53 protein-coding genes (2 of these 53 cut by a window edge) are annotated in these 57,671 nt (G+C 65.1%); 36 read left to right on the top strand and 17 right to left on the bottom strand.

What is annotated here, in order from left to right; translation table 11 throughout:
* From OU999_17375 to OU999_17400, 6 genes are all read left to right on the top strand, one after another.
* Positions 1–206 carry the 3' end of a hypothetical protein gene (locus OU999_17375; protein ID WAC23476.1) on the top strand. Its footprint begins 574 nt before the window's first position, so 206 of the gene's 780 nt are visible here — the last part of the coding sequence; its start codon lies off the left edge, out of view; it ends in the stop codon at positions 204–206.
* Positions 203–1,402, top strand: coding sequence for a M48 family metalloprotease (locus OU999_17380; GenBank protein WAC23477.1), 1,200 nt, complete (start codon positions 203–205; stop codon positions 1,400–1,402). Before OU999_17375 ends, OU999_17380 begins: the two co-directional genes overlap by 4 nt.
* Positions 1,399–2,001, top strand: coding sequence for a hypothetical protein (locus tag OU999_17385; GenBank protein ID WAC23478.1), 603 nt, complete (start codon positions 1,399–1,401; stop codon positions 1,999–2,001). Before OU999_17380 ends, OU999_17385 begins: the two co-directional genes overlap by 4 nt.
* A gap of 87 nt (positions 2,002–2,088) precedes the next feature.
* The gene (locus OU999_17390) at positions 2,089–2,901 is read left to right on the top strand and encodes a response regulator transcription factor (protein WAC23479.1); all 813 of its coding nucleotides are present in this window, start codon (positions 2,089–2,091) and stop codon (positions 2,899–2,901) included.
* A 102-nt stretch (positions 2,902–3,003) separates the two neighbouring features.
* Positions 3,004–3,747, top strand: coding sequence for a hypothetical protein (locus OU999_17395; GenBank protein WAC23480.1), 744 nt, complete (start codon positions 3,004–3,006; stop codon positions 3,745–3,747).
* A 159-nt stretch (positions 3,748–3,906) separates the two neighbouring features.
* Positions 3,907–6,330: a sensor histidine kinase gene (locus tag OU999_17400; GenBank protein WAC23481.1), complete on the top strand. Its 2,424-nt coding sequence runs from the start codon at positions 3,907–3,909 to the stop codon at positions 6,328–6,330.
* A gap of 32 nt (positions 6,331–6,362) precedes the next feature.
* Here the strand turns inward: OU999_17400 and OU999_17405 are convergent, their stop codons facing one another.
* The 3 genes from OU999_17405 to OU999_17415 form a co-directional block, all read right to left on the bottom strand.
* Positions 6,363–6,737, bottom strand: coding sequence for a hypothetical protein (locus OU999_17405; protein WAC23482.1), 375 nt, complete (start codon positions 6,735–6,737; stop codon positions 6,363–6,365).
* 116 nt (positions 6,738–6,853) lie between these two features.
* Positions 6,854–7,606 carry a LuxR family transcriptional regulator gene (locus tag OU999_17410; protein WAC23483.1) on the bottom strand — a complete coding sequence of 251 codons (753 nt, stop codon included), beginning with the start codon at positions 7,604–7,606 and terminating at the stop codon, positions 6,854–6,856.
* 203 nt (positions 7,607–7,809) lie between these two features.
* Entirely contained in the window at positions 7,810–8,826 is a 1,017-nt protein-coding gene (locus tag OU999_17415) for a tetratricopeptide repeat protein (GenBank protein WAC23484.1), read from the bottom strand.
* Between the two features lie 266 nt (positions 8,827–9,092).
* Here OU999_17415 and OU999_17420 point away from each other — a divergent pair, with 266 nt between their 5' ends.
* The 25 genes from OU999_17420 (at position 9,093) to OU999_17540 (ending at position 39,085) form a co-directional block, all read left to right on the top strand.
* Positions 9,093–11,648: a cyclic nucleotide-binding domain-containing protein gene (locus tag OU999_17420; protein WAC23485.1), complete on the top strand. Its 2,556-nt coding sequence runs from the start codon at positions 9,093–9,095 to the stop codon at positions 11,646–11,648.
* 2 nt (positions 11,649–11,650) lie between these two features.
* Positions 11,651–12,562 carry a hypothetical protein gene (locus tag OU999_17425; protein ID WAC23486.1) on the top strand — a complete coding sequence of 304 codons (912 nt, stop codon included), beginning with the start codon at positions 11,651–11,653 and terminating at the stop codon, positions 12,560–12,562.
* Positions 12,563–12,608: 46 nt separating this feature from the next.
* Positions 12,609–14,477, top strand: coding sequence for a cytochrome c3 family protein (locus OU999_17430; protein WAC23487.1), 1,869 nt, complete (start codon positions 12,609–12,611; stop codon positions 14,475–14,477).
* A 44-nt stretch (positions 14,478–14,521) separates the two neighbouring features.
* Positions 14,522–15,370, top strand: a complete 849-nt coding sequence (locus OU999_17435) for a phosphodiesterase (protein WAC23488.1) — start codon at positions 14,522–14,524, stop codon at positions 15,368–15,370.
* 70 nt (positions 15,371–15,440) lie between these two features.
* Positions 15,441–16,430: a cysteine synthase A gene (locus OU999_17440; protein WAC25468.1), complete on the top strand. Its 990-nt coding sequence runs from the start codon at positions 15,441–15,443 to the stop codon at positions 16,428–16,430.
* Positions 16,431–16,487: 57 nt separating this feature from the next.
* Positions 16,488–16,802, top strand: coding sequence for a hypothetical protein (locus OU999_17445; protein ID WAC23489.1), 315 nt, complete (start codon positions 16,488–16,490; stop codon positions 16,800–16,802).
* On the top strand, positions 16,799–17,587 hold the full coding sequence (locus OU999_17450; GenBank protein WAC23490.1) for a hypothetical protein: 789 nt from the start codon (positions 16,799–16,801) through the stop codon (positions 17,585–17,587). Before OU999_17445 ends, OU999_17450 begins: the two co-directional genes overlap by 4 nt.
* Before the next feature lie 359 nt (positions 17,588–17,946).
* Complete coding sequence (locus OU999_17455) at positions 17,947–18,381, top strand: hypothetical protein (protein ID WAC23491.1); 435 nt, start codon at positions 17,947–17,949, stop codon at positions 18,379–18,381.
* Positions 18,381–19,376: a 16S rRNA (cytosine(1402)-N(4))-methyltransferase RsmH gene (gene rsmH, locus OU999_17460; protein ID WAC23492.1), complete on the top strand. Its 996-nt coding sequence runs from the start codon at positions 18,381–18,383 to the stop codon at positions 19,374–19,376. The genes OU999_17455 and rsmH overlap by 1 nt, the downstream gene beginning before the upstream one ends.
* Positions 19,373–19,969, top strand: a complete 597-nt coding sequence (locus OU999_17465) for a hypothetical protein (protein WAC23493.1) — start codon at positions 19,373–19,375, stop codon at positions 19,967–19,969. Before rsmH ends, OU999_17465 begins: the two co-directional genes overlap by 4 nt.
* Entirely contained in the window at positions 19,966–21,675 is a 1,710-nt protein-coding gene (locus tag OU999_17470; protein WAC23494.1) for a penicillin-binding protein 2, read from the top strand. The genes OU999_17465 and OU999_17470 overlap by 4 nt, the downstream gene beginning before the upstream one ends.
* A 97-nt stretch (positions 21,676–21,772) precedes the next feature.
* Positions 21,773–23,212: a UDP-N-acetylmuramoyl-L-alanyl-D-glutamate--2,6-diaminopimelate ligase gene (locus tag OU999_17475; GenBank protein ID WAC23495.1), complete on the top strand. Its 1,440-nt coding sequence runs from the start codon at positions 21,773–21,775 to the stop codon at positions 23,210–23,212.
* The gene (locus tag OU999_17480) at positions 23,209–24,627 is read left to right on the top strand and encodes a UDP-N-acetylmuramoyl-tripeptide--D-alanyl-D-alanine ligase (GenBank protein WAC23496.1); all 1,419 of its coding nucleotides are present in this window, start codon (positions 23,209–23,211) and stop codon (positions 24,625–24,627) included. Before OU999_17475 ends, OU999_17480 begins: the two co-directional genes overlap by 4 nt.
* Positions 24,627–25,697, top strand: a complete 1,071-nt coding sequence (gene mraY / locus OU999_17485) for a phospho-N-acetylmuramoyl-pentapeptide-transferase (protein WAC23497.1) — start codon at positions 24,627–24,629, stop codon at positions 25,695–25,697. The genes OU999_17480 and mraY overlap by 1 nt, the downstream gene beginning before the upstream one ends.
* Positions 25,694–27,022, top strand: a complete 1,329-nt coding sequence (gene murD / locus OU999_17490) for a UDP-N-acetylmuramoyl-L-alanine--D-glutamate ligase (protein WAC23498.1) — start codon at positions 25,694–25,696, stop codon at positions 27,020–27,022. The genes mraY and murD overlap by 4 nt, the downstream gene beginning before the upstream one ends.
* Positions 27,019–28,248, top strand: a complete 1,230-nt coding sequence (locus OU999_17495) for a putative peptidoglycan glycosyltransferase FtsW (protein WAC23499.1) — start codon at positions 27,019–27,021, stop codon at positions 28,246–28,248. The genes murD and OU999_17495 overlap by 4 nt, the downstream gene beginning before the upstream one ends.
* Positions 28,248–29,438 carry an undecaprenyldiphospho-muramoylpentapeptide beta-N-acetylglucosaminyltransferase gene (murG, locus tag OU999_17500; GenBank protein WAC23500.1) on the top strand — a complete coding sequence of 397 codons (1,191 nt, stop codon included), beginning with the start codon at positions 28,248–28,250 and terminating at the stop codon, positions 29,436–29,438. Before OU999_17495 ends, murG begins: the two co-directional genes overlap by 1 nt.
* Positions 29,435–30,847, top strand: a complete 1,413-nt coding sequence (gene murC / locus OU999_17505) for a UDP-N-acetylmuramate--L-alanine ligase (protein WAC23501.1) — start codon at positions 29,435–29,437, stop codon at positions 30,845–30,847. The genes murG and murC overlap by 4 nt, the downstream gene beginning before the upstream one ends.
* The gene (locus tag OU999_17510) at positions 30,844–31,038 is read left to right on the top strand and encodes a hypothetical protein (GenBank protein WAC23502.1); all 195 of its coding nucleotides are present in this window, start codon (positions 30,844–30,846) and stop codon (positions 31,036–31,038) included. Before murC ends, OU999_17510 begins: the two co-directional genes overlap by 4 nt.
* Before the next feature lie 26 nt (positions 31,039–31,064).
* Complete coding sequence (gene murB, locus OU999_17515; protein ID WAC25469.1) at positions 31,065–31,949, top strand: UDP-N-acetylmuramate dehydrogenase; 885 nt, start codon at positions 31,065–31,067, stop codon at positions 31,947–31,949.
* Positions 31,946–32,896 (top strand): D-alanine--D-alanine ligase, encoded by a 951-nt coding sequence (locus tag OU999_17520; protein WAC23503.1) that lies wholly within the window; start codon positions 31,946–31,948, stop codon positions 32,894–32,896. The genes murB and OU999_17520 overlap by 4 nt, the downstream gene beginning before the upstream one ends.
* Positions 32,880–33,773, top strand: a complete 894-nt coding sequence (locus OU999_17525) for an FtsQ-type POTRA domain-containing protein (protein WAC23504.1) — start codon at positions 32,880–32,882, stop codon at positions 33,771–33,773. The genes OU999_17520 and OU999_17525 overlap by 17 nt, the downstream gene beginning before the upstream one ends.
* Positions 33,770–35,083 (top strand): cell division protein FtsA, encoded by a 1,314-nt coding sequence (gene ftsA, locus OU999_17530; GenBank protein WAC23505.1) that lies wholly within the window; start codon positions 33,770–33,772, stop codon positions 35,081–35,083. Before OU999_17525 ends, ftsA begins: the two co-directional genes overlap by 4 nt.
* A gap of 137 nt (positions 35,084–35,220) precedes the next feature.
* Positions 35,221–36,639: a cell division protein FtsZ gene (gene ftsZ / locus OU999_17535; protein ID WAC23506.1), complete on the top strand. Its 1,419-nt coding sequence runs from the start codon at positions 35,221–35,223 to the stop codon at positions 36,637–36,639.
* A gap of 154 nt (positions 36,640–36,793) precedes the next feature.
* Entirely contained in the window at positions 36,794–39,085 is a 2,292-nt protein-coding gene (locus tag OU999_17540) for an SPOR domain-containing protein (protein ID WAC23507.1), read from the top strand.
* 9 nt (positions 39,086–39,094) lie between these two features.
* Here OU999_17540 and OU999_17545 read toward each other — a convergent pair whose 3' ends face one another.
* The 3 genes from OU999_17545 to OU999_17555 all read right to left on the bottom strand — a co-directional run bounded on the left by OU999_17545 (position 39,095) and on the right by OU999_17555 (position 42,482).
* Entirely contained in the window at positions 39,095–40,420 is a 1,326-nt protein-coding gene (locus tag OU999_17545) for an AarF/ABC1/UbiB kinase family protein (protein WAC23508.1), read from the bottom strand.
* 76 nt (positions 40,421–40,496) lie between these two features.
* A complete protein-coding gene (locus OU999_17550; GenBank protein WAC23509.1) occupies positions 40,497–41,465 on the bottom strand; it encodes a radical SAM protein in 969 nt (322 codons plus the stop codon).
* 48 nt (positions 41,466–41,513) lie between these two features.
* Positions 41,514–42,482, bottom strand: a complete 969-nt coding sequence (locus OU999_17555) for a bile acid:sodium symporter (GenBank protein ID WAC23510.1) — start codon at positions 42,480–42,482, stop codon at positions 41,514–41,516.
* A gap of 83 nt (positions 42,483–42,565) precedes the next feature.
* Here OU999_17555 and OU999_17560 point away from each other — a divergent pair, with 83 nt between their 5' ends.
* The gene (locus OU999_17560) at positions 42,566–43,489 is read left to right on the top strand and encodes a glutaminase (GenBank protein ID WAC23511.1); all 924 of its coding nucleotides are present in this window, start codon (positions 42,566–42,568) and stop codon (positions 43,487–43,489) included.
* A gap of 6 nt (positions 43,490–43,495) precedes the next feature.
* Here the strand turns inward: OU999_17560 and mazF are convergent, their stop codons facing one another.
* The 4 genes from mazF to OU999_17580 all read right to left on the bottom strand — a co-directional run bounded on the left by mazF (position 43,496) and on the right by OU999_17580 (position 45,567).
* Complete coding sequence (mazF, locus tag OU999_17565; GenBank protein WAC23512.1) at positions 43,496–43,828, bottom strand: endoribonuclease MazF; 333 nt, start codon at positions 43,826–43,828, stop codon at positions 43,496–43,498.
* Positions 43,828–44,070, bottom strand: a complete 243-nt coding sequence (locus OU999_17570; protein WAC23513.1) for an AbrB/MazE/SpoVT family DNA-binding domain-containing protein — start codon at positions 44,068–44,070, stop codon at positions 43,828–43,830. The genes mazF and OU999_17570 overlap by 1 nt, the downstream gene beginning before the upstream one ends.
* A 72-nt stretch (positions 44,071–44,142) precedes the next feature.
* Positions 44,143–45,192, bottom strand: coding sequence for a CaiB/BaiF CoA-transferase family protein (locus OU999_17575; GenBank protein WAC23514.1), 1,050 nt, complete (start codon positions 45,190–45,192; stop codon positions 44,143–44,145).
* 75 nt (positions 45,193–45,267) lie between these two features.
* Complete coding sequence (locus OU999_17580; GenBank protein ID WAC23515.1) at positions 45,268–45,567, bottom strand: hypothetical protein; 300 nt, start codon at positions 45,565–45,567, stop codon at positions 45,268–45,270.
* A gap of 49 nt (positions 45,568–45,616) precedes the next feature.
* Here OU999_17580 and OU999_17585 point away from each other — a divergent pair, with 49 nt between their 5' ends.
* Entirely contained in the window at positions 45,617–48,100 is a 2,484-nt protein-coding gene (locus tag OU999_17585) for a TonB-dependent receptor (protein ID WAC23516.1), read from the top strand.
* 138 nt (positions 48,101–48,238) lie between these two features.
* Here OU999_17585 and OU999_17590 read toward each other — a convergent pair whose 3' ends face one another.
* The 7 genes from OU999_17590 to OU999_17620 are packed head-to-tail and all read right to left on the bottom strand — an operon-like array spanning position 48,239 to position 55,479.
* Positions 48,239–49,210, bottom strand: coding sequence for a type II secretion system F family protein (locus tag OU999_17590; GenBank protein WAC25470.1), 972 nt, complete (start codon positions 49,208–49,210; stop codon positions 48,239–48,241).
* A 44-nt stretch (positions 49,211–49,254) separates the two neighbouring features.
* Positions 49,255–50,226 carry a type II secretion system F family protein gene (locus tag OU999_17595; GenBank protein ID WAC23517.1) on the bottom strand — a complete coding sequence of 324 codons (972 nt, stop codon included), beginning with the start codon at positions 50,224–50,226 and terminating at the stop codon, positions 49,255–49,257.
* A 57-nt stretch (positions 50,227–50,283) separates the two neighbouring features.
* Positions 50,284–51,579 (bottom strand): P-loop NTPase, encoded by a 1,296-nt coding sequence (locus OU999_17600; protein WAC23518.1) that lies wholly within the window; start codon positions 51,577–51,579, stop codon positions 50,284–50,286.
* A complete protein-coding gene (locus OU999_17605; protein ID WAC23519.1) occupies positions 51,576–52,217 on the bottom strand; it encodes a CpaD family pilus assembly protein in 642 nt (213 codons plus the stop codon). Before OU999_17605 ends, OU999_17600 begins: the two co-directional genes overlap by 4 nt.
* 30 nt (positions 52,218–52,247) lie before the next feature.
* Complete coding sequence (locus OU999_17610; protein ID WAC23520.1) at positions 52,248–53,918, bottom strand: type II and III secretion system protein family protein; 1,671 nt, start codon at positions 53,916–53,918, stop codon at positions 52,248–52,250.
* Between the two features lie 2 nt (positions 53,919–53,920).
* Positions 53,921–54,964, bottom strand: coding sequence for a Flp pilus assembly protein CpaB (gene cpaB, locus OU999_17615; protein ID WAC23521.1), 1,044 nt, complete (start codon positions 54,962–54,964; stop codon positions 53,921–53,923).
* A 41-nt stretch (positions 54,965–55,005) separates the two neighbouring features.
* Positions 55,006–55,479, bottom strand: a complete 474-nt coding sequence (locus OU999_17620) for a prepilin peptidase (GenBank protein ID WAC23522.1) — start codon at positions 55,477–55,479, stop codon at positions 55,006–55,008.
* A gap of 21 nt (positions 55,480–55,500) precedes the next feature.
* On the opposite strand from OU999_17620, the gene OU999_17625 reads away from it, so the two are divergent.
* From OU999_17625 to OU999_17635, 3 genes are all read left to right on the top strand, one after another.
* Positions 55,501–56,484 (top strand): alpha/beta hydrolase, encoded by a 984-nt coding sequence (locus OU999_17625; GenBank protein WAC23523.1) that lies wholly within the window; start codon positions 55,501–55,503, stop codon positions 56,482–56,484.
* Positions 56,484–57,596, top strand: a complete 1,113-nt coding sequence (locus OU999_17630) for an FAD-dependent oxidoreductase (protein ID WAC23524.1) — start codon at positions 56,484–56,486, stop codon at positions 57,594–57,596. The genes OU999_17625 and OU999_17630 overlap by 1 nt, the downstream gene beginning before the upstream one ends.
* A gap of 63 nt (positions 57,597–57,659) precedes the next feature.
* Positions 57,660–57,671 carry the beginning of a YegP family protein gene (locus OU999_17635; GenBank protein WAC23525.1) on the top strand. The gene runs 174 nt beyond the window's last position, so 12 of the gene's 186 nt are visible here — the first part of the coding sequence; its start codon is at positions 57,660–57,662; its stop codon lies beyond the right edge, outside the window.

Genomic DNA, 57,671 nt, shown 5'->3' on the forward strand with positions numbered 1-57,671 from the left:
CGGGCGTGCATGCCGGCTATGCCGGGCTGGTCGATCTGAAGACCGGCGACCTGTTGTGGCTCAATGCCGACGGCCAGATGGGCGGCGATGTGCGCGAGGCCCAAGGCGCGCGCAAGCGGGTTCGCCAGTTGCTCGAGGATTTTCCGGGCAGCGCGATTCCGAAGGAGGATGCAGCGCCCATTGTTCAGCCCGAGGCCACGCCATGATCGGGCGGTTGCGGCTTGCTGCTGGCGCGCTGGCACTCGCCTTCGGGTCTCCCGTTTGCGCCGAACCCGTCCTGCCGCCGCCTTATGCCGGGGCCTACCAACCGCAGGGCGTCGATGAGCAGGGCTTGTGGCGCGAGATGGACGAGGAGGAGCGCCGCTTTGCCGAGTCCGACATGATCATCCGCGATGAAGCGCTGAACACCTATGTCCGCAAGGTGCTGTGCGACACTGTGGGCCAGGATCGGTGCGGCGCGACGCGGGTCTATATCGTGCGTGTGCCCTGGTTCAATGCCAGCATGTCGCCCAACGGGCTGATGCAGGTCTATTCCGGATTGCTGCTGCGGGTGCATAGCGAGGCCGAGCTGGGCGCGGTGCTGGGCCATGAATTCGGCCATTTCGAAGCGCGCCATTCGCTCGAGGAGCTCAAGGCGCGGCGATCAGGCACCGATGTGCTTTCATGGGCCCTTGTCTTGGCCAATCTCGCGCCCAGCTACGACATGGTGCGCGCCTATCGCGACCTGCAGCTGACGATCATCGGCAATTTCTATCGGTTCAATCGCGATCAGGAGCGCGAGGCCGACGGACTCGGCATCCGCTATCTCAATTCGAGCATGCTGCGCCCGCAGGCGGCGGCGCAGGTCTGGGAGCGGTTGATGGCGGAATTCGCTGCCGATGCGCGCGCCAAGGGTCTCAAGAAGCCGCGCTTCGATCGCATCCCCTTCTATTCCACTCACCCTCCGGAGGCAGAGCGCGCAACAACCCTCGCCTTGCTCGCCCGGCCCGATGCCGCGCAGCGGGATGACGGCGCGGCGCGCTACCGCGCAGCCCTTGCCCGCTGGATTCCCCAGCTGCTCGACGACCAGATCAAGCTCAACGATTTCGGGGCGAGCGAGTTTCTCATCCAGTCGCTGGCGGAAGGGGGCTGGACCGCGCCGCTCTGGCATGCGCGGGGCGAGCTTCATCGCATGCGCGGCGCGCCGCGCGATCTTGCCAATGCCGCAACATTCTATGGCGAGGCGGTCGCGCTCGATCCGACCCATGCAGAGGCGCATCGCGGGCTTGGCCTGTCGCTGCTCAAGACCGGCCAGCCCGGTCCCGGCCAGCAGGCCTTGCGCCGCTATCTGACGCTGAAGCCCGATGCGCCCGATGCCAAGCTGATCGGCATGATGATCCCCCAAGAGGTGCCCGCGCCATGAACTTCCGGCCCATTTTCCGCATTGCCCCGCTGGCGCTGGCCATGTTCGCGCTGACGCCCTCCACCGCTTCTGCGCACAAGCTGCGCGAACAGGGCGTCGCCGTGACCATCGCGGATTCGTCGCTCACCGTCACGCCGGCGCGCGACTGGAACCGGCTGGACGGCCATATCGGCAAGCATGTCGAAAGCTGGACGCTCGATGGCGGGCAGCTCAATGATGTCACCTTCTATGCGGGGATCGAGCCGGGCAAGCCGCTGCTGCGCGAACGCAGCAAGAAGCGCGAGCCCTTGCCCAAGTTCAGCGCCGCCACCTTGCTGGTCGAGCTGCCCGAACTGTTCGAGGCGACCTATCGCAGCTACAAGCAGATCGCTGATTTTCGCGTGGTCGACGTTCAGCCCGCGCGGTTTCTGGGGCAGGATGGCGTGCTGTTCACCTATGAATATGTCGATCAGGACGAACTGACCCGCCAGGGTGAGGCGAATGCGGCGATCATCGGTGGCCGTCTTTACATGGTCAGCTTTGATGCACCGCGCCTGCATTATTTCGCGCGCGGTATCGAGGATTTCCGCCGCATTGTCGAAACCGCTCGCCTGCCGTGAAACGCTGACGCGCGCGGGCAGGCGTTCTTGGACAGTTGTACAGGCTTGCGATACGCCCAAAAGTGCGAGACTGAGGCAAGGGGCAGCGTGCCTGCAGCCTGCCATAACGGCGGCGGCGGTGCGCAGCCGGATCAGGCGGGCGTCCGGATGATGGAAGAGGACACAGACAAGGCGGAGCGGGGCGATGGCGTCGCCGCGTCTGCGCTGTCGAGCGCCGTCGCAGATGCCGCCGCCCCCGCGCCCGAATTTGCCGAGCCGGTCCGTATCCTGCTGGTCGATGATCATATGGTGGTGCGCGCAGGCCTGGCCCAGGTGATCGGCAGCGTGCCGGGTCTTGTCGTCGTCGCAGAAGCGGAAAATGGCGAGGAGGCGCTGTTCCAGTGCCAGCGCCATCGCCCCGATGTGGTGCTGATGGATGTGCGCATGCAGGGCATGGGCGGCATCGCTGCAACCGAAGCGATGTGCAAATATCACCCCAAGGTCGCGGTGATCGCGCTGAGCAGCTTTGCCGATCCGGCGACGGTCGCGCGGATGCTCGCTGCCGGAGCGCGGGGATTTCTGCCGAAAAGCGTGGCGGCCGGGGACCTCAGTGCCGCGATCCGCAAGGTGCATGGCGGCGAGACGGTGGTCGATCCGGGGTGTCTGCCGCAGGTGGCAACGGCCTTTGACCCGACTACGCCCGGCGACGAGGACATGGAACTGTCGGCGCAGCAGCGGCGCGTGCTGGCGCTGCTGAGCAAGGGCTATACCAACCCTGAGATCGCCAAGTATCTGGGCATCTCCATGCCCACCGCGCGCTATCATGTCAGCGCCATCCTGGTGAAGCTGGGTGTATCGAACCGGGCCGAGGCCGCAGCGATGGCGATCCGCAACCGGCTGGTCAGCAACAGCGATTTCTGAAGGGACGACCCGCCGCTTGGACGATCGTCCAGCCCGGCTTGCGACCATCACCTTTTACCCCGATCACCCCCAGCCAAGGGCATTGGCTTGAGGGGGTTTGGCATGACACGATGGATGGCTGCGGTCGCGCTGACGGCGCTGGTTTCGGGCGGTTGCAAGGATGCGCCGAGGCAGGAGGCGGAGGCCCCGACCAAGCCGGTCGCGGCGCAATCCTGTGCCGATGATGGCGAGCGTCTGCCGCTGACCGGGCTGTGCGCCGGGCGCGCGGTCAATTACCTCAACATGGACGCCAGCGCCTCGCCGCAAGCGCCGGACGGCTGCGAATGGAAGGTCATGGAAACGCCGATCGTCGATGATGTGCTGCTCTATCGCGGCCTGAAATGCGATGCTGGCGAAACGAAGCTGGAATATGCCGGTGGTGCGCACCGGGCCGAACTGAAGCTGGTCAATTCCGCCTTTCTGGGCAAGATCGACGAGCCTCCGGTCTATGTCTATGTCTACACGATCGAAGGCGACGCCAAGCAGGGCGTGACATCGCGCGCGCGCGAAGCGATGGAGAACGCGGCCGAGGCCGCTGGTTGCACCGCGCGCAATGCGGGGCAGCAGGGCTGGCCTACCGATGCGCTGGTGGTCGATGTATCGCCGCAAGAGGCGGCAAAGGCACCGGCTAACGAGCCCCGCGCCGCCTGTGGTCCGCTGGGCATCAACGAGGATGAAGCCTCGTACTGGCGCGTGGCCCAGGGCTATGGCTGGTTCTTCCAGCTGGGTCAGGATGCCATAGAGATCGATGCCGGGTCCTTCACGCTGATGACCAGGCAGCCCGATGGCAGCTGGGGTGCGATCTGACGCACCCGGTACCGGGCCTGGCCCTTTATCAGCCCGCCAGCTTCTGCCATGGATGCAAACGGGTAAAGGCGCGGTCCGGGGGGATTTTGGCGGAACATCGGCATCAGCACGACGATAGTCGGGTGAAGCGGCGTGCTGTACGTCGCCGGATGCCGCCCCGTGGCTGACGCCGCGCAAACGCTCTACTGGAACCCGGGCGCGGTCAGCTATCTGGTGGAGCTGCTGCTCGCGCTGGTGGTGTCGCTCTATGTCATCCACCGCCTGGTGCGCGAGCATCGCGCCGGGGGGATTACCGCGCCGACATTGCTGTTTGGCATCACCTTCTGGTCGTTCGTGCCCAGCCTCTATGCCTCGCTGCTGCATGCGCTGACCGGGGGTGGCTGGGCCAGCTATGCGATGCCCTGGCTCGCGCCCGATGGACCTGTCGTCCTGTCCATGCCCTGGGTACCCACTTTTGGCGGCATATCGGCCATCGCCTTTGTCCAGTTCGCCTATCGTGTTCCAGGCCGGTTGGCGGGGGCGGACCGCGAGGCCGTGCTGGTCGGAATCGTCATGGCGCTGTGCGTCTGCGCAGAAATTGCCAGTTCGCTCTATACCGACTGGACGCTGCTCAGCCACCGCATCTGGTTTCGCCCCGACTGGGCGGCGGGATGGACCAGCCTCAGCTTGATCTGGGCCATCGTGGTGTTCGTGCGGCAGCTTGGCCAGGCGCAGGGCGGGGGAGGCGAAAAGCGGCTGATCAAGGGCCTGCGTGCGCTGATGGCACGGCCCGTCAATCGCGAGGCCACCGCAGCCAAGGGCTTCATCCTGTTCTCGCTGCTGCCGTTCGCGCACACGCTGGCCCTGGTGTTCCAGCAGGACGGATTCCTGGGGCCCTTGTCGATGGACATGCTGCTGTGCTGGTCGATGCTGGCGCAGCTGACCGGGCTGACGCTGGTCTATTTCGGCTATCTGCCCGAGCGCTCGTCCTTCATCCTGAAGCTGACCATCATCAGCCTGGTGCTGCTGTTCGCGGCGATCAACGGCACGTGCTGGGCGCTCAGTACGCCCTATATCGCGCAATATCGACCCGCCGGCTTGCCCGGAGCAGGCACCGCACTGGAATATATGCCGCAGCCGGCAGGGGGCTATGCCGTGCGTCAGATGGCAGCGCAGCCCTTGTCCAGCGCCGGGCGACCGGTCGGACCTGAAGGCGCGCGGATGGTGCTGCCATTTAAGCTGCGATTCTATGGCCGCACCTATGATGCCGTGCATGTCGCAGGCCATGGCTCGATCGGGTTTGAGGCGGTTCCCGGCCTGATCGATCCGACCATTGCCCTGGGCGTGCAACCCGCCATCCGCCCGCTATTGATGCGCCTTCCGCCCGAGGGCAGCGATGTCACCGCGCGCGCAACCCTGGACCGGCTGGTGGTGACGCGGCGCGACCGCTGTGCACGGCCAGCACCGCAAGCCTGCCATGCGGTGCAGACCATCGTCCATGCCGACGGGCGGATCGTCATGAACTTTCTGGCGGGGCCCGCCATGCCGATCTACCAGATGGCAGACCCGCTGGGTGCGCCCTGGCTGACCGGGATAACGCCGGGGCTGGATCGTTCGCGTGGGGCACCGCTGGTGCGCGATCATTATCGCGGGCTGCTGGTTCATCTCGACCGGCTCTATGCCCCGGTGCTGTCCTTCACCCTCGGCACGATGATGATCGTGCTGCTGGGCATTCCGCTGCTGTTCCAGGGCTTTCTCGTGCGTCCGCTCGACCGCTTGCTGCGCGCGATGCGGCGGTTTCGCGATGGCGATCTGGAGCGGCAGGTCGAGGTCAGCTTCAACGACGAGATCGGCTATCTGACCGAATCGTTCAACGAGATGGCGCGGGCGCAGCATGAACTGGTCAACACGCTGGAGGAACAGGTGGCCAGCCGCAGCGCGCAGGTGGCTGACTTTGCGGTGCGCAACGCCCGGCTGGAAGAGCGCAACCGCCTGTCGGGCGATCTGCACGATACCGTAACGCAAACGCTGTTTTCTGCCGCCATGCTGTCCGACGGGCTGGCCGAATTCTGGCACAAGGACCACCCCGATGATGCCGCAGCCAAGCTGCGCCAGCTGGCCCAGATGAACCGGCACGCGCTGGCCGAAATGCGTGTGATGCTGAACGAACTGCGCACGGACGGGATTGTCGAGCAGCCGCTTTCCCACCTTATCTCCACGCTCGCGCAGGAATTTGCGCAAGGGCAGGGCGATGCCATGCGCATCGAATGCGAGATCAGCGGCGATACGCTGTTGCCGCTCGACGTTCAGGCGATGATGTACCGGATCGCGCAGGAGAGCCTCAACAACATCGCGCGTCATGCGCAGGCCAGCCATGTCGCTATCGCGCTGGAGGCGCTGCCGGGGCAGACGATGCTGTCGATCAGCGACAATGGGCGCGGCTTCGATCCGGCTGCGGTGCCGACCGGTCATCTGGGCCTGCAGATCATGCGCGAACGCGCCCGCCGCATCGATGCGGTGCTGGAGGTGGAATCGCAAGCCGGGCTTGGCACCACCATCACCGCGATCTGGATGCAGCAAGGCGCGCCCGGCGTGCTATCCTGAGGGCCGGCTTCGGCCCGGATGTCGGGATCAGCTCAGCTCTTGAACGCGCAGACCTTGGCGCGCTTGCCGATCCAGCAGCCGCCCTTGCGCCGGAAATCCTCACCCAGCGGAGCCTGTGCGCTCATGGTTTTCGGGGTCTCGTTCCAGCTGACACTGGCCAGCCCCTTTTCCAGCATGGTGACATAGGCGAAATAGCCGGGCTTGTTGGTGCCGGCATTGATCGTGAACGATCCGTCGCCGCCCATGAATTCGATTCGGCAGGTCTTCTTGATATCGACATAGACCTTGCCATCGACGGTCAGCGAACAGTCGCCGGTGATGGTCTTGGCCTCGGCCTCGGGGGCGGTGACGGTCATGGCGGCCATGCCTAGGCCCGCCAGAACAGCGGCTGCGATTGCGTGTTTCACGGAAATCTCCTGGTGGCAAAAGGCGCGGCGAAGCGCCCCGCCTGTGGGCCACTTTTCGCCGGTCGAGCCGGGCGCGATCAAGCTGGACGATCGTACAGGGCGGCGGCGCGCGCCGCCTATTCCGTCACGTCGTCGAGCGTGAAATAGCCGAGTTTCAGGGACTTGAGCACCAATTGCGCGCGGTTGGACACGCCTAGCCTGCGCCGTGCATCGGTGAGATACTCGCTCACTGTCTGGTCCGAAATGCCCAGCACGGCGGCGATTTCCCAGCTCGTCATGCCGCGCGCGACCAGCTTGATGCAATCGACCTGGCGCGGCGACAGGCGTTCGTCGCTGGTGACCTGCACTTCGGGCAGTTGCGATTGCCACAAGGTGCGTGCCTGCTGTCCGGCGGAAATGCCCAGCAGGATCGCCAGCATGAACGGGCGCGATTCGAGCGGCTGGCCATCCTTGACCACGAAATGCACCGATATGGTCGGCCGGTCGGGCATGTGCCCGGCAATGGTGCAGCCCGAACCCAGGCCCAGCTTGCGCATCTCGTCCAGATATTCGCGCTGGATGCGGGTGAGCGGAATGATCGTTTCCAGTTCTGCCCAGCGGATCGCGCCGCCGCGCCGCTGGCATGCTGCCAGTACCGGGCTGGTCAGGCTGTAATCGCGCCGCTGAAACAGGTCATGCCAGGTTGCGGGATAGTTGGTTACCATCTGTGGTTCCATCAGGCCCGATTGTATGTGGACATGACGCGCCAGCGCGCCATAGGCAAAGCCGAAAGGCGCCGCTGCATCGACGGTAATCTGCAGCAGTTCTTCCAGCGTGGAAGCCGCTTCGATCGCTACCGATGCACGCTCGACATGATCCAGTTCCGGCATAGCCCTGGTGTAATTCCCGATTGATGAAGGATACTTCCTGTAGCAGGCGAACGCCCAGGAGTAACATGGTTAATTGCAAACGATAGTCACTTCGCTATTTGCGCAGCGCAGGGCTTGCAACGATTAAACCGTTACATTGGTCCATATCGGATCAATTTTTCTTTGCGCTTGGCGAAACGACGCCCCGAAATTCGGGGTTTCGATCAGGCGCCCGGTACGCCGAGGGCCGATGCCGCTTCTCGCACGCGGCGCTGGTCTGCCGCCTTGTTCTTCAGCGCAGCAGTGGCATCGCGCAGGGCAGCCTGCGCCTTGCCGGTCTCGCCCAGCTGCATGCGGCTGCGCAGCAGCATGATCCAGCCATCGGTATCGCCCGGCTCGCGTTTCAGGCGATCGGCCAGGCCCTCGACCATCTGCTGGATCATCATGTCCTGCTGGCCCTGCGGCAAGGCGGCGGCTGCCGCCATCTGGTCGCGCGACGGTCCCGGAATGCCTGCAGTCGCGGTCTCTGCGCCATCGGTGCGGAAGCCCGCATTGGGCGGCGCGAACTTGGCGGAGGCGAGGCGCTTTTCCACCTCGATGCCGCGTTCCTTGCCGACATTGCGGATCACATCGCGAATGTCCTTGGCATAGGGGGCATCGGCCGGCGTTTCGGCCAGCAGCGCAAACCAGTCCTCGATGGCTTCGGCATGCTTGCCGTCAATGTCCTTGGCGGCGGCGAGGAAATAGCGCGCACGGGCATCCTTGGGATCGATCTCGACGGCGCGCTTGAACGCGGTGCGCGCATCCTGGCTGATCGCCTCGTCCTTGCTGGCCATGACCAGCGCCTCACCCAGCATCGAATGATATTCCGAATTTCCGGGGGCCAGCTGGATCGCGCGGCGCATCGCGGTGGCCGATTCGGCAAAGCGCTGGGTCTCGAAATAGCTCCAGCCCAGCATCCGCCAGCCTTCCGCGTCATCGGGATTGTCGCGCAGCCGCGCCTCGAGCGCGGTGATCACCTGGTCGACCGAGGCTGGCTGGCCTTGTGCATTGAGCGGCGCGGCAGGGGCGGAGGCAGCCGGCTTCTGGTCGGTATAGACCTTGTAACCCACTGCACTCACAGCAATCAGTGCCGCTGCAGCCAGCGCAATCCGCCCGATGCCGAAGCTGCCTCCGCCGGTTGGCACGGGGGCTTCAGGGCCCGCAGAAGGGGTGGCGGTATCGGTCTGGGTGTCGGTCATGATGGCTGTCTCTTTGTCGCGTCCGGGTGAAAGGCTAGCCGATCGGCCAAATTTTCCAATTTCTAAGTGGTAAAGATCACATTCTTTGCTAGAAATATCGCCATAGGGTTCGCAACCGAATTTTGGGCAAGTTCTTGCGGCAGCGGGGCATTCTGGCGATAGCAGCACCGATCGGGGAGAAATCGGGCTGGAAGTCGCCGGACTGACACGTCTTTGCCATGCAAGCGTGGGCGCGTGAGCGTCCGCAATTGGGGGGACGCGAACCAGTGAGCGAGATTTACCGCGTTGCTATCATCGGGTCTGGTCCGGCAGGCAAGAGCGCTGCGGCGCGTGCTGCCAGCCTGGGCATGAGCCATGTCCTGCTCGAAAAGACCGATCACCTTTCCGACACGATCTACAAATACCAGAAGGGCAAGCACGTGATGGCCACGCCATCGCAGCTCGTCCTGCGTTCGGACCAGGAGTTCGAGGCGGGCAAGCGCGAGGCGATCCTGGAAAAGTGGAACGCGCGGACCAAGGAACTGAACGTCAACGTGAAGTTCAATGCCGAGGCCAAGGCGATCCGCGGTACCGGCCCGGCGATCGAGGGCAGCATTCATGTCATCGAGCAGCGCGGCCGCGATGGTTCGATCACCAAGAAGGAAATCCAGCGCTACGCCCCGCCTTATGAAATCGAGCTGACCAGCGGCGAGAAGGTGATGGCGGAAAATGTCGTCTTCGCCATCGGCACCCAGGGCAACCCCAACCGCATGCGCTGCCCCGGCGGCGACCTGCCGCACGTCCAGTATCAGCTGGATGACCCGACCGAATATGTCGACGAGCATATCGTCGTGATCGGCGCGGGCGATGCCGGGATCGAGAACGCGCGCGGCCTTGCCGAGGATTCGGCGCAGGGCAATGTCGTCACCGTCGTCAGCCGCGGCCCCGAAGCGCCGAGCCCGAAGGAATCCTTTCCCACCGCGAAAGAGGCCAATGCGCTGGCGCTGCTGGCCGATCGCAATGCGGGCAAGCTTCAGATCCGCTTCGAAACCGACACCGCCAGTGTCGAGCCTGGCTGGATCACCTTCAGCACCCGCGACGGCGAGGAGCGTGTCCGTTGCGACCGCATCATTGCGCGGATCGGCTCGGCTCCGCCGCGCGCCTTCATCGAGGAATGCGGCATCGCCTTCACCAGCGCCGATCGCCTGGCCTTCCCGCAACTGTCCCCGGTGTTCGAATCGACCGCACCCAATATCTTCGTCATCGGCGCGCTCGCGGGCTATCCGCTGATCAAGCACTGCATGAACCAGGGCTATGACGTCATCGAGTTCATCAACGGCAATACCGATCTGAAGCCGGCGGACGAGCCGATCCTGGAGGGCAAGTTCAAGGACCTGCCGGGCCGCAAGTCGGTGGCCGAATGGCTCGACCTGCTGCGCGAGAACGTCACCATCCTCAACGGCATGAACCCGCTGCAGATGCGCGAGTTCATGCTTGATTCGGATGCGAAATTCTATCGCAAGGGCGATGTCATCTTTGAACGCGCCGCCCCCGGATCGTCGCTGTTCGCGATCGCGCAAGGTTCTGTCGCGGTGCAGATCGACCCCAATGACCCGTCGAAGACGGTGCCGATCGGCCAGGGGTCGATCTTTGGCGAGGTCGGCCTGATCTCGGGCCGCCGTCGCGGTGCCACGATCGTTGCCGCCGAGGATACGATCTGCGTCGAAATCTCGCGCAATGCCGCGTTGAAGCTGCAAAGCCAGGTGCCGACCGCCAAGAAGGCTATCGAGCGTATCTCGACCGAGCGTCTGTTGCTGCAGATGTTCGGATCGGGGCTCAAGCCAGCCGACATTGCCGAGGTCGTCGAAACCAGCCGCATCCGCCAGGTCAAGCCGGGCGAGGCGATCCTGAAGGAAGGTGACGAAGGCAACGAGATCTATGTGATCCGCGTCGGATCGATGATCGTCGAGAAGGAAATCGGCGGCAAGCCGGTGTTCCTCTCCTATTTGCCCGCCGGCTCTTACGTAGGCGAAATGGCGCTGATCGCGGGCGGACGCCGCACCGCGACGGTGAAGGCGGCGATCAAGTCCGAGGTCATCCAGATCGATGGCGATGCCTTCAAGAAGGTGCTGGAGGCCAATCCCGAGCTGCTCAAGCGCGCCAAGCGCGACATGGCCAGCCGCCAGGATATCAACGCCTTTATCGAGGCGAAGAAGGACAGCTTCTCCGGCGTCGTCGACATGTATTCGGGCGTCGCCAACTTCCTTGTCGAAAACGGCATCGGCGAGGCAACCGACGTGCTGCTGATCGACGAGACGCTGTGCGTGGGCTGCGACAATTGCGAAAAGGCGTGCGCCGACAGCCATGACGGCCTGTCGCGGCTCGACCGCGAGGCGGGGCGCACCTATGCGCACCTGCACGTGCCGACCAGCTGCCGCCATTGCGAGCACCCGCACTGCATGGCCGATTGCCCGCCCAACGCGATCAATCGCGGTCCCGATGGCGAGGTCTATATCAATGATACGTGCATCGGCTGCGGCAACTGCCAGCGCAACTGCCCCTATGGCGTGATCCGCATGGACAAGGTGCCGCCGAAAAAGCCGAGCCTGTTGTCGTGGCTGTTCTTCGGCTTTGGCCCGGGCCCGGGCGAGCCGAGCAAGAAATGGGCCTATGCCAATAGCGACCACAGCGTCGAAAAGCCCAAGAAAGCGATCAAGTGCGACATGTGCGCCGGCATCGAGGGCGGGCCGAGCTGCGTGCGTGCCTGCCCGACGGGAGCGGCAATCCGCGTCGCGCCGGACGAGTTCCTCACCGTCGCCCGGCTTGAGCAGGAGGAGGCTTGACCATGGCCAGCCAGGCTCAAGGCGCAGCGCCGCCAGCACGCAAGAAGACCACCGGCCGTCAGCGCAATTCGATGCATGACGGCTTTCTGAAGCACAAGAATTTCCGCTGGATGAAGATCGCCACGGTGCTCAGCATCGTGTGCCTGGTCAGCTATTTCCTCATCGATGTGCAGCCACGCCACAATGGCGGCTCGTGGTATGGCTATACGCTGGGTACCATCGGGGCGGCGCTGATTCTGTGGCTGACGTGCCTGGGCCTGCGCAAGCGCGCGATCACGCCGGGGGGCTGGTCGCTCAAGGCCTGGACCAGCGCGCATGTCTATCTCGGGCTCAGCCTGATCGTCATCGGCACGCTGCACACCGGTTTCCAGTTGGGCTGGAACGTGCACACGCTGGCCTGGTCGCTGATGATGATCGTGATCATCTCGGGCATTGTCGGCATCTATTTCTACGCGACCCTGCCCGACAATCTGTCGAGCAACCGCGCCGATTCCGACGGTGCGGTGACCGAGAAGATGATGATCGAGCAGCTCCGCTCGCTCGACCGTCAGCTGCACGATGCCGCCCAGCCGCTCGATCCTGCGCAGGCCGCGCTGGTTCAGGCATCGCTGGAGCAGGACCCGTTCGACGGCAATTTCTTCCAGCGCATCACTAACAGCTATTCGGGCTGCGAAACCCGCGCGGCGATTGCCGAGCTGCGCCGGATGCGCGCCTATCAGCCGCGCATGGGCGATGACCCGCTCGACAAGGTCGACGGGCTTTTGCAGCGCAAGGAATCGACTCTGGCACGGCTGCGCAAGCATCTGCAGATCAAGTCAATGCTGCAGGTGTGGCTCTATGTCCATGTGCCGATGACGTTCGCGCTGCTCGCGGCGCTGTCCGCGCATATTGTCAGCGTGTTTTTCTACTGGTGATCGAAAGTCCCGGGGGCGGGTGTCGGCAAGTGTTGGGGGCAGTTGAATGATGTTTATCGTCCGCCAGGTGGCCTTGAAGGCAGATGGCAGCGAGATCGTCCGCCAGACCGAGGTGGCGGGCGAGGAGATTTTCATCGGCCGCAACGCCAGCAACGGCGTGCATCTGCCCGACCTTGCGGTGAACCCGGTTCACGCGCAAATGGTCCGCCGAGGCGGCGAGCTGGTCATCACCGCGCAATCGCAGCAACCATTCGATGTCGATGGCCGCAGTGTCGAATCGACGACGATCGACATCGCGCGCGGCGCGGAATTGCGTTTTGGTGGCCATATCATCGCGCTGGGCAGCGAAGGCGATGCCGTCACCCTGACCGTGCGCCGCGTCGAGGCGGTGTCGGACAGCGCCGAGGACAAGGACGAGGCGGCGATCTATTCGCTCAAGGGCCTGCTGCCCGGCAAGCGGATGAGCGCCTGGGGCTTTGCGCTGCTGGTGCTGATCGCGTGCCTCGCCTGGCCGATCTACACCTGGTCGAACTACAAGGACCTGGCTTACAAGGAAAAAGTCTCGCGGCCCGAGGGCTTCCATGCCGATACGATGTGGTCATCGGGCAAGCTCAGCCTGGCGCACAAGACGCTGAAGAATGACTGCCAGTCCTGCCATGTCGATGCGTTCGTGTCGGTGCGCGACAATGCCTGCATGACCTGCCACCAGAAGGATGCCGGGCCGCATGCACCGATGGCGCGCCAGCTGGATGCCCGCGGCGAACCCACCGGATTTGCCGCCTTTACCCGATTCGTTGCGGCCAGTTTCAACAAACCCGCAGGACGCTGTGTCGAATGTCACACCGAGCACGAGGGTGCGGGTGCTATGGAACCGACACAGCAGCGATTCTGTGCTGAATGCCATGACGGGATGAACACGCGCTTGACCGACACCAAACTCGGAAACGCCGCCGACTTCGGCAAGGCACACCCGCAATTCCAGGCGGCGGTGCTGGTGCGTCCGCTGGTGGGGGATGATGCCAAGGCACCGCGCAAGCGCATCTCGCTCGACAAGAAGCCGCGCGAGAATAACGGCCTGAAGTTCCCGCACGATCTTCATCTCAACAAGACCGGCGGCGTCGCGCAGATGGGGCGCCGGCTCAGCGGCAAATACGATTTTGGCGACGCGCTCGAGTGCAAGGATTGTCACGAGCCGGACAAGAACAATGTCGGCTTTGTAGCGGTCGACATGGAGAAGAGCTGTGCGATGTGCCACAGCCTGGCCTTTGACAAGATCGGCGGCACCTATCGCACGCTGCGACACGGCCAGCCCGAACAGGTCAAGGCCGATCTGCGCGCCTTCTACCGCTCGACCCCGCCTGCGCGGCCGATCAATCTGGGCAGCCTGGCGCGCCAGCGGCCAGGGGTCGTGAACTCGCGGCGGACGGCAGCGGATTATGCCCGTGCGGTGAATTTCCGCGGTGGCCGTGCCGATCAGGCGATCCGCCAGGTCTTCAGCCGTGGCGGCGCTTGCTATGACTGCCACGTCGTGGTGCCGCCTGCTTCGGGCGGGCTCGATTTCCGCATTGCACCGGTCGCGCAGACCAGCCGTTACATGCAAAAGGGCTGGTTCACCCATGATGCGCACGACAAGGAAGAGTGCACCAGCTGCCATCTGGCCGAAAAATCCAGAGACGCGTCCGACCTGTTACTGCCCGGAATCAAGGATTGTCGCACCTGCCATGTTGGCGAGACTGGCGAATCCTTGATCAAGGTTAAGAAACCGGTCGAATCTACCTGTGCAATGTGCCACGATTACCATGCCGATAAGGGGGCGCCATGGCTGCTTCGCGAGCAAGACAAGAAGAAAAAGCGGCCAGAGATTACGGCCTCCATGGCGCATCCGGGGGGGGCAGCGGCGCGATTGCGACGATAGCTTCCACCCCTGAGCACACGAACAATAAGGGACCGGGTCGCGGAATGCTTATAGCTCAGATCACCGATATTCATCTGGGCTTCGATCCCGATAACCCCGCCGAGTTCAATCGCAAGCGGCTCGATCAGGTTATTGCCATGCTGCGCGATCTCGATCCGGTGCCCGATCTGCTGCTCGCCACGGGCGATCTGATCGATCGGGGCGATGAGGACAGCTATCGCCGCCTCAAGAATGCGCTCTCGGTCTGCCCGTTCCCTGTCTATATGTGCATGGGCAATCACGACCAGCGCGATACTTTTCAGGCGCAATTTCCCGACGTTCCGACCGCCGACGGCTTTGTGCAATATGAGGTCGATGCAGGGCCGATCCGGCTGCTGGTGCTCGATACGCTGGAAGAGGGGCGCCATGGCGGTGCGTTCTGCGAGGTCCGCGCCGAATGGCTGCGCGCGCGGCTGACCGAGCACACCGACCGTCCGACGCTGATCGTCCAGCACCACCCGCCGATCGAGGTGGGCATCGAGTGGATGAACACGCATCCCGAAGAGCCCTGGGTGGAGCGGCTGCGCGACTGCCTGGCGAACCGGCCGAACGTGATCGGCATGGTCTGCGGCCATGTCCATCGCGCGATCGTCAGCCAGTGGAACGGGTTTCCGGTTGCCATCTGCCCGTCAAGCGCGCCGCAGGTGGCGCTGGAGCTGGCCCCGATCGATCCCGACAGGCCCGATGGCCGCAACATGATCATCGCCGATCCGCCCGCCTTCGCGCTGCACTGGTGGAACGGGCGCGAACTCATCACCCATTACGAGACCGCCGACGAGCATGTGATGCTGGCGCGCTTCGACGAAAAGATGCAGCCGCTGGTGCGCAGCCTGCTGGCGGAAAGGCCGGCCTGATCGCCATCTCGCGATGGCCGATGGGCAGCCGCACCTTGCCGCCCGCGTGACCGGTGGCTATCTAGCCGCCATGACCATTGCACCGACCACGCTCGACCTGATTGGCAACACCCCGCTGGTGCGGCTCCATGGCCCCAGCGAGGCTGCGGGCTGCGACATCTTTGGCAAGTGCGAATATGCCAATCCCGGCGCATCGGTGAAGGACCGCGCGGCGCTGTATATCGTGCGCGATGCCGAGGAGCGCGGGACGCTGCAGCCCGGCGGGACGATCGTCGAGGGCACGGCGGGCAATACCGGCATCGGCCTCGCGCTGGTCGCCAATGCCAAGGGCTACAAGACCATCATCGTCATGCCCGAAACCCAGTCCAAGGAGAAGATGGACACGCTGCGCGCGCTGGGTGCCGAACTGGTGCTGGTGCCGGCCGCGCCTTATGCCAATCCCGGCCATTTCGTGCACACCTCGCGCCGCCTGGCCGAAGAAACGCCGGGCGCGATCTGGGCGCAGCAGTTCGACAATATCGCCAACCGTCGCGCGCATATCGAGGGCACGGCAGAAGAGATCTGGGCGCAGATGGATGGCCGGATCGACGGTTTCACCTGCGCTGCGGGCACCGGCGGCACGATCGCCGGCGTGGGCATGGGCCTCAAGGCGCACAACCCCGATGTCACCATCGCGCTGACCGATCCGCACGGCGCTGCCCTGTTCAACTATTACGCCAATGGCGAGCTGAAGGCGGAAGGATCGTCGGTCGCCGAAGGCATCGGCCAGGGGCGCATCACCGGCAATCTGGAAGATGCGCCGATCGATACGCAGTTCCGCATTTCCGATGAGGTCGGGCTCTATTGGGTGCAGCGGCTGCTCAAGGAAGAGGGGCTGTGTCTGGGCCTGTCCTCGGGCATCAATGTCGCAGGCGCGGTCGAGCTGGGGCGGACACTGGGCCAGGGCTCGCGCGTCGTGACCATCCTGTGCGATACGGGCTTCCGCTATCTGTCGACGCTGTACAATCCCGAATGGCTGCGCGCCAAGGGATTGCCCGTCTTCCCCTGGCTGGCCGATTGACCTATACTCACGGTCATGGTCGCTGAAAAAGCCCGCAACGCTGGGGGCAATCCCCTTATGCACCGGCTGCAGATCGGCATCGGCGGTATCTTTGCGGTACTGGTGATGGTCGCGCTGGCCGACATGCTGCTGCAGCGCGCCGCGACCGAGGCTCCGGCAGAGACGGCCATCGCCGCCGAACCCGGCACGACCAATCCCGCATCGCCGCCGGTGGTGCAGGCACCAGCCGCAAGCGAGCCGCTGGTCGATCTGGGCGTGGTGCCCGATCTTCCGGCAGAAGGCGCGCAGCACAGCGCAGGCGGGCAGACTCCGGTGGTCGGCGAATTGCAGCCCGCCCCGCAAACGGGCACTCCCAGCCAGCCCCAGCAATGATGCGCCTGGGCGTCGCGCTCGCGGCGGCAGGCCTGGCAGCGACGGCCTGCGCTCCCGCCTCGTCGGGCCAGGCCGGCGAGACCGCCCATGCCGAGCCTCCAGCCCCGATCCTCCCCAGCCTGCCGCGCCAGCGTATCGTGCTGATGAGCAGCCTTCCGCTCGTCTATGGCGCAGGCGTGGACATGGCGGGCGTCATCGCGGGCAAGGCCGATCCGCATCCCCTGCACCGCGCGCTGGCTGAGGCGCACGATCTGGTCGTGCCCGATATTCTCGATGCGGCAGCGTTCGAAGGCGCGCGCCTGGCGATCCTGGTCCAGCCGCGCGGCTTGAGCCCGCAGGAGCTGGTCGCGCTCGATGGCTATGTGCGCCAGGGCGGCAGGCTGTTGCTGTTTGCCGATCCGATGCTCGAATGGCCGCATGGGGCAGGGCTGGCCGATCCGGCAGGGCCGGTGCGGACATCCTTGCTCTCGCCGCTGCTCAGCCATTGGGGATTGGAGCTGCTGGATCCGGCGATCGAATCGGTCCGGTTGGGGAAATCGGGCGCCGTTCTGGTTCATCCCGGGCAATTCGGGGTCCTGCGCGGGAGAATTGGGGACGCGGCATGCACGCTGGAATCGTCCGCACATCTGGCGCGCTGCCGGGTGGGCAGGGGGCATGCGGTGCTGGTCGCCGATGCCGATCTGCTCGATCCGGCAATCCTCGAAAAACCGGGCCAGACCGCCCGCGCCAACCGCCTGCTGGTGCACGATCTGATCACCGGATTGGTGGCGGAGGACACGTCGTGACGCGGCTCAGGCAAGGACGTTCGGTTCACCCCGATTCTGGCGCGCTCGCCCCAATATTGCCGTTCTAGACCCAAAAAACCCCTTTCCTCCCCAAGTTTCCCTTGGTATGGACTCCCTTAATCGGGGTTCAACCATCTGTGATTCCTTGCCGACCTGCGGTGCCGACGCGCCGTGGGAGCCTCAGGGCTTTATCCGCGATCCGGCGGATGCGGGCCGTGTGCGGGGCAGTCAGGGTCATGGAGGCACCCCCGGACAGTCAGGGATACGCAACGGCGCGGCATAAGGGGTGAATCGACCAAGTGGCGGAAATCAGTGCCTTTCTTGGTTCTGCATTGACCACCATCGACCCTAAGGGGCGGATGGCCATCCCGGCTGCCTTCCGCAATCCCATCATCGCTAACTCGAATGGCGAAAGCTCGGTCGTCTTCTCGTTCAATGCCCAGGCCCAGTGCCTGCAGGGCCATGGCACCGAACGTCTCGCAGCCTTGCTGGAGCAGATGCGCCGCCGTGAGCAGCTGGCGAGCGAGGCGGGCGAGGAATTCCGCACCGAGCTGTTCGGCGGCCCGCGCTTCAACTCCACCGCCACGATCAGCTTCGACAGCAGCGGACGTCTCATCCTGCCAAGGATGCTGGTCGCGATGGCCCGAATCGAAAAGCACGTGTTCTTCAGCGGCAACGGCACCGATTTCAGCGTCTGGGGCGTTGAGCATCTGCTGGCGATGGACGACCCGCGTCTCGCCTCGCAGCAGTTCAATGCGCGTTTCCTGATGGAAGAGCTGGGGGGCAAGCGCTGATGGCCCGCCCTGAAACCCGCGACATCGCCCGCAGCGACGCCCCGCACGTTCCGGTGCTGCTCGCCGAGGTGCTCGAAGGCCTGGCGATTGCGCCGGGCGAGGTGCATGTCGATGCAACCTTTGGTGCTGGTGGATACAGCCGCGCCATGCTGGACGCCGGTGCATCGGTCCATGGTTTCGACCGCGATCCCGATGCCGCAGCGACCGGCAAGGCGCTGGTGGAGGAAGCGAACGGCCGCTTCACCTTCCATGCAGCCCGCTTCTCGCAACTCGCGCAGGTGCTGCAGGCTGCGGGCGTCACCCAGGTGGATGGCATCGTGTTCGATATCGGCGTCTCGTCGATGCAGCTCGATCAGGCGGATCGTGGCTTCTCGTTCCAGTCCGATGGCCCGCTCGACATGCGCATGGGCCAGGACGGGCTGAGCGCGGCAGAGTTCGTCAACACCGCCGAAGAAGCCGATATCGCCGATATCCTCTACTTGTATGGCGAAGAGCGCCAGTCGCGCCGCATCGCCCGCGCCATCGTCGCCGCCCGTCCGTTGCAGAGGACGCTCGAGCTGGCGGCGGTGGTGCGCAAGGCTCTGGGCTATCGCCCCGGCGCGCCCAAGGACCCGGCCACGCGCACCTTCCAGGCGATCCGCATTCATGTGAACGGCGAGCTGGACGAGCTGCGCGAGGGGCTGGTTGCCGCAGAGGCGATGCTCGCCCCCGGCGGGCGTCTGGCCGTGGTCAGCTTCCACAGCCTGGAAGACCGCATCGTCAAGCGGTTCCTGAAGGTGCGCAGCGGCAGCGAGGGTGCCGGATCGCGTCACCTGCCCGACATGTCCGGCCAGCGCCGTACCCCCAGTTTCGAGAAACCCGCCAGACCGACCCGGGCGGGCGAGGCCGAATGCGCGCGTAACCCCCGCGCGCGTTCGGCCACCTTGCGGGTCGCAGTCCGTAGCGATGCCCCCGGCTTGGGCACGCACGATGATGCGGAAAGGCGGGCGGCATGATCCTGGCAGTCAAGCGGCTCAAGACCATCGGCTGGATCGCGCTGATCTTCATCGTGGCGATCGCGCTCTATCCGCTCTCGCTCAGCGTTGCGACGCTGCGCAGCGATCTCACGCGCACCGAGCGCGACATCCTGCGCACCCGCGCCGAAATCCGCTATCTCGAGACCGAATTCGCCACGCGCGCCAGCCTGGCCCAGCTCGCGATGTGGAACGACTTGGAATATGGTTATGAAGCGCCCAGCGCGGCGCAATATCTGGATGGCGAGCGCGAGCTCGCCAATCTGGGCGATGCCACCAAGCCGCTCGACCAGCCGGTGCGCGTCGCGGCGATGACCATCAAGCCGCAGGCCGAGCCCGCCGCGATCAAGCCCGCGCAGCTCGCCGCGAACACCGCCAAGACGCCCGAGCCGCTTTCGGTCTCGGCGAGCGTCGCGATCATCAGCCCGGCGCGCGCCGCGACATCGGCCACCGCGCCCAAGTCGGCCAAGGCGGGCGAGGATAAAGGCGCTGGCCGCAGGCTGCTCGACGACAGGCTGCTCGATCGGATCAACAAACAGGCTGATGCCGAACTGAAGAAGACGGGGGGTCAATGACCGCGCTTGCATCCGGTAGCCACAGGGTCCGTCTGGCCAGCAAGCGCCAGCATCTCACGCTCACCGCGCAGGTCCGCCTGGTTGCGGTGCTTGCGCTATTTGGCCTGGGCGTCGGCGCGATCCTGCTGCGCCTGACCTTTATCGGCGTGTTCGGCGAGCAGGCGCAGGCTGCGACACGCTCCGCATTGGTCGATCCGGGCCGCGGCGATATCGTCGATCGCAACGGCGTGCCGCTGGCGCGCACCATCGACGGCTATGCCATCCGCGTGGTGCCCGACAAGCTGATCGGTGACCGCAAGGTGCTGGCCGGCAAGCTGGCGGCGATCTTCCCCGATACTTCGGAAGCCCGGTTCCTCGATCTGCTTAGCCGCAAGAAGCCCACCTATCTGCGCCACCGCGCCATTCCGGAAGAGGTCAACCGGGTCCATGCGCTGGGCGAAGTCGGCATCGAATTTCCGCGCGAAAAGGAGCGTTTCTACCCGCAGCTGCAACTGGCGGCGCATGTGCTGGGCTATGTCCATCCCGATGGCCATGGCGTCTCCGGCATGGAGCGGGCGATGGACAGCGATCTGATCGACCCGAAAAAGCGCCTGACCCCGTCTGCGCTGTCGGTCGACATCCGCGTGCAGGCCGCGCTCGAGGACGAACTGGGCAAGGGCATGAAGGCCTATGATGCCAAGGCGGCTGCCGGGATCGTGCTCGACGTGGAAACGGGCGAGGTGATGGCGATGACCTCGCTGCCCAGCTTCAACCCCAATCATTTCGACGCCAGCAGCGCCGCCTTTGAGGCGAACCAGGTCACCTATCGCTTCTTCGAGCTGGGATCGACCTTCAAGCCGCTGACCGTCGCTGCCGCGATCGATGCCGGAACCGTGACCGACCTGTCGCGGCGTTACGATGCCAGCCGTCCGCTCAAGGTGGCGGGCTTCCAGATCCGCGATTCCCACTCGTCGGGCCGCTGGCTGAACGTGCCCGAGACACTGGTCCACAGCTCCAACATCGTCACCGCGCAGATTGCCGACGAGCTGGGCCCCGAGCGGCTGCAGGCAGTGATGCGCAAGCTCCACTTCGATCGCCAGGCCGATATCAACCTGCGCGAGCGCGCCAAGCCGCTCTGGCCCGCGCAATGGGGCCGGCTGACCAACATGACCGTCGCCTATGGCCATGGCATCGCGGTGACGCCGCTGCACCTCGCCTCTGCCTATGCGGCGATGGTCAATGGCGGGCTGTACCGGCCGGCGACGCTGATGAAGCTGAACCCGGCCGATGTGCCGCGCGGCGAGCGGGTGTTCAAGGCGTCGACCAGCGCACGGATGAACCAGCTGCTGCGCATGATCGTGCGCGACGGTACCGGCCGCAAGGCCGAGGCGCCCGGTTTCCGCGTCGGCGGCAAGACGGGCTCGGCCGAAAAGCCGGGCGCGGGCGGCTACAAGCGCAGTTCGGTGGTCGCGACCTTTGCGGCGGCCTTCCCGATGGACAAGCCGCGCTATGTGGTGATCGTGATGATCGACGAGCCCTCGGGCAATTCGGCATCGTCGTTCCAGCGGACCGCTGGCTGGACCGCCGCACCGGTGGTTGCCAAGCTGGTGCCGCGGATCGGCCCGATGCTGGGCGTCATCCCCGATGACCGCCGCGATGTCGACGTGTCGGAACTGATGCCGCTGCTGTGGAAGGCACCAGGCAAGAAATCGGACGATCCGGTATAGGCAATTATACACAGGCACCGCGATGCAGGGGGTTGCATCTGATGCGGTCAGACATAGAGGAGGCGGGAATTTACAGGGTCGGTAAAAGGGACGTGCAATGAAATTGGGTGAACTGGCTTCGGGCCTTTCCAGCGACGATGCCGCGCGGATTGTGACCGGATTTGCCATCGATCACCGCAAGGTTGCGCCTGGCACCGTTTTCGGTGCCTTTCCCGGTGCCCGCTTCAATGGCGAGGATTTCATCGCCGATGCCGTCGCTTCCGGTGCGATTGCGATTGTCGCCGCGCCTGATGCCAAAGTCGAAGGCGCACTCCACATTGCCGATGCGACGCCCCGCCGGGCCTTTGCCCAGCTCGCCGCCCGCTTCTTCACGCCCGTCCCCGCGCATGTCGCCGCCGTCACCGGCACCAATGGCAAGACCTCCACGGCCGAAATGACCCGCCAGCTCTGGCGGATGGCGGGGCACAATGCCGCCTCGATCGGCACATTGGGCGTCACAACCTCGGTCGATCAGGCCTCCACCGGGCTGACCACCCCCGATATCGTGACCTTCCTCGGCAATATGTCGGGCCTGGCGCGCGAGGGCGTGACCCATGCCATTTTCGAGGCATCGAGCCACGGCCTGTCGCAGTTCCGCACCGAAGGCCTGCCGGTGCAGGTCGGTGCATTCACCAATCTGAGCCGCGATCATCTCGACTATCACGGCACGATGGAGGCCTATTTCGAGGCCAAGATGCGGCTGGTCGACGAAGTGGTCGTCGATGGCGGGCATTTCGTGGCCTGGGCCGATGACGAATGGTCGCAGCCGGTTATCGAACGTGCCAGGGCACGCGGGCTCAAGCTGCTGACCGTGGGCAGCGCCGGGGAGGCGATCAAGCTGGTCAGCCGCACACCGACCCAGCTCGGCCAGCAGCTGGTACTCGAGCATGACGGCAAGCAGGTGAAGGTCAACCTGCCGCTGATCGGTGCCTATCAGGCGGCCAATGCGCTGGTCTCCGCCGGCATCGTCATCGCGGCAGGCGGCGCGCCGGCCCAGGTGTTCGATCATGTCGCCCGGCTGCAGCCGGTGCGCGGACGGCTGGAGCGTGCCGTGATCACCCGCGCAGGCGCGCCGGTCTATGTCGACTATGCGCATACCCCCGATGGCCTGCAGGCGGCGATCGAGGCGCTGCGCCCGCATGTCAGCGGCAAGCTGATCACGCTGTTCGGCGCAGGCGGCGACCGCGATACCGGCAAGCGCCCGCAAATGGGCAAGGTCGCCAGCGACCTGTCCGATGTCGTGATCGTCACCGATGACAATCCGCGCTCCGAGGACCCGGCCGCCATCCGCGCCGCGATCATGGCCGCTGCGCCGCAGGCGACCGAAATCGGCGGACGGCGCGAGGCGATTGCCGCAGCCATAGCCATGGCGGGCAAGGACGACATCGTGCTGCTGGCGGGCAAGGGCCATGAACAGGGCCAGATCGTCGGTGCAGGCGATAACATGCGCGTCCTTCCGTTCGACGACGTTCAGGTCGCACGCGAGTGCGCGGCATGAGCCTGTGGACGTCCTTAGAGCTCGCAGAAGCGACCGGCGGCACGGCTTCGGCCGACTTTGCCGTCCATGGCGTCGCGTTCGACTCCCGCGAGATCCAGCCGGGCGACCTGTTTATCGCGATGCGCGGCGAGGCGACCGACGGACATCTGTTCATCGACCGCGCGATGGCGGCCGGCGCAGCGGGCGTGATCTGCGAAAGCCCTGTCGATCACCCGCATGTCCTGGTGGCCGACAGCGCAGCGGCGCTCACCGCTTTGGGCCATGCGGCGCGCGCGCGCAGCAGCGCCACCATTTTCGGCGTGACCGGTTCGGCCGGCAAGACCAGCACCAAGGAGGCGCTGTTCCACGCGCTCGACCGCATGGCCCCGGGCGCGGTGCATCGTTCGGTCAAGAGCTACAACAACCATGTCGGCGTGCCGCTGAGCCTGGCGCGGATGCCGCGCGATGCCCGCTATGGCGTGTTCGAGATGGGGATGAACCATGCCGGCGAACTGGCCGAGCTGACCCGCATCGTCCGGCCGCATATCGCGATGATCACCACCATCGCACCGGCGCATATCGGCAATTTCAGCAATGGTGAAGAGGGCATTGCCGATGCCAAGGCCGAGATTTTCGAGGGGCTGGAGCCCGGCGGCACTGCGATCGTGCCGCACAACAACCGGCATTACCCGCGCCTTTATGCCGCCGCCCAAGCCTGTGCCCATGGCATCCGCCGCTTCGGCAGCCAGGAGGACAGCGAAACCCGGCTGATCGATGCGATCCGCGCGCCCGAGGGCGGCTCGCTGGTCACGGCCCAGATTGGCGAGGCGCGGCTGTGCTTCCGTGTCAGCGCACCGGGCGAACATTGGGTGATGAATGCGCTGGCGGTGATGAGCGCGGTCGATGCGGCAGGCGGCGACCTGGCCGTGGCGGGCCTGGCGCTGGCCGATCTTCCCGGCATGTCGGGCCGCGGCGAGCGGATGCAGGTGGTGACGCCCGATGGCGGCAGCGCGCTGCTGATCGACGAGGCCTATAACGCCAACCCCGCTTCCATGGCAGCCACGCTTGCGCTGCTGGGTCAGGAACAGGCCAAGCGCCGCATTGCGGTGCTGGGCGCGATGAAGGAACTGGGCGAGACCTCGGACGGCTATCATGGCGGCCTTGCTGCCCCTGTCATCGCGGCGGGCGTGCACCATGTCATTCTGGTCGGCGATGAAATGGCACCCTTGGCCGATGCGCTCGCCAAATCGCTTGAGTGGCAGGGCACAATCGCGCATGTGCCCGCCGCCGACGCCGCGCTCACCGCGCTGCAGGCCGTTTTGGGCGATGGCGACGCTTTGCTCGTCAAGGGGTCCAATTCCGTGGGATTGTCCGCACTGGTGCGTGCGCTGGCCAAGCCGCCGGCTGCATCTGCCCTGGCGCGGGAGGGGGTTTGATGCTGTATCTGCTGGCGCAATATCTGGATTTTGAAGGTCCGCTGAACCTGATCCGCTATCTGAGCTTCCGCTCGGGCGCGGCGATCGTCACCGCGCTGTTCATCGGTCTGATCATCGGCCCCCGCTTCATCCTGATGCTGCGCATGCGCCAGGGCAAGGGCCAGCCGATCCGCACCGATGGCCCGCAGACGCACCTCGCCAAGCGCGGCACGCCGACCATGGGCGGGCTGATGATCCTCATTTCGCTCACCATTTCGGTGCTGCTGTGGATGGACCTCAGCAATGTGTTCGTCTGGGCGTGCCTGTGCGTGACGCTCGGCTTTGGCCTGATCGGTTTCCTCGACGATTTCGACAAGGTCCGCAAGGCGAGCCACAAGGGCGTGTCCGGCAAGGTGCGGCTGATCGGCGAGTTCCTGATCGCAGGCGTCGCCAGCTGGGTGATCCTCAGCCAGACCGGCACGCTGCTCTATGTGCCGTTCATCAACTACCCGCCGTTCGATCTGGGGCTGTTCTACATCCCGTTCGCGGCGTTCACGATCGTCGCCTTCGGCAATGCGGTGAACCTGACCGACGGGCTTGATGGCCTGGCCACTTTCCCGGTGATCATTGCCAGCCTCACCTTCCTGCTGATCGTCTACATGGTCGGCAACGCCAAGTTCGCCGCCTATCTCGGCATCCCGCACGTGCCGGGCGCGGGCGACCTTGCGATCTATTGCGGCTGCATCATCGGTGCGTGCCTGGCGTTCCTGTGGTTCAACGCGCCGCCTGCTGCGGTGTTCATGGGTGATACCGGATCGCTGGCGCTGGGCGGGGCGCTCGGCGCGATCGCGGTCGCCGCGCATCACGAGTTCGTGCTCGCGATTGTCGGCGGCCTGTTCGTGGTCGAGGCGATGTCGGTAATCATCCAGGTGTTCTTCTTCAAGCGCACCGGCAAGCGCGTGTTCCGCATGGCGCCCATCCACCACCATTTCGAGCAGCTGGGATGGCCGGAATCGACGGTGGTCATCCGCTTCTGGATCATCTCCCTGGTGCTGGCGCTGGCCGGTCTTGCGACGCTGAAAATCCGGTGATCGTCTCCCCCGCCTTTGCTGCGAAACGCTATTGCATCCTGGGCCTCGCGCGTTCGGGGCTGGCGACGCTCGACGCGCTGATGGCATCGGGTGCGGAATGCACCATCTGGGACAATCGCGAAGAAGCGCGCGAGACCGCCGTCTCGCATCACCCGCAAGTGCTGATCGGCGATCCGATGGAGATCGACCTTGCAGGGTTCGACGGCCTGATCGTTTCGCCCGGCGTGCCGCTGAACCGGCATCCGGTGGCCGATCGCGCGCGCGCCGCCGGCGTCCCGATCATCGGCGATATCGAACTGTTCGCGCTGGCCCGCCCCAGCCTGCCGCGGCACCGCGTGATCGGCATCACCGGCACCAACGGCAAATCGACCACCACTGCGCTGATCCACCACATCATCCGCGAGGCAGGCGTGCCGACCATCATGGGCGGCAATATCGGCCTGCCCATCCTGTCGCAGCCGCCGCTGCCTGAGGGTGGCGTATATGTGCTCGAACTGTCGAGCTATCAGATCGACCTGACCTTCAGCCTCGATTGCGATGTCGCGGTGCTGCTCAACATCACCCCCGACCATCTCGACCGCTATGATGGCTTTGCTGGCTATTGTGCGGCCAAGGCGCGGTTGTTTGCGATGCAGTTGGATGCGGCTCATGTCGCGGTGATCGCCACCGATGACGAACCGACGCGCGCCATCGCCGTGACGCTGGCCAACCCGGTCGAGGTGCACGCGGCCGATATTTCCGGCGAGGAGCAGCTCGCTTGGCCGGCGCTGCAAGGCCCGCACAATGCGCAGAATGTCGCGGTGGCGCTGGCTGCGGTCGACGCGCTGGGTCTCGACAAGGCGCGCAGCCGCGCTTCGCTCGCCACCTATTCCAGCCTGCCGCACCGCATGGAACGCACCGCCGAGCATCTCGGCGTGCTCTATGTCAACGACAGCAAGGCGACCAATCCCGCCTCTACCGCGCCCGCGCTTGCCGCCTATCCCCGCATCCACTGGATCGTCGGCGGGCTGCCCAAGGGGGACAGCCTCGACGAATGCGCCGCGCATTTCGGCCATGTCGTCCATGCCTATACCATCGGCGAGGCCGGGCCGATCTTTGCCGACCAGCTTGAACAGGTCATGCCGGTCACCCGCGCCGAGCTGCTCGCCAACGCGGTGCGCAGCGCGATGGCGAATGCCCAAGCGGGCGAGGTGGTTCTGCTGTCGCCCGCCTGCGCCTCGTTCGACCAGTTCCGCGATTTCGAGGCGCGCGGCGATTGCTTCCGCAAGATCGTCGACGCGCTGATCGCAGAGGATCTGAACCAGCAGGAGGATGCCAAGGCATGAGTGATCTGGCTGCCGCCGCCCCCGCCACCGGCTATTCCGGCAAGCGCGCCTACAAGCTGCCCCGCAATCTCGGGCGCAGGCTGGGGCGCAGCGACCGATCGCAGCTGGCGATCTGGTTCTGGGAACTGGACCGCGTGCTGCTGGCGATGATCCTGATGCTGATCGCCATCGGCCTGATCGCGGTGCAGGCAGCATCGCCCGCCACGGCGCGGCGGCTTTCGACCGCGACCGAGACGCTTAGCCCGCTCTATTTCTTCTATCGTCAGCTCGGCTGGGTGATTGTCAGCCTGGGCTTCATGTTCATCGTCTCGATGCTGCCCAAGCGCGAGGCGCGGCGGCTGGCGATCATCATGGCATGCGTGTGCTTCGTGCTGCTGATGCTGGTGCCGATCCTGGGCAACACGGTGAACGGATCGAAGCGCTGGATCGGCTATGGCATCGGCATCCAGCCGTCCGAATTCCTCAAGCCCGCTTATGCGGTGACCATGGGCTGGATCATCTCGCTGCGGGTCAAGGACCCCAGCCTGCCGGTGCTGAAGCTGACGGCGGCGATCACCGCATGCATCGCCTTTCTGCTGATGCGCCAGCCGGACCTTGGCCAGACGATCATGTTCATCGGCATCTGGTTCACGCTGATGCTGCTTGCCGGCCTGCCGATGCAGGTTGTGGCAGCCGGCGTCGGCGCAGGCGCCGTGGGCATGACGCTCGCCTATTTCTTCTATCCCGTCGCGACGCAGCGGATCAACGGCTGGCTGTTCGGTGCAGGCGAATATGACCATGTGATGTTCGCGCACAAGACGCTGACCGGCGGCGGCCTGATCGGCACCGGCCCGGGGCTGGGCACGCACAAGTTCAACCTGCCCGAGGCGCATACCGACTATATCTTCTCGGTGATCGGCGAGGAATTCGGCCTGCTCGCCTGCGCGGCGATCGCCCTGGTCTATTTCGCGATCATCGTGCGCATCTGCATGCGCCTGCTCGACGAGCGCGACCTGTTCACCATTCTGGCGGTGACGGGCCTCACCGCGCAGCTGGGCGGCCAGGCGTTCATCAACATTGCGGTCAACCTGCAGCTTTTCCCCTCCAAGGGCATGACGCTGCCGTTCATCAGCTATGGCGGTTCGTCGATGATCGCGCTGGGCATCGGCGCGGGCTTGCTGCTGTCGCTGACCCGGCGTAACCCGTTCGAGGACCGCAGCCTGCTGGGACAGGACTGGAAGAACTGATGACCATTTCACGCCATTACGTGCTGGCCGCAGGCGGCACCGGCGGCCACCTGATCCCGGCCTATGCGCTCGCGCGCGAACTGCAGCAGCGCGGGCACCATATCGCGCTGGTGACCGATGAGCGCGGCGCGAAGATCCCGGGCATTTTCGAGGGCGATCAGGTGCACATCCTGCCGCCCGGACGGATTGCCGGCGGGCCGATCGGCTGGCTCAAGGGTATGAAGGGCATCTGGGCGGGGCGGACCATGGCGCTCAACCTGTTCGAGAATTTCCAGCCCAGCGCGGTGATCGGCTTTGGCGGATATCCCGCACTGCCGACGCTGCTGGCGGCGCAAAAGGCGCAAATCCCGACGATCATCCACGAACAGAATGCGGTGCTGGGCCGCGTCAACCGCTTCATGGCGGGCCGGGTCAACGCGATTGCCACGGCCTATAAGCAGGTCGATCGGCTCAACCCCCGATATGCCGACCGCACCCATGTTGTCGGCAATCCGGTGCGCGACGAGGTGCTGTCGCTGCGCGGGGAGAATTATCCGCCGCTGCTCGAGGACGGGGTATTTCGCGTGCTGGTCACCGGCGGCAGCCAGGGCGCGCGCGTGCTGTCCGAGGTCGTGCCCGATGGGCTGGCGATGCTGCCGGTCAATCTGCGTCGCCGCCTGCAGGTGGTGCAGCAGTGCCGCGAGGAAGACATTGAAGGCGTGCGCGCCAAATATGCCGAGCACGGCATTCCGGCGGAACTGGCGACCTATATGAACGACCTGCCCGAAAAGCTTGGATGGTCGCATCTGTTCATCGGCCGTGCGGGCGCATCGACCATTGCCGAGCTGACCGTTGCCGGCCGCCCCGCGATCCTGGTGCCGCTGCCCATCGCCACCGACGACCACCAGACCGCCAATGCGCGCGAGATGGTCAAGGCCGGCGGTGCCCGCTCGATCCGGCAGGAGGCGTTCACGCCCAAGGAGCTCGCCAAGCAGATCCAGAAGATGGCGCTTGACCCGCAGGCGTTGGAGAACGCGGCGCTTGCCGCGCACAAATGCGGTTACCCCAATGCGGTGCGCGACCTCGCCGATCTGGTCGAGAGCTTTGGAGCAGCGCCGCTCGCAGACATTATTCGCGTGGCCCCGGCCGCCAAGGGACAGACCCGTGGCGGTGAGGCCCTGGCCCGCGAAGCTGAAGGACAGGAAGCATGAAGGGCGTCGGAATCGACATTGGCACCATCCATTTCATCGGCATCGGCGGCATCGGCATGTCCGGTATCGCCGAGGTGATGCACAATCTGGGTTACAAGGTGCAAGGGTCGGACATTGCCGAAAGCTATGTCGTCGAGGGCCTGCGCAAGCGCGGTATCAAGGTGATGATCGGCCACAAGGCGGAAAATCTGGGCGATGCCGCGGTGGTCGTCACCTCCACCGCGATCAAGCGCGGCAATCCGGAGGTCGATCTGGCGCTGGAAACCCGCGTGCCCGTCGTCCGCCGCGCTGAAATGCTGGCCGAGCTGATGCGCCTCAAGTCCACCGTGGCGGTGGCCGGCACGCACGGCAAGACCACGACCACCTCGATGATCGCCGCGATGCTCGATGCAGGCGGCATTGATCCCACCGTGATCAACGGCGGCATCATCAACAATTACGGGTCCAATGCGCGCCTGGGTGCCAGCGAATGGATGGTGGTCGAAGCCGACGAGAGCGACGGCAGCTTCCTCAGGCTCGATGGCACGATCGCGGTCGTCACCAATATCGACCCCGAACATCTCGACCATTATGGCAGCTTCGACAAGGTGAAGGACGCCTTTGTCGAGTTCGTCCAGAACGTGCCCTTTTATGGCGCGGCGATCCTGTGTCTCGACCATCCCGAGGTTCAGGCGATCCTGCCGCGCGTCAAGGACCGGCGCGTGGTCACCTATGGCTTTTCCGCCCAGGCCGATGTGCGCGGCGACAATGTCGTCTCGATCCCCGGTGGCAACCGCTTCGACGTCACGGTGCGCGAGCGCGACGGTTCGGTGCGCCAGATTTCGGGGATCGAGCTGCCCATGCCCGGCCGTCACAATGTGCAGAACGCGATCGCGGCGATCGCGGTCGGCCTGCAGATGGGCATGGCGGACAGCGACATCGTCACCGGCTTTGCCAAGTTCGGCGGGGTCAAGCGTCGCTTCACCAAGGTGGGCGAGGTGGATGGCGTCACGATCATCGACGATTACGGCCATCACCCGGTGGAAATCCGCGCTGTGCTGGCGGCGGCGCGCGAGGGCGTCAAGAACCGCATCATCGCCGTGGTCCAGCCGCACCGCTATTCGCGCCTCGGCGACCTGATGGACGAGTTCCAGCAGGCGTTCAACGATGCCGATATCGTTTATGTCGCGCCGGTCTATGCCGCAGGCGAGGACCCGATCGAGGGCGTGAGCGCCGAGGCGCTCGCCAGCGGCCTCAAGGCGCGCGGCCATCGCCAGGCGCGCACGATCACCGGACCCGACGAGCTGTCCGAACTGCTGGCTGCCGAGGCGCAGGACGGCGACATGGTCATCTGCCTGGGTGCGGGCGACATTACGAAGTGGGCGGCGGGCCTGGCCGACGCCATCGCGCAGCGGAGGCTGAGCGCATGAACACGCCCTTTGACTGGATGATCGATCTGCAGAAGCAGATGATCGATGCGCAGCGCCAGCAGATGCAGGCCGGCCAGAAGATGCTCGAGGCCTGGCAGAAATCCGTCGATGGCGCGTCTGCGCTGCGCGACGCGGCGACGGCCCAGCAGAAGGCGGTGAAGGGCTGGATGGGGTTGTGGGGCATCAAATGACGTCCGCCGCCACCCTTGCCTCCACCATGCCGCCGGTCTCCGGCAAGCTGACGACGCATGCGCCGCTGGCCCCTTTGGTGTGGTTCAAGGCCGGTGGTGAAGCCGAATGGCTGTTCGAGCCGAAGGACGCCGACGACCTCGCGCAGTTCCTTGGCGCGCTCGACCCCTCGGTCCCAGTGATGGCGCTGGGGCTGGGGTCGAACCTGATCGTCCGCGATGGCGGGGTGCCCGGTGTCGTAGTGCGGCTGGGCAAGGCCTTTGCCAAGGTCGAGCGGATCGATGATGTGACTCTGGCCTGCGGGGCAGGGGCCTCGGGCATTCTCGTGTCCTCGACTGCGCGCGATGCGGGCATCGGCGGACTGGAGTTCCTGCGCTCGATCCCGGGCACGGTCGGCGGTTTCGTGCGGATGAATGGCGGCGCCTATGGCCGCGAGGTCAAGGACGTGCTGATCGATTGCGATGTGTTGCTGCGCGATGGTTCGCGGCAGACGCTCCAGCTTTCCGATCTGCATTACACCTATCGCCATTCCGAACTGCCCGAAGGCGCGATCGTCATTGCCGCCACCTTTCGCGGTCACCCCGAAGCGCCCGAGGCGATCCAGGCCGAGATGGACCGCATCGCCGCCTCGCGCGAGACGAGCCAGCCGCTGCGCAGCAAGACCGGCGGATCGACCTTCAAGAATCCCGATGGGCACAAGGCCTGGGCGCTGGTCGATGCGGCGGGCTGTCGCGGCCTGATGCTCGGCGGCGCGCAGGTCAGCGAGAAGCACACCAACTTCCTGATCAACACCGGCACCGCCACCAGCGCCGATATCGAAGCGCTGGGCGAAGAAGTCCGCGCCCGCGTCAAGGCCCAGTCGGGCGTCGAGCTGGAATGGGAAATCCAGCGGATAGGAAAAGCCAAGCCATGACTCTCCCCAAGCTCCATATTGCGGTCCTGATGGGCGGCTGGTCGGCCGAGCGCGAGGTCTCGCTGATGAGCGGCGAGGGCGTCGCCAAGGCGCTGGAATCGCGCGGGCACACCGTCACGCGGGTCGACATGGACCGCAATGTTGCTGCCGTGCTGGCCGGCATCCGTCCCGATGTGGTGTTCAACGCGCTGCACGGCACGCCGGGCGAGGATGGCAGCGTGCAGGGCATGCTCGATCTGATGCAGATCCCGTACACGCACTCGGGGCTCACCACTTCGGTGATCGCGATCGACAAGGTGCTGACCAAGCAGGCACTGGTGCCGCACGGCATCCCGATGCCCGGCGGGCATATCGTCCATAGCGAAAGCCTGTACGCAGGCGATCCGCTGCCGCGCCCCTATGTGCTCAAGCCTGTCAACGAAGGCTCGTCGGTGGGCGTCGCCATCGTCAAGGCGGAGAGCAATTATGGCGATCCGATTGCCCGCGATGCCATCGGGCCCTGGCAGGAATTCGACGAGCTGCTCGCCGAACCCTTCATCAAGGGCCGTGAACTCACCACCGCCGTGCTGGGCGACCGCGCGCTGGGCGTTACCGAATTGCAGACCAAGTCGGGCTTTTACGACTATGAAGCCAAATATACCGACGGGCTGACGCTGCACATCTGCCCGGCCGAAATCCCGGCAGAGATTGCCGAGCGCTGCCTGGAGCTGGCGCTCAAGGCGCACACTATTCTCGGCTGCAAGGGCGCATCGCGCTCCGATTTCCGCTGGGATGACGAAAAGGGGCTGGACGGGCTGTATTTGCTGGAGGTCAATACCCAGCCGGGCATGACCCCGCTCAGCCTTGTGCCGGAACAGGCGGCTGCAATCGGCATCAGCTATGCCGATCTGGTTGAAATCATCGTTGAACAGGCATTGGGGGGCACCCGGCATGGCGACACGAATTAAGCGCGGCACATCGGCCAAGCGGGGGGCGACACGCGCCAAGCCGCGCACCGCGCAGCGATCGCGGACCAACGCGTTCCTGGCGCGGCTGCCGTTCAGCGAAGAGCAGATGCAGAAGGCCGCGACCATCACGGTGCTGGGCATCCTGGCGCTGGGCGGCGTGATCACCGCGCAGTTCATGGGGCTGCCGGGAATGGTGCAGGAAGAAATGGCGCTGGCCGCCGGACGCGCCGGGTTCGAGGTGAAGAAGGTCGAGGTCCGCAACGTCGACAAGATGAACGAGCTCAAGGTCTATGAGATCGTGCTCGCCCAGAAGGACCGGTCGATGCCGCAGGTCGACCTGGAAGAGCTGCGCCGCGAACTGACACGGTTCAGCTGGATCGCCGATGCCCGCATCTCGCGCCAGCTGCCCGATACGCTGATCGTCGACATCGTCGAGCGCGAGCCGCTGGCGGTGTGGGAAGATCGCGGTAAGGTGATGCTGGTCGATGCCGAGGGCGTCGCGCTGGAGCCTAGCCCCGGCCAGATCGACCCCAAGATGCTGCGTATCGTCGGCAAGCGCGCCAATACGCGGATCGGGGATCTCACCGAGCTGCTCGATGCCGCCCCTGCGCTCACGCCGCAGGTCAAGGAAGCCGAATGGGTCGGCAACCGCCGCTGGAACCTGACCTTCCACACAGGTGAAGTGCTGGCGCTGCCCGAAGGTGACGACCTGTCGCAGGCCGCGCTGGTCAACTTTGCTCGGATGGACGGGGTCAACCGGCTGCTCGGCAAGGGCGTGACCTATTTCGACCTGCGTGATCCCGAGCGCGCCTATCTGCGCCGACCGCGCGATCCCAAAAAGCCGGAGGGCGATGCCATGGCATCGGCGGCGCAATGAGCGGCGGCAAGGGACGCAAGGGCGGCGCGGCCGTCCCCCGGATCGAAAAGACCTTTGGCGCGCTCGATATCGGTTCGTCCAAGGTCTGCGCGATGATCATCGGGCGTACCGATGCGGGCGAGCTGCTGGTGCTGGGCACCGGCCAGCGCGCCAGCGATGGGGTGAAGCGCGGCTATATCACCGACATGCAGGCGACCGAGCTGGCCGTGCGCGAGGCGGTGGAACAGGCCGAGCGGATCGCGGGCCTCAACATTGACCATGTCCATGTCGGCTGCACCTCGGGCGGGCTGACCAGCACGATCGCGCGGGTCGAGATCGATCTGGGCGGCGGGCGCATCGACGAGGATGATGTCGACCATCTGCTGGCGGCAGGACGCGAGACGATCCAGCCCGGCGGGCGGATGGTGCTGCACGCGCAGCCTGCGCTCTACACGCTCGATGGCGCGACCGGGGTCAAGAAACCCATCGGCCTGCATGCCGAACGGCTGGGCGTCGATATTCACGTTGTATTCGCCGATGGCGCGCCGGTGCGCAATATCGACCAGACCGTCGCCGCCGCCTATCTGGGCGTCAGCGGCATCGTCGCCGCCCCGATCGCGGCAGGCACCGCGTGCCTGGGCGAGGAAGAGCGCGAACTGGGCGTCGCGCTGGTCGAAATGGGCGCTGCGGTGACCAATATCTCGCTCTATGCAGGCGGCATGCTGGTGGGGCTGTTCACCATTCCGTTCGGCGGCGCGGACATTACCGACGCCATCGCGTCTGCCTTTGGCCTGCGCCGGGCCGAGGCGGAGCGGATCAAGTGCTTCCATGGCGCTGCGACGTCTTCGCCACGCGACAATCATGACATGATCGACTTGCGGCTGCCCGAAGAGGACAGCAAGCTGGTCGGCGCAGGCGGACGCACCGACGACAAGCATTCGATCAGCCGCGCGCAGCTGGTCTCGGTCATCCGCCAGCCGCTCGACTATCTGATCGGGGAAATCACCAAGGGGCTGAAAGAGCTGGGCTTTACCGGCGCGCAGGGCCAGCGCATCGTGCTGACCGGCGGCTGCGCGGAATTGCGCGGCCTGGCCGATCACATGCAGGTGGCGCTGGGCCGCACCGTGCGGATCGGTCGTCCCAACGGGCTGGCGGGGCTGCCCGATGCGCATGCGGGGCCGGCTTTCTCGACCCTGGCCGGACTGGCCTTGTTCGCGGCGGACGAACCCGTCGATATCCGCAGCATTGCATCGAGCTATCAGCAGGTCCATCGCCATTCTGGCGCGGCTGTTTTGCAGCGTCTGTGGCGTGCTCTGGTCGGGAATTTCTGACGATGAGCCTCGGTTCGTCGCCCGCTGTGCAGGAAGTGGTGGAAAAACCCGATTTTTTGCGTGAATTCGCGAATCAATCTGTGCAATGTGATTATTGGTATTTGCTTCAGAATAATGAAGCAGGGGAGAATTAAGGCATGAGCATCACCATCGGACCGCCGACCGTCGACGAACTGCGCCCGCGCATTGCTGTGATCGGGATCGGCGGAGCTGGCGGCAACGCCATCGCCAACATGATCGCGGCGAGCGTCGAAGGCGTCGATTTCATCGTCGCCAATACCGACGCGCAGGCACTCAACAGCTCGACCGCCGAACAGCGCATCCAGCTCGGTCCTGAAGTGACCCAGGGGCTGGGCGCAGGCTCGCGGCCCGAAGTTGGCCGCGCGGCAGCAGAAGAGACGGTTGGCGATATCGAGGCGATCCTGGACGGCACGCACATGTGCTTCATCGCAGCCGGCATGGGCGGCGGTACCGGCACCGGTGCAGCGCCCGTCATCGCCAAGGCCGCGCGCGACCGCGGCATCCTGACCGTCGGCGTCGTCACCAAGCCCTTCACCTTTGAAGGCACGCGCCGCATGCGCGCTGCAGAAGCCGGCATTGCCGAGCTGCAGAAGAATGTCGACACGTTGATCGTCATTCCCAACCAGAACCTGTTCCTGGTCGCCAACCCGAACACCACCTTCAAGGAAGCCTTCCAGCTGGCCGACGAAGTACTGCAACAGGGTGTCCGCTCGATCACCGACCTGATCGTCAATCCCGGCCTGATCAACCTCGACTTTGCCGATATCCGTTCGGTGATGCGCGAAATGGGCAAGGCGATGATGGGCACCGGCGAAGCCGAAGGCGATGGCCGTGCACTGGAAGCGGCCGAGCGCGCCATTGCCAACCCGCTGCTCGACGGCGTGTCGATGAAGGGTGCCAAGGGCGTCATCGTCTCGATCACCGGCGGCGACGACATGCGCCTGATGGAAGTCGACGAGGCGGCCAACCATATCAAGGAACTGGTCGATCCCGATGCCAACATCATCTGGGGCAGCGCCTTCAATCCCGATCTGGAAGGCAAGATCCGCGTGTCGGTGGTCGCCACCGGTATCGATGGCGATGCCATGCAGCAGCCGGGTGAAGAAGCGCGTCCGTTCTCGCTGAACCAGGCCGCGCCGCGCGCCTTTGCTGCGCCGACGCCCGCGCCGAGCTATGCTGCTGCACCGCGTCCGGCCCCTGCGCCCGTCGCCGCTGAAGAACCCGAAGCGCTCGACCTGGGCGTCGCCGCCCAGTCGCTTGACGATGATGCAGGCGCAGACGAACTGCTGCTTGATCCAGCCAGCGTCCAGGCCGCCGACGAACCGGCTCCTGCCGCATTCGTCGCGCCGCCGGCGCAGACCGCAGATCCCGTCGCCAAGGCTCCGCGCGTGACCACCGGTGGTGGCACCCTGTTCGAGCGGATGTCCAGCCTGTCGCGCGGCGGTGCCCGCAGCGAGGACGAGGGTGAAGACGACAGCGCCGATGCGCCGCCGCTCAACATCCCGCGCTTCCTGGGCCGCCAGAACAACCAGTAAATCGCTCGCCCGCCGCCTGCATTTGCGGCGGCGGGCAAAGGTTCCGGCAAGCCATCGAATACCGCACACGCCCTGCCGTGCGAGACGCGCCTGCGTGCTTGCAATCACCCCTGTAACACGCGACTGACAGGGGCATATGGCTTTGACCCCGTTTATGCGTAACCGGCCCATGCGCCTTGCCGCCTGGCTCTGCGCCGCCGCCAGCCTTTCGCTTTGTCCGGCCCATGCGCAGGAAGAGGGGCCGGACGCGCCCGATACCGGCTATTCCTCGCTGGAAGTCGCGCAGCCCAAGGGCACGCGCGAACTGCAGAACGCGCTGCAGCGGCTGGCGGTCTATCCCGGGGATATTGACGCGCTGATCGATGCAGGAAACGCCGCACTGCTGCTCGGCGATCCGCAGGCCGCAATCGGCTTTTTCGCGCGCGCCGAAGAGATGTCACCGGGCAATGGCCGGGTGAAGGCGGGGCTTGGGTCGGCGCTACTGCTCAACGAAAATCCCTATGAGGCCTTGCGCCTGTTCGACGAGGCCAAGAAGCTGGGCGTGCCCGAGACGGTCTATGCTGCCGATCGCGGGCTGGCGTACGATCTCGTCGGCAATTTCGACGCGGCGCAGAGCGATTACGAGCTGGCGCTGCGGCGTGGCAGCGATGATGAGACGATCCGCCGTTATGCTCTGTCGCTCGGCATTTCGGGTGACCGGGTCGGGGCAGAAGCGCAGCTCGACCCGCTGCTCCGCAAGCGCGACGCTGCCGCCTGGCGCACGCGTGCCTTCGTGCTGGCGATTTCGGGCGATGCCGAAGGCGCGATCGCGATTGCCGATGCGACCATGCCCAAGCGCATGGCCGCTTCGATCGAGCCGTTCTTTCGCTTCATGGGCAGGTTGACCCCTGCGCAACAGGCCGCCGCTGCGCATTTCGGGCATTTTCCCCAGGCCGCGGCGGTGGGCAAGGATGATCCGCGCAACCGCCAATATGCATCCGCCGGAACGCCGCGTGTGCGCTCCAATCGTGCCGATGCCGGGCTGATTCCGGCGGGCGAGCCACTGGGTCCGGCGGCCGACAGCAAGGGCCGCAAGGTCGCCAAGGTCGACAAGTCGCAGCGGCGCAGGCCCGGCAAACTTTCCCGGAAGGAACGTGAAGCGATCGCGCTGGCGCAAGCCGAAGCTGCGGCCAAGCCGGTGCCGGTGCAGGCCCGCGCGCCCGGACCGGTGCCGCCGCCCGACCTGCTCATTCCGGGCCGCGGCACGGCGTCATCGCCCGGCCAGCAAAGCATGCAGACGGTGCAGACCGTCCAGACTGTCCAGACGGTGCAGTCCATTCCCGCCAGCCGCGCCATGGCCCAGCCGCTGCCGGGCAGCTCTGCCGCCAGCAGTGTGTCTAGGTCAGCGCCACCAGCCAACAGTCTGCCAGCCGTTGCGGGCACGCAAAATGGTCAGGGCCAGCTTCCCCCGATCGGGTCGGCGTCTTCGGTCGCACTGACCGGCCTCAAGGTACTGCCCGCGCCGTCAGCGGCTCAGGACCGGTCAGCATCGGTCGCAACGATTGCGCCGGGCGAGAAGGTGGTGGTGCTTTCGGGCATGACCGAGCTGCCGCGCCCCGGTTTCGCTTCGGTCCCCGCCGCCACGCAGCCTGCTCCCGCCATGGCGGCGGGGGCCGGTCAGCAGGCGTCCGCCGCGCCGGCTGGCAATGCTCCGGCTCCGGCGCGCGGCTTTGATCTGGCGCAGGTCGGCGGCACAGCCGCTGTGCCCCCTCCACCGTCACCCTCTCCGCGACCCGCCACCAGCAGCATCTCGCCTGCGCAGGGTGGACCGCTTGCCTCTTCGCCCAGCGCCGCCCTGCCGCCTGCGGCCACCGTTGCAGCGGCATCCACCCCTGCGGCCGTGCAGCCGATCCCATCCGCGCCTGCGCCCACCCGGGTGAGCCTGGCCTCGGTGATCGCCAGCATCCAGGTCCCGCCTCAGGAGCTGGCGCTGGCCGGGGATGCGGTGGACGTGACCAAACTGCCGCCTGCGCCCAAAAAGCCTGATGAAAAGGAATTGGCGGCGAAAAAGGCAGCCGAAGACAAGAAGCTGGCGGACAAGAAGCTTGCTGACAAGAAGCTGGCCGACAAGAAGGCGGCGGACAAGCTGGCCGCCGAGAAAAAGGCCGCAGCGGCCAAAAAGGCCGAGCCCAAGCATCCCAAGCGCTATTGGGTTCAGGTGGCAGGCGGAGCGAACCGTGCCGATCTTTCCAAGGAATGGAAGCGGCTGACCACCACGTCGCCCGCCCTGTTCAAGGGCAAGCAGGGCTGGTGGACGCCGCTCAACGCGACCAATCGGCTGCTGACCGGTCCGTTCAAGAGCGCCGACGAAGCTCAGGCGTTCGTCAACACGCTGTCCAAGAACAAGCTTTCGGGCTTCACCTTCACCAGCTCGGCTGGCCAGGAAGTGACTGCGCTGGGTAAATGAACGCTCGGCTCAGGTCACCGCCGCGTGGATCAGCCGGTGGACATTGGTGTTGGCTTTCAACCGGCTGCCCAGCAGGAACACGCCACCGATCTTGCGCTGGATGAACAGGGTTTCGATAGGGGGAACCTGCCAGAACGTGCGTTCCTTGGCAAAGGCCATCCCCTCGTCGCGCAATTCGGTCGTCATCTCGTTGGAGGAGAAGTCGAAGGGTCCGTCAATGCGAAGCGGTTCGAACGCCGTGTCGAACATGCCCAGCACCGCCACCTTGTGGCTCTCGGGCGCATCGGGGTGCAGCATTCCGAGTGTCAGCCCTGCCTCGCGCATGCTGGCGATATCACGTTCCAGCCCGCCACGCAGCAGCGTACGATAGGCGTTGGACACCCGGTCCTGGACGACGCGCGTTGCACCGAAATCGAGCAGCACCAGCTTTCCGCTGGCCGGATCGAACCGGTAGTTGGCGAAATTGGGGTCGGTCTGCATCAGCTGGAAGTCGAACAGCTCGCGCAATAGCAGGTCGACCAGCCGCAGCACGATGCCGTCACGCGTCGCCTGGTCCATGGTGACCGTTTCCTCGATCGCGATGCTTTCGATATAGTCCATCGCCAGGATGTCGGGCGTGGTGAAGTCGGCATGGAGCGCAGGCACCCGGAAGTCGGCACTGTCTGCCAGCAATTCGCCGAAGCGCGCGAGATGTGCGGCTTCGTGCGCATAGTCCGCCTCTTCGTGCAGCTGCGCCTTGGCCTCGGCCAGCATCGGGTCGATATCGAGCCCCTGCGGCAACAGCCCGGTCAGCTTGACCAGCGAGGCGACATTGTCGACATCGCTGTCGATGCTCTGGCGCACGCCGGGATATTGCACCTTGATCGCCAGATCGCGTCCGTCGAGCGTGCGGGCCCGGTGCACCTGGCCGATCGAGGCGGCGGCGATCGGCTTGAAGCCAAAACTGGCAAAGCGCTTTTCCCAGCCGCGCCCCCAATTCTGGTTGAGCACGTTGCGCAGCTGGCCTTGCGGCATGTGCTGCGCATCGGCGCGCAGGCGGCCTAATATGTCGGCGAGCTCGGGCGGCAGAAAGTCACCCGTATCCATCGACATCAGCTGGCCGAGCTTCATCGCCGCGCCGCGCATCGTTGCCAGCCGGTCGGCAATCTTGCGCGCATTGGCTGGGGTCAGCAGCAGTTCACCGAGCGAAGGGCGGCGGCCCTGCGCCAGCTGCTTGGTGCCATCGACCAGCATGGAGCCTGCAACGCCGCCAACCATGGTACCGAAGCTGGCAAAGCGGGAGAGGCGGCCGCTGGGGACGGCCTGACCGGAGGATCGCGATCGGGGGGGAAGCATGCGGGGGCGTCAACCTGTCAGCATGGCGGCACCGGAATAGGTGGCGCGTACTGCCGCTATGTAGGTGCGCCGCCGCTCAGCTGCAACTTGCCCCGCCCAGAACGCAGAAGCGCGCGCAATGGGGATGGTTCAGCGAGACCGCGCGCGACGCCTCGGTGAGCGTCGCCCCCATGTCGAAGCCCGGATCATAAGGCAGCAGCGTGCACGCCGCGACGGTGGGCCGCTCTGCCCCCTTGTGCTTCACCACCATGCGGCTGGTCGCGCACATCATCGCATCGGGGCTCTTGCCCAATATGTCCCAGCAGCCGGTGCTGATCTCGGCAATATCGGCATGGGCGTCCATTTCCGGGAACATCACGAACTGCTGCGGGTCGCTGGTATCGATGTTGAGGTCCAGGTCCTGGAAGAGTGCGGCAAAGCCGGCGCGCGCCTCGGCGTCGCTTTCATGCGCCAGATGACGCCCCGCGACCGCGATGCGAAAGCCGTGCCGCGCCAGCCAGCGCAGGCCCGACAGCGCCTTGTCCCAGCTGTTCGCGCCGCGCTCGGCCTCGTGCACGGCCTTGGTGTAATGGTCCAGGCTGACGCGGATGGTGAGCCTGTCGCCAAAGCGTGCGTTCAGGTCGAGCAGCGCCGCCTCGTGCCGCCGCATCGGGCGCATCGCGTTGGACAGCACCAGCATCTCGAAGCCGCGCGACAGGCTCAGCTCCAGGATCGCGATGATATCCGGGTTCATGAACGGCTCGCCCCCGGTCAGCCCGATCTCGCGCGTGGGGATGGCGGCCGATGCGATCTCGTCGAGATAGACCGCAACCTCGGCGAGCGACAGATAGACCAGGGCATCGTTGCGCGGCGAGCTCTCGATATAGCAGCTCTTGCAGGCCAGGTTGCACAAAGTGCCGGTGTTGAACCACAAGGTATCCAGCCGCGTCAGGCGCACGCTGGCGCGCGGTTCACCCTTGGCGGTGATCAGGGGATCGCGGAATTTCGCAGGGTCCAGCGGCGGGGCATTGTCGATCGCGAACGGGCTGGCGGTGATGGAGTCCATGGCCGTGATGTATCGCCGGGCGCGGGGCTGTGGCCAAGCAAAAAAGCGTCAGTCCTGCGCGTTCCTCGCCAATCTGGACGCCAGTGGCGCGGACAGCACGAGCTGAAGCTGGTGATAGATCAGCGCGGGCAGGATGACGATGCCCGCCTGCGGTCCCGCAAACAGGATGGCGGCGAGCGGCGCGCCGGTGGCGATGCTCTTGTGCGATCCTGCAAACAACAGGCTGATCCGGTCGGCGCGCGGCAGGCCGATCAGCCCGCCCAGGCCCCATGCCGCCAGCATGGCCAGCACCAGCATCACCAGGATGATCAGGCACAACAGCCCCAGCGCGGCCCAGCCCAGCGTCTGCATCTGGCCGCCGGCGACCGCCGAACTGAACGCGACATAGACGGCGAGCGCAATCGCGGTGCGATCAAGCAGCGTCAGCAGCGGCTTGTTGCGCTGGGCCCAGGGCCCTAGCCAGCCCTGCGCCGCCTGACCCAGCGCAAAGGGCAGCAGCAGGATGGACAGGATCTTGATGACCGTATCGCTGCTGATCGCAGCGCCGCCATCCGCACCGATCAGCAGCGCGACGAGCAGCGGCGTCATGATGATGCCGGCCAGGTTCAGCAGCGCGGAGGCCATCACCGATGCGGCGATATTGCCGCCCGCCAGCGAGGAATAGCTGATCGCTGACTGCACGGTGGAGGGCAGGATGCCCAGGAACATCAGACCGATCACCAGTCCGTGCGGCAGACCCGCAGGCGCATGGGCAGCCGCCAGCCCCAGCACCGGCATGAAGGCAAAGGTGAAGGCGAAGATCACCCCCTGCAGCCGCCAGTTCTTCATCGCAACGATGACCTCGGCGCGCGGCAGGCGCAGGCCGTGCAGGAAGAACAGCAGGAAGATCGCCACCGATACGCCATGGCCCGCATAGACCGCCGCCTGGCCGGTCACCGGCAGCAAGGCCGCGACCAAGACGGTCAGCAGCAGCATCAGCACGAACCTGTCGGGGATGAGACGCGTAAGAATCGACATGCCGCTTCCCCCTGCTATGTTTCGGTAGGCAGCGCAACGGCTTGCGCGACCAGGCTGCGTGATAAATGCAAGGGGGGCAGGGGATGGACTGGCAGGCAATCACGCAGCACATCGTGGCGACGACCGCCCCGCATATCGGCACCGGCAAGGTCGCCGATTATATCCCCGCGCTCGCCCGGGTTGATCCGACCAAGTTCGGCATGGCGATCGTGCTGGGCGATGGCACGATGGTGACGCTGGGCGACAGCCATGAGGAATTCTCGATCCAGTCGATCTCTAAGGTGTTCACCCTGTCCATGGCGCTGCGCCATTACGGCGAGGATGTGTGGCACCGGGTGGGGCGCGAACCCTCTGGCAGCGCATTCAATTCGATCGTGCAGCTGGAGAATGAAAAGGGCATCCCGCGCAACCCGCTGATCAACGCCGGCGCGATCGTAGTCACCGACATGCTGGTGGCCCAGAGCGGCGCGGCTGCCTTCGAGGCCGAACTGCTGGGGCGCTTTCACCGGCTTTCGGGCGACGACAGCATCGCCATCGACGAAGAGGTGGCGGAATCGGAATCCGCGACCGGATCGCGCAACCGGGCGCTCGCGCATTTCATGGCGGCGTTCGGCAACATGGCCAATCCGGTCGAGGAAAGCCTGAACGCCTATTTCCGCCAGTGCGCGGTTCGGATGAGCTGCCGCCAGCTCGCGCGCGCGGCCCTTTTCCTGGCGTTCGACGGCTGCGACCCGATCAACCGCGAGCAGTTGGTCAGCCGCGAGAATTGCCGCCGTATCAACGCGGTGATGATGAGCTGCGGCCATTACGACAATAGCGGCGACTTTGCCTATCGCATCGGCCTGCCCGGCAAGAGCGGCGTCGGCGGCGGCATATTGTGCATCGCGCCCGGCCATGGCGCGATCGCGGTCTGGTCCCCCGGCCTCAATGCCTCTGGCACCTCGATGGTCGGCGCGATCGCGCTCGAGGAACTGGTCGAGGCGACCGGGTGGAGCGTGTTTGTTTGAAACAGGCTAGATGCCGAGTAGAGCCCTTAGCTTGGCCTTGACCTCCGTCACCGCGGTTGCGCTTGCCTTGCCCTTCAAACTGGCCTTGCGGGCCCGCCAATCGACACTCTTGACCTGGTCGGCCAGAATGACGCTGTCGCTCCCCTCATTGGCTAGCACTTCAAAGACATAGCCCTTGGCCTTGCTTGTCATCGGGCAACAGATCATCATTCCGCGTCGGCGATTATAGCTTGCCGGCGTCAGCACCAGAGCGGGCCGGTGGCCTGCCTGCTCGTGCCCTGCCTGTGGAGAGAAATGCAGCCAGACTATGTCGCCGGTATCCGGGACATAGCCTGCCATTAAAGCAATTCCTTGCCCATCGGTTCACCGAAATCGAGATCGTCGGGAAAGGTGTCTGGCGTCATTGCGGCGAGCAGTTCGTCCAGCTCATATTTCGGGGCCTTGACCGGCTCGATGATGATCCGACCGTCCTCGGCGCGCAATTCTATTTCCTGGTCGATGTGCATATGGGCCGCAGCGAGCACACGCGCGGGAATACGCACGGAGGCGCTGTTGCCCCATTTCTTCACCTGCACACCCATGGTCTTGCTCCTTTTGACCCCCATTGGTCTATCAGAGAGCGAAGCGTGTTTCAACAATTGTATATACGGCTGTTACCCCATCCGCACCGGCGGAGCAGGCGTCTCGCTGAACTTGGGTGCAGGGGCGGGCTGCAGGATGCCGTCGACTTCGATGAACGTGCCGCGTTCCTTGTTGTGCGGGTGCTCGGGCGCTTCCTTCAGGCTCAGCACCGGGGCGAAGCAGATGTCGGTATGCTCCATGATCGCACACCATTCGTCGCGGGTCTTTGTCAGGAACAGGGCGGTGAGCTTTTCCTTGAGCGGGCCCCATTGGCGCGGGTCCATCTGCAGGTCGAAGGCGGGATCGGTGAGGCCGGCCTTTTCGCGCAGCAACGCATAGAATTGCGGTTCGATCGAGCCGAGCGAGACATATTTGCCGTCGGCGCATTCATAGGTGTCATAGAAATGCGCGCCGGTATCGAGCAGGTTGACGCCGCGCTCGTCGCGCCACTGGCCATTGGCGAGGAAGGTATAGGTCATCGCCGAGAGCACGGCGGCGCCGTCGGTCATCGCGCAATCGATCACCTGGCCCTTGCCGGTGCTGCGCGCCGACAGGATGCCCGCAACCATGCCGAACGCCATCATCATGCCGCCGCCGCCGAAATCACCCACCGCATTGACCGGCGGAGTCGGCTTTTCGCCCGCGCGGCCATAGCTGTGCAGCGCGCCGGACAGCGCGATATAGTTGATGTCATGCCCGGCGAGCGGCGCATAGGATCCGGTCTGGCCCCAGCCGGTCATGCGGCCGTAGACCAGGGCCGGGTTGTCTGCGAGCAGCACATCGGGCCCCAGGCCCAGCCGCTCCATCACGCCGGGGCGGAAGCCCTCGATCAGGCCGTCGGCGGTGCGCACAAGCTCGCGCACCTGGGCGATGCCGTCGGCGGTCTTGAGGTCCACCGCGATCACCTCGCGGTTGCGGTTGAGGATGTCGCGGTTGCCGGCATCGCCGACCGTGGACCGGCCGGAGGCGCGTTCGACCCGGACGACTCGCGCGCCGTGATCGGCCAGCATCATCGCGGCAAACGGGCCGGGACCGATTCCCGCCAGCTCGATAATGGTCACTCCTGCCAATGCACCCGCCATGCTGTCCTCACCTGATTTAATTGATCGATTAAGCGGCGCACGCTAGCGGCGATGGCGTCCAATGCAAGCCTGATTTCACCGATCCGGGCCAAGGTGCTTGGCCAGGGCCATCGCCGCGATGCAATAAAGCGCCAGCAATGTCCCCCAGTGATCCGACTTTCCCGTAACGGCATGTCCTTGTTGCGTCGCAATAAACAAAAAGGTCAGGATTTGCGCCGTTTGTGCCGCACTGCAAAAGATTAATCGAAGGATTAAAACGAATTGCAATCCGACAGCCATTGTGACAGCTTTCATCTCGCACCAGACATCGCCTGAAGAGTGATGGGGGGCAAAAGCACGACCAAAAGGTTGCTTGTGGGAGAAGAGGATGCGCACTTTGTGGAAGCCCGTTCTGGGCTTGCTTTGCACTGTCTCAATGACATCGATGGCTCAAGCGCAGGACGCGCAGAAGGACGACAGCGCGCCTGAGCGCGATGTCATCATCGTGACCGCGACGCTTCGCGCCGCCGATGTTCAGGACATTCCGATCGCGGTGACCGCCGTCAGCCCGGACCAGCTGGACCGGCAGAACGTGCAGGACATCAAGTCGCTGACGTCGATCTCCCCCAGCTTCAACGTCCAGTCCTCGCAGACTGAAAGCCAGGGTACCTCGATCCGCATTCGCGGTGTCGGCACCACCGGCAACAACACGGGCCTCGAAAGCTCGGTCGGCGTCTTCATCGATGGCGTCTATCAGTCGCGCCCCGGCATCGCGCTGGGCGACCTTCTCGACCTTGAACGGCTGGAAATCCTGCGCGGCCCGCAGGGCACGCTGTTCGGCCGCAACACCTCGGCAGGCGCGCTCAACATTACCACCCAGCGTCCCGACCTCACCGAGGTCAAGGCGTTCGGCAATTTCACCTATGGCAACTACGACTTCTTCAACGTTCAGGCGGGCGTCAGCGTCCCGCTGGTCACCGACCAGCTCGGCCTGCGCATCTCGGGTGCCTATCGCAAGCGCGACGGCTATCTGCGCAGCGCCACCGTTCCCGGAGCGGAGAGCGGCAACCGTGACCGCTATATCGTCCGCGCACAGCTGCTCTGGGAGCCTTCGCCCGATGTCAGCGTCCGGCTGATCGGCGATTATGCCAAGGCGAATGAAAACTGCTGCGACGCGGTGATCGTGCGCGAGACCGAACTGGTGCCGTTCTTTGCGTTCCACGGCCTGCCCAATAGCGGTGTCGTGGCCTCTGGCCCGCAGGCACTCGAGCAGCTGCGGACCAACAGCCAGCAGTTCAACAACGATACCGAGCAATATGGTTTCTCGGGCGAGTTGAAATGGGACATCGGCCCTGTGCAGATGACCTATATCGGCTCGTATCGCCATTTCGAGGCTTCGTCGGATCAGGAATCCGATTTCATCGGCCTCAACGTGTTCAGCTCGGGTGCCGGCCAGGCGGCTGCACCGACCACGCCGAGCAATGGTGGCCCGATCCGCACCATGACGCATGAGCTCCGCTTCCAGGGCAGCGCGTTTGACGATGCGCTCGATTTCCTGGTCGGCGCCTATTATTCGGACGAGAAGATCCGCGAAATCCAGACGTTGACGCTGGGGCCCGATTATCAGCGGGCGGTCAGCGCCGGCAACTTCGCCAATGCCGCAGGGGTCAACCCGCTGTTTGCGCTCACCGCGCTGGGCAATGGCGGCGTGCCGGTCAACGCGGCGGGCAATTTCGCGATCAACCAGTTCCGCCAGGATGCGGAAAGCTTCTCGATCTTCACCCACAATGTCATCAACTTCACCGATAATCTCAGCCTCACGCTGGGTGCTCGCTATGTCGATGAAAAGAAGCAGGGCAGCTTCGTCCAACTCGCGGCCAATTCGCCCGCGTGTCAGGCGATCGTCAATGGCGTGATCACCGGTGCGATCCCGGCAGCGCTGCGGGCAGGGGCCCTGGGCCTCACCTGCTTCCCGTTCGCCACATCGACCCGCATCACCGTGCCCGGCACGGGTGGTACGGTCCTGGCAAGCTCGATCCCGGGCCTGCCCTTGCCGCGCGAATACAATCTGGTCTTCAAGGACGACGAGCTGACCTATACCGCGCAGGTCGCCTATAACAGCAACAACGGCTTCCTTGCCTATGCCGGCTTCAGCCATGGCTTCAAGTCGGGCGGCTTCAACCTCGACCCGGCTGCGGCCGCGCTGGGGGCCGATCCGCGCTTCAACTCGGAAAAGGTCGACGCCTACGAGGCGGGGATCAAGACCGAGTTCGCCAATGGCCGGATCCGCGCCAACCTGGCCGTGTTCCACATGGACATGAAGGACTTCCAGGTCCTCGAATTCACCGGGGTGCAGTTCCAGACCTTCAACGTCGGCGCTGCCAAATCGACCGGTGTCGAGCTAGAAATGTTCGGTCAGTTCGAATCGGGCATCTCGGTCAACGCTGCAGTGACCTATGCCGATGCCCGCTATCCGCGCAATTGCGCGGCAGGCGTGGTCGGTACGGCACAGACGCTGGCGACGATCCGCAGCCTGTGCGGTGCGGACCTGACCAACGCGCCGAAGTTCACCGGCGTGTTCGGCATCACCTATGACAAGGAGATCACCGACTCCGGATGGAAGATGCTGGCCAACTTCAACATCAACTATTCGGATGACCGCCGCACCAGCACCTCGCCGCTGGACACCAACGGCCTGCCGATCCCGCTCGACATCCAGGAAAGCTATTTCAAGATGAACGCACGGCTTGGCTTCACCACGCCGGACGACCGTTTCTCGTTTGAACTGTGGGGCACCAACCTGAACAACGAAATCACGCGCGGCATCACCGCCAACACCCCGCTGCGCGGCGGTGCGGGCACCCGTTCGCGCATCGGCTTTGTCGAAGAGCCGCGCATGTACGGCATCACCGTGCGTGCGAAATATTGAGATCGAGAATTGATGGGGGACACCGCCTGATCGCCTAGTGCGACACCCATCAGGCGGTGAACATCAGTGACCTGGGGCGGCTCCGGCAACGGCAGCCGCCCCTTTTTTGTCAGCTGTGTCGGCGGGTGGCCGGGGTGCTTATTGCTTGCCGAAGGCGTCGGCGATCGAACAGGCCGCAGGGCCAAGAATCACGACGAACAGCGTCGGCAGGATGAACAGGATCAGCGGCACAGTCATGATCGCGGGCAGGCGCGCGGCCTTTTCCTCGGCGCGCATCATGCGCTCGTTGCGGAATTCGGCCGAAAGCACGCGCAGCGCAGAGGCGAGCGGCGTACCGTATTTCTCGGTCTGGATCATCGTCGTCACCACGCCGCGCACCGAATCGAGCGCGACGCGATAGGCGAGATTCTCGAAGGCCTGGCGCCGCTCGGTGAGAAAGGCGAGCTCGATCGCGGTGAGCGCGAATTCATCGCCCAGTTCGGGATAGGCCCGGCCCAGTTCCTTGGCGACGCGGTTGAACGCCGCATCGACGGTGAGGCCGGCCTCGGCGCAGATCACCAGCAGATCGAGCGCGTCGGGCAGACCCTTGCGGATCGCATCGGTACGCTTGGTGATCATGTTCTGCACGAACAGGTCAGGCGCCTTGTAGCTGCCGATCAGGATCGTCGCGAACAGGCCAAATTTCTTCATCGGCGTCCAGTCGGGCACCAGCACCCCCAGGCCATAGATCAGCAATGCTGCAAGCCCGCCCAGGGCGATCGGCAGCACCATGCGGCCGAAGATGATCGCGACCGCAACGTCCTTGGACCGGATGCCTGCCTGGGCCAGCTTCTGCTGCGCGGCCTTGAGCTGCTCGTCCTGCAGCACGCGCAGCGACTGCAGCGTGCTGCGCATCTTGTCGGTGGTATCGTTCTTGTGGACGATCTTGGCGCGCTTCTTGGCGGTAGAAGCGGTGATCCCGGCCTTGAGCTGCTCGCGCCGCTCGTTCAGCGCCTTGACGCGCTTGGCCATCGGGTCGCGCACCGTGGTGGCGGCATAGATGGCAATCAGCACGGCGAGCGTCGCCACCGCGGCGAGCAGCGTCGCCACGAAGATCACGTCGAACCCCATCAGGGTAGGATTGGCTGCGTCTTGCACTGTCCCTTATCCCCCGATCAGATTTCGAAGCTGACCATCTTGGCCATGATGAACACGCCGATGCCCATCCAGACCAAGCCGCCCAGACCGGCGATCATCAGCCGTTCCTCGACGAAGAAGCCGGCAAGATAGGCAGGGTTGACCCACCAGATCATCATGAACACCAGAAACGGCAACGAGCCGACGATATAGGCCGATGCCTTGGATTCAGACGACAGCGCTCGGATCTTCAGCTTCATCTGCGCGCGCGAACGCAGCACGGCTCCCAGGTTGGAGAGCGTCTCGGCAAGGTTGCCGCCCGTCTCGCGCTGGATCGCCAGGGTGATGCAGAAGAAGTTGAACTCGGGCGTCTGCAGCCGGTTGGCGCTTTCCTGCAGCGCATCTTCCATCGACCGGCCGATCTTGATCCGCTCGGTCACCAGCTTGAATTCCTCGCCGACCGGGCCCGGGATTTCCTTGGCCACGACCTGCAGCGTTTCGGTGACCGGAAGGCCGGAGCGCAGGCCGCGCACCAGCAGGTCGATCGCATCGGGGAAACGCGCGGTGAACTGGTTCAGGCGGCGCTTGATGAAATGGCCGACGACCATGTGCGGCAGGCCAAAGCCCAGGGCAGAGCCGATGAACAGGCTCATCAGCACCTGGCCCGAGCGAAAATACACGGCCGTTGCGACCAGCAGGCCAAGGCCGATCACCACCTGGCCGAACTGCATGACGGTCCAGCTCTTGCCGGTCATCGCCAGGCGGCGCGCCAGCATCTGGACCTTGGTCAGCTCCTCGCCATCCTGATTGAAGCGCGGCTTGCGGTTGGCAATCGCCTTGCGCATCTGCGCTTCGACCTTGGCGCTGGCATTCTCGCTATAGCGCTCACGTACCGCCAGGATGCGGCGCTGCAGCTCCTTGCGCTCGGACGGGCCGGACAAGGCCATGGCAAGCAGGCCGAACACGCTCGCAAGGCCCGCCGCCAACAGCAATGTCTGCACCATATCCATGCGCTCTTCACCCGCAATGTCGGCTGCCCACCTCCAAGGCGGAGGCGGCGGTTCCGGTTACTTCTTGGCAGTCTTGGCCAGCTTGGCCGGTTTGCTTGGCAGCAGCGATTTGAAATCACCGAACTTGCCGAGCAGCGATTTCTTCGCGCCGCCAGCATCCTTTTCCGCCGCAGCCTCTTCCTCGACCAGGCCCAGGCAGCGATCGGTCAGCGTCTTCATCACCGCGCCGGCCTTGGTCGACTTGCCTGCCTCACAGAACGGCTGGCCAAGCTTGGCAGCCTGCGCCGCCGTCTTGGGATCGGCCGGGATCAGGAAATCGATCTTGCGTTCGATCGTGGTCTCGAAGTCCGCACGGCTGATTTCCAGCGCGGCAGGCTGAACCTTGTTGGCCACCACCAGCACCCGGGCCGCAGGCGCATTCGACTTGAGCCAGGCCAGAAGCCGGATCGCATCGCGCGCCGAAGCCAGCGTCAGTTCGGTGACCAGCACCGCGATGTTCGTTTCGGCGACCAGATGCGGATAATCGATCAGCATCTGGCGCGGCAGATCGACCACGGTGTTCTCAAAGGCGTGGCGGAACTCTTCCTGCAACTGGAAGAAGGCCGTGCCATCGGTGATCAACGGCGAGCTGATCGGCGCTTCGGCCGACAGGATCGACAGCTTGTCATTGGCCTTGATCATCGCGCGTTCGATGAACAGACCGTCGATGCGGCTGGGATTGTCGATTGCATCGGTCAGGCCGCGACCAGGCTCCAGGTCCATGGTCAGCGCGCCGGTGCCGAAATGCAGGTCAAGGTCGAGCAGCGCGGTCATCCGCCCGGCATTCTTGCTCAGCTGCCAGGCGAGCGAGGTGGCCACGGTGGAGGCGCCCACGCCGCCACGCGTGCCGATCACCATGATGCCGACATGCGCACGCTCGGTGACCACTTCGCCCGGCTTGGGGGCATTCAGCATCGCTTGCGCGTTCAGAATGGTGTCGCGGATCTGGTCGGGCCCGACGGGCTTGAGCAGATAGTCGTGCAGGCCGCTGGCGATGAGATCGCGGTACAGCCGTACGTCATTGACCTGGCCCATCGCGATCACGACGGTGCCCGGCTCGCACACTTCGGCCAGCGCGTTGATATCGTTGAGCGGATCGCCCGATTCCGACAGGTCGACCAGCAGGATGTTGGGGCTTGCGGTGATCGAGAGCGATTGCACCGCGTTGCGCAGGCCGCCCTTGCTGCACTTTTCCGGCGGCCAGCCCATGTTGATGGCCATGGCGCGCACGATGTCCAGCGTCGGTTCGTCACAGATGAACGCCGCGAACGGATCGCGGGTGGCAGTCATGCCAGGCTTCCAGGGCGCGTTCACTGCGATCCTCCTGACTGCAGGCCGCTCTGCTTGAGGCCACCCGAACCGGAGGGCGGGGCTTCGCGATACTGCTTGATGACGGTGTTGGACCGCTGGGTCGGATCGGTCGGCGCGCCGGGCTCGCCGCGCACCAGATCTTCCTTGTTGGCGACCATCGCCGCAACATTGGAGTTCACCGCGCAGCCGTAATTGCTGCTGGTGGCGTTGCGATAGTTCATTTCCAGCTTGGACTTCCAGTCGGGGCAGCCGGGCACTTCGGCAAGGCTGCGGGTTACCACCACGCGAACCGTGCCGGGGGCGATCTCGCCATTTGTCACCGGGGCAATCTCGTTCACCAGCAGGCCGTGGCGCGAGGCTGCGGCCTCGATCGCCGATTTGACCACGACGTTGCGACCGCTGGGGTCATCGATCGACACGCGGTCACCATAGCCCAGGTCCATCGCCTGGAACCATTCGGCCAGACGGCGCTGTTCCTGCGTGGGCAGCGATCCGCCCTGCGCGTTGAGGTCCAGCGTGTAGTTGCTCCGCGATACCACCGGCTGGTGGACGCTTTCCAGGCTGCGGTTGCTGGCCATGTTGCCACAACCCGACAAGGTCAGGACGGCCGCTGCTGCGATTGCTGCATGATAGGCGCGCATGGATATTCTCCTCAAAGCGGGTGGCTGGCCTCAGTCGAACGAAAAGCCCGGGGCGGCGGCGATATCGGCAGGCTTGCCGCTGTCCTTGGTCTTGCCCTTGCGCGCATCACGCTGCGGCTTGGCAGCAGAAGGCGGCAGGGCGCGCGGCTGGGCGGGCAGGGCACCGAATTCGGGGGCATTGCCGCCCTCGGCAGGCGCGACGCTCGGCATGGGCCGTTCGCCGCCGGAAACGCCATCGGACTGCTGATTGTTGATCAGCCGCTGCGCCTCATCGGGGGTGCGGAAGCCATCGGTCGGCAGCTTGATCTCGTTGGCATTGACCGGCTTCACCAGATACGGTGTCACCACGATCACAAGCTCGGTCTCGCCCTTGCGGAAGTTCGACGACTTGAACAGATTGCCCAGCACCGGCATGTCGCCCAGGCCCGGGGCCTTGTCGACCAGATCCTGCGAGTTGTTGCTGAGCAGCCCGGCAATCATGAAGCTCTCGCCCGACCCCAGCTCGACCGTGGTTTCGGCCCGGCGGGTGGTGAGCGCAGGCACCTGGAAGCCGCCCAGCGTGACCGAGCCTGCCGAAGACAGTTCGGACACCTCGGGGCGGACGCGCATCGAGATGCGGCCATTGGCGAGCACGGTCGGCGTATAGGCCAGGCTCACACCGAACCGGCGATATTCGATGGTGGTGGCACCAAAGCCCTGGTTAATCGGGATCGGAAATTCGCCGCCCGCCAGAAAGTCTGCGGTCTCGCCCGACAACGCGGTGAGGTTGGGCTGCGACAGCGTGGTCACCAGGCCGACCTGTTCCGCCAGATCGAACGCGCTGGCGATATCGAGGCCGAACAGGCGGCCCGCTGCCTGGATCGCGGTCTTGCCGTCAATCCCGTTCAGGAACGAGGTGGTGGTGCCGCCAGTGACGAACTGGCCGGTGGCTGGATTGAACGGCAGCGACAGCGATCCGGCGGGCAGGCCGAACTGCGCCGATGCGTCAAGGCGCGGCAGCGTGGTCACATCCAGCGTGTCGCGGATCGTCGCAAAGTTGCGCGAGGCACGGCCGACGCCGAACTGGAAGCCGCCGGTCACATCGCGGGTCAAGAGGTTCGCGCCGATTTCCTTGACCAGCGAGCGGCTGACCTCGGCGATGCGCACCTGCAGGTTGACCTGCATCGGGGTGGCGGTCTGCAGGCGGCTGATGACCTTGACGTTATCACCGACAAAGGCCTGCACCAGGCGCTCGGCCTCGGCGCTGTCCTCGGGCGCGCCCACGGTGCCGGTCAGCAGCACCACGCCGTTCAGCGTGCTGACGCGCACCTTGGCGTCGGGCATGGCGAGCGTCAGCATCTGGTCGATCGAATCGATGTTCGATCCGACCCGGATCGTCGCGGAATAGACCACCTGGCCTGCTGCATTGCTGGCGTAAAGCGTCGTCTCGCCGCCGGCCTTGCCGAAGACATAGAGCTGCTTGGACGACTTCACCTGCACGTCGGCGACGCTGGTATCCGCGACGAAGAGGTCCGTCATCGTGCCGGGCAGCTGGATCAGCTGGCCACGACCGATCGACAGCACCAGCGTTTCCGCCGGGCGCTGGGTGGCCGACTGGGCATTGGCGGCGCCACCGATAAACGGTGCAGGTCCCGCCAGCGATGCGGTCGCAGCGACGACGCCCGACAGCAGCGCACCCTTGATGAAACTGGAACAACGCATGGTTATTTCCCTCCGACCGGAACTTCGGTCACTGTGTTTCCGCGTGCGACGCGCACGACCGGTCCGCTCGGCACCGGCGGTGCGGCGGGGGCGATGACCTGTTGCGGTGCTCCGCCGGGAGCTGCAGGTCCGTTATATTCGCTCTGGCGACGGCTGCCGCCCATGCTGGGCACAGACCGGCGCTGGAAGCGCGACACATCGCCGCCGGTGACATAGGTCGGGTCGGTATCGACCGGGCGCGTGGCAAAGGCCTTGAGCAGCTTGTCCTCGGTCTTGCGGTCAGCGCCCTCGGGCAGCTTGATGTCGCCGGCGGCCATCGAGCGTTCCAGCTCCGCCTCGTTATCGGCGATCGAACGCAGCGACAGGCTCAGCGTGCCGATGGTCTGGGCCACCGCGATCTTCTCCGCCAGCTTGGGGGTGGCTTCGACCGTCACGGTGGTAAAGGCGATGACTTCGGGCTTGCCCTCAGCATTTTCGGCCGTCACGCGCTGGTCGGTGGCGAGCACGCGCAGGTTGCGGATGATGGTTTCGGACGCATTGAGCGCCGGGCCTTCGCCATCGCCGCCCACGGTCTGGGTCAGCACCAGGTCGACCCGGTCGCCGGGAAAGACAAAGCCGGCAACGCCGGTGCGTGCCGAAACGGGCACGGTGACCGCGCGCATGCCGGGGCCGAGCGCTGCTGCCAGGAAGCCGCGGTCGCCGGGCTTGACCAGCGACCCTTGCGTGACCGGCTGGCCAGCGGTGACGGCGTTGCGCACCACGGTGCCAAGCAGGGAATCGATCTTGGAGTCGGCTTCAAGGAAATAGGCGTTGCTCACCAGCTCGCTGGGCCAGGGCTGAAAGGCGACACTGTCGGGCGTGATGATGGTGCCGACGGGCAGCGAGCGGTTGGCCACAAGCACGCGCGGCCCCGTGGGAACCGCCTGTTGCGGCGCTGCCGTCACTTCGGGCGCGGCCGATCCTGTGAAGAGGCTTCTGGCGAGAAACGCCGTGCAGAGCGCGATCACGAGCGCCCCTACAAGCAGGATGACTTTTCGTTTATCCATGGCGTTTGAAGCCCCCAAAGTCCTTCAGAATGTTCATCTTTTCAGGCAAAATGGTTAAAAAACCGTTCGCCAACGGGCCAAAGCGCCGCAATTGCGATGGCAACGCCATAAGGCACCTCGGGCTGGCCGGGTCTTCGCTTCCATTTGTGTTCGGCCAGGACGATCAGCGTCAGCGCTGCACCGATCAGCGACATGATGATCGTGATCCGCGCCATATCGACCCAGGGGAACCACAGCGCGATCGCGCCCAGCAGCTTCACATCGCCGCCGCCCATTGCCCCGATGGCGAACATCAGTGCAAAGAACACGAACACGCCAGCGCCCAGTGCCAGCTGTAATGCCATGTCCGGCCATAGCGAAAGCCCGCACGCCCACCAGAAAACAGGCGCTGCCAGCGCGATCCCGGCATTCAGCCAATCCTCGATCTCGCGGCGCTGAATATCGGTATAGGCCGCGCGCAACAGCGCGATTGCCAAGCCAGCCAGCAGACCGTAGACGAGAGGACCGTTTTCCATGGGGTCTGGCGTATAGCGGGCATGACTTACCAAAAAGTAACCATTGACCGGCGCGCCATCCCGGCGGGCGCGGTGGAAAGTCGCTGGACGGCCGCCGATGGCTGGCCGCTGCGCCGCATCGACTGGAAGGCCGAAGGACACCCGCGCGGTTCGATCCTGTTCATGCCGGGCCGCGGCGACATTTACGAAAAATATCTGGAAACGCTGGCGCACTGGCAGGCGAGCGGCTGGAACGTGACCTCGGCCGACTGGCGCGGGCAGGGCGGCAGCGGCCGGATGACCGAGCATCAATATGTCGGCCATATCCAGGATTTCAGCCAGTGGATTGACGATATCGGCGGTTTCTGGGCCGAATGGGCGGTGGCCAATCCCGGCCCGCACGTCGTCGTCGGCCATTCGATGGGCGGGCATCTGATCGCACGCGCCATTCAGGAAAAGCGGATCACGCCCGATGCTGCGGTGCTGAGCGCGCCGATGCTGGGCCTCAAGGGGCTGGGCCTGCCGATGTCGGTCGGCCATATGGTCACGCGGATGATGCGCGGCCTGGGCAAGCCGGAACGCCCTGCCTGGAAGGTCAGCGAAAAGCCCGCATCGCCGCTGGCGATCCGCCAGACGCTGCTGACGCATGATGACGACCGCTATCAGGACGAACTGTGGTGGTGGGCCGAGCGGCCCGAGGTCGTGATGGGCCCAGCAAGCTGGCACTGGGTCGAGCGTGCCTATGAATCGAACATGCGGCTGAACGCGCCTGGCCAGTGGGAAAAGATGACCGTGCCGATGATGCTGATCGGCACCAGCGCCGACCAGCTGGTCGACAACAAGGCGACCATCGCCGCCGCCGCGCGCATTCCGGGCGCCGAGCTGCTGAGCTTCGGGCGCGAGGCGCGGCACGAGGTATTGCGCGAGGTCGATCCGATCCGCGACCGGATCCTCGCGGCGATCGACGATTTCCTGGCGCGCAAGCTGTTCGCCGCGCAGACCGAAAAGGCCGGGGCCGCCGCCTGATGGCCGATTACGACGTCGTCATCATCGGCGCAGGGATTGCAGGCGCCAGCCTGGCGGCCGAAGTTGCGCCGCATGCCCGTGTGCTGGTGGCCGAGGCCGAGGAGCGGCCGGGCTATCACTCGACGGGACGCTCAGCCGCCTTCTGGGCGGAAAGCTATGGCGGGCCGAAGGTGCAGCCGCTGACCACCGCGTCGGGCCCCTGGCTGCACAGCCCGCCGGCCGGCTATGGCGACCGCAGCTTTCTCGCCCCGCGCGGCGCGCTGACGCTGGCACGGGCCGGCGAAGAGAAGCTGCTCGATGCGTTCGAGGCGGAATTTGCCGATACCGGCGTCAGCATGGAGCGATGGGACCGCGCCCGGATCGCGGCGCTGCTGCCGGGGCTCGCGGCGGATATTGTTGCTGCGGTCTATGAGCCCGATTGCCAGGACATCGATGTCGGCGGGCTGCACCAGGCATTTCTCTCGGTCGCGCGTCGCGCAGGGGCACAGATTGCGCTCAAGGCACCGCTCGAGCGGGCTGACCATCGCGACGGGCAATGGACGATGATGCTGGGCGGGCAGACGGTGACCGCCAACCGGCTGGTCAATGCCGCCGGGGCCTGGGCTGACCTGGTGGCGGAGCGCGCGGGCGTGCGGGCGCTGGGCGTGCAGCCCTATCGCCGCACCGTGGTCCAGCTGCGCACCAACCCTCCGCCATCGCCCGATCTGCCGCTGACGCTCGGCGTTCGGGGCGACTATTATTTCAAGCCCGAAGCCGGAAGGCTGTGGCTGAGCCCGCATGACGAGACGCCAGAGCCGCCCAGCGATACCGCGCCGGACGAGATGGACATGGCCATCGCCATCGATCGCTTTACGCAGGTGGTCGACTGGCAGATCGAGGCGGTCGAGCATCGCTGGGCAGGCCAGCGCAGCTTCGCGCCCGACCGCTTGCCGGTGATCGGCTATGCGGCCGACAATCCGGCGTTCTTCTGGTTCGCAGGCCAGGGCGGTTTCGGGATTCAGACCGCGCCCGCCGCCGCGCGCCTGGCCGCCACCGTGCTGCTCGGCCTCACCCCCGATGCGATGCTGAACGGCGTGGCTGGACAGATGTATAATCCGGCGCGTTTCGGCTGACTCCGCTGGCTAGGGCCGACCATATTTTATATCCTTCCCCCAGTTTTGGAGGGAGTCGATTCGATGGCGCACAAT

Source organism: Blastomonas sp. SL216 (genome assembly GCA_026625625.1).
Classification (GTDB): Bacteria; Pseudomonadota; Alphaproteobacteria; order Sphingomonadales; family Sphingomonadaceae; genus Blastomonas.

Bases quoted from the DNA above. Each gene is read 5' to 3' on its own strand.
- OU999_17560 (WAC23511.1), top strand. From the start codon at position 42,566: ATGGACTGGCAGGCAATCACGCAGCACATCGTGGCGACGACCGCCCCG.
- OU999_17595 (WAC23517.1), bottom strand. From the start codon at position 50,226: ATGGATATGGTGCAGACATTGCTGTTGGCGGCGGGCCTTGCGAGCGTG.
- OU999_17605 (WAC23519.1), bottom strand. From the start codon at position 52,217: ATGCGCGCCTATCATGCAGCAATCGCAGCAGCGGCCGTCCTGACCTTG.
- OU999_17410 (WAC23483.1), bottom strand. From the start codon at position 7,606: ATGCCGGAACTGGATCATGTCGAGCGTGCATCGGTAGCGATCGAAGCG.
- ftsZ (WAC23506.1), top strand. From the start codon at position 35,221: ATGAGCATCACCATCGGACCGCCGACCGTCGACGAACTGCGCCCGCGC.
- OU999_17630 (WAC23524.1), top strand. From the start codon at position 56,484: ATGGCCGATTACGACGTCGTCATCATCGGCGCAGGGATTGCAGGCGCC.
- OU999_17440 (WAC25468.1), top strand. From the start codon at position 15,441: ATGACCATTGCACCGACCACGCTCGACCTGATTGGCAACACCCCGCTG.
- OU999_17610 (WAC23520.1), bottom strand. From the start codon at position 53,918: ATGCGTTGTTCCAGTTTCATCAAGGGTGCGCTGCTGTCGGGCGTCGTC.
- murC (WAC23501.1), top strand. From the start codon at position 29,435: ATGAAGGGCGTCGGAATCGACATTGGCACCATCCATTTCATCGGCATC.
- OU999_17450 (WAC23490.1), top strand. From the start codon at position 16,799: ATGATGCGCCTGGGCGTCGCGCTCGCGGCGGCAGGCCTGGCAGCGACG.
- OU999_17525 (WAC23504.1), top strand. From the start codon at position 32,880: ATGGCGACACGAATTAAGCGCGGCACATCGGCCAAGCGGGGGGCGACA.
- OU999_17480 (WAC23496.1), top strand. From the start codon at position 23,209: ATGAGCCTGTGGACGTCCTTAGAGCTCGCAGAAGCGACCGGCGGCACG.
- OU999_17470 (WAC23494.1), top strand. From the start codon at position 19,966: ATGACCGCGCTTGCATCCGGTAGCCACAGGGTCCGTCTGGCCAGCAAG.
- OU999_17465 (WAC23493.1), top strand. From the start codon at position 19,373: ATGATCCTGGCAGTCAAGCGGCTCAAGACCATCGGCTGGATCGCGCTG.
- OU999_17475 (WAC23495.1), top strand. From the start codon at position 21,773: ATGAAATTGGGTGAACTGGCTTCGGGCCTTTCCAGCGACGATGCCGCG.
- OU999_17415 (WAC23484.1), bottom strand. From the start codon at position 8,826: ATGACCGACACCCAGACCGATACCGCCACCCCTTCTGCGGGCCCTGAA.
- OU999_17435 (WAC23488.1), top strand. From the start codon at position 14,522: ATGCTTATAGCTCAGATCACCGATATTCATCTGGGCTTCGATCCCGAT.
- murG (WAC23500.1), top strand. From the start codon at position 28,248: ATGACCATTTCACGCCATTACGTGCTGGCCGCAGGCGGCACCGGCGGC.
- OU999_17570 (WAC23513.1), bottom strand. From the start codon at position 44,070: ATGGGTGTGCAGGTGAAGAAATGGGGCAACAGCGCCTCCGTGCGTATT.
- OU999_17540 (WAC23507.1), top strand. From the start codon at position 36,794: ATGCGTAACCGGCCCATGCGCCTTGCCGCCTGGCTCTGCGCCGCCGCC.
- cpaB (WAC23521.1), bottom strand. From the start codon at position 54,964: ATGGATAAACGAAAAGTCATCCTGCTTGTAGGGGCGCTCGTGATCGCG.
- OU999_17430 (WAC23487.1), top strand. From the start codon at position 12,609: ATGATGTTTATCGTCCGCCAGGTGGCCTTGAAGGCAGATGGCAGCGAG.
- OU999_17625 (WAC23523.1), top strand. From the start codon at position 55,501: ATGACTTACCAAAAAGTAACCATTGACCGGCGCGCCATCCCGGCGGGC.
- OU999_17380 (WAC23477.1), top strand. From the start codon at position 203: ATGATCGGGCGGTTGCGGCTTGCTGCTGGCGCGCTGGCACTCGCCTTC.
- OU999_17585 (WAC23516.1), top strand. From the start codon at position 45,617: ATGGCTCAAGCGCAGGACGCGCAGAAGGACGACAGCGCGCCTGAGCGC.
- mazF (WAC23512.1), bottom strand. From the start codon at position 43,828: ATGGCAGGCTATGTCCCGGATACCGGCGACATAGTCTGGCTGCATTTC.
- OU999_17545 (WAC23508.1), bottom strand. From the start codon at position 40,420: ATGCTTCCCCCCCGATCGCGATCCTCCGGTCAGGCCGTCCCCAGCGGC.
- OU999_17520 (WAC23503.1), top strand. From the start codon at position 31,946: ATGACTCTCCCCAAGCTCCATATTGCGGTCCTGATGGGCGGCTGGTCG.
- OU999_17555 (WAC23510.1), bottom strand. From the start codon at position 42,482: ATGTCGATTCTTACGCGTCTCATCCCCGACAGGTTCGTGCTGATGCTG.
- OU999_17620 (WAC23522.1), bottom strand. From the start codon at position 55,479: ATGGAAAACGGTCCTCTCGTCTACGGTCTGCTGGCTGGCTTGGCAATC.
- rsmH (WAC23492.1), top strand. From the start codon at position 18,381: ATGGCCCGCCCTGAAACCCGCGACATCGCCCGCAGCGACGCCCCGCAC.
- OU999_17455 (WAC23491.1), top strand. From the start codon at position 17,947: ATGGCCATCCCGGCTGCCTTCCGCAATCCCATCATCGCTAACTCGAAT.
- OU999_17395 (WAC23480.1), top strand. From the start codon at position 3,004: ATGACACGATGGATGGCTGCGGTCGCGCTGACGGCGCTGGTTTCGGGC.
- OU999_17445 (WAC23489.1), top strand. From the start codon at position 16,488: ATGCACCGGCTGCAGATCGGCATCGGCGGTATCTTTGCGGTACTGGTG.
- ftsA (WAC23505.1), top strand. From the start codon at position 33,770: ATGAGCGGCGGCAAGGGACGCAAGGGCGGCGCGGCCGTCCCCCGGATC.
- OU999_17590 (WAC25470.1), bottom strand. From the start codon at position 49,210: ATGGGGTTCGACGTGATCTTCGTGGCGACGCTGCTCGCCGCGGTGGCG.
- OU999_17385 (WAC23478.1), top strand. From the start codon at position 1,399: ATGAACTTCCGGCCCATTTTCCGCATTGCCCCGCTGGCGCTGGCCATG.
- mraY (WAC23497.1), top strand. From the start codon at position 24,627: ATGCTGTATCTGCTGGCGCAATATCTGGATTTTGAAGGTCCGCTGAAC.
- OU999_17495 (WAC23499.1), top strand. From the start codon at position 27,019: ATGAGTGATCTGGCTGCCGCCGCCCCCGCCACCGGCTATTCCGGCAAG.
- OU999_17425 (WAC23486.1), top strand. From the start codon at position 11,651: ATGGCCAGCCAGGCTCAAGGCGCAGCGCCGCCAGCACGCAAGAAGACC.
- OU999_17550 (WAC23509.1), bottom strand. From the start codon at position 41,465: ATGGACTCCATCACCGCCAGCCCGTTCGCGATCGACAATGCCCCGCCG.
- OU999_17510 (WAC23502.1), top strand. From the start codon at position 30,844: ATGAACACGCCCTTTGACTGGATGATCGATCTGCAGAAGCAGATGATC.
- OU999_17575 (WAC23514.1), bottom strand. From the start codon at position 45,192: ATGGCGGGTGCATTGGCAGGAGTGACCATTATCGAGCTGGCGGGAATC.
- murB (WAC25469.1), top strand. From the start codon at position 31,065: ATGCCGCCGGTCTCCGGCAAGCTGACGACGCATGCGCCGCTGGCCCCT.